Raw genomic sequence first — 57,398 nt, forward strand, 5'->3', positions numbered from 1 at the left:
GCTGGAAGCGTCGGAAGACACGCCTGAAGTTGGCCGCACGGAAGTGCTGGGCGTGCTGCGTACCGCGGAACGTATTGGTAGCGTGCTTGGCCCGGTTATTGTTGCTTCGCTGCTGGCGGTGTACGACTTCGGCGCTGCGATGGCGATTGTTGGGTGCGGCATTATTTTCTGCGGTGTGATGATGATTCTCTTCCTGAACATGCCCGCGCGCCGTCGCGGCATGGAGGCCGAACTATGAAATCCATTCTTTCGGGTCTGTTGCTGTTGGTTTCTGCACAAACGCTGGCGGCTGAAGAACACAAAACGGTACTGATGACGGTTTGGCGCGGATGCGAAGAGTCGTGTCAGGGCTTTCAGGATTACCTTAAAAATAATGGCTTGCCGGTTGATGTCATTGTGCGCGATGCGCAGCGCGACACCAGCAAACTGGCGGATCTTCTGGACGAAGCCAAAGCTATGTCGCCGGATTTAGTGGTGACCTGGGGCACCAGCGTGAGTAAAGCTATGATCGGCACGCGCGCTGAACTCGGCGAACAAACCAAGCTGGGCGATATTCCGGTGATGTTCATGGTTGTCGCTGACCCGGTCGGCGCAGACATCAGTGCCGCCGCCGATAAAACGGGTCGCCCAATGGTGGCGGGCATTCGCAACCGCATCAGCGAAGACACTCAGATTCGCGCCATGCGTGAATATTTCCCGGTGACTAAAGTCGGCGTGGTCTATTCGACGGCCGAGCTTAACTCTGTACTGAACACGCAGGAGCTCAAGCAGCTTTCAGAATCGATGGGCTTTGCGGTGTATACCGAGACCTATGCGCTGGATAAAGCGGGCAAGCCACTACCGAACCAGTTTGACGAGAAAATGCAGCACCTTGCCGAGCAGGGTGTCGACGTTGTGTACGTCGGATCCAGCTCGTACAACTTGGCGAACAGCGACAGTTTTACACAAGCCGCGATGAAATACGGTTTGCCCGTCGCGAGCGCTTATGACTCGATGGTGACGAATTCGTCGGCGCTGATTTCGGTGTCCAACAAGTATTACCGTGTGGGGCAGTTGGCCGCCAACCAAGCGAGCAAGATTTTGTTTGATGATGCCAAGCCGGGTGATTTACCGATTGCTGAACTGAGCAACTACGCCATCACCATCAATATGGATGTTGCCCGCAAAATGTCACTGTTTCCGCCCATTCAGCTACTGCGATTTGCCGATCTGGTCAATGTGCAGCAGGAGCAGGCTCAATGATGACTGACCGCAAAGACACGGCATTAAGAGGCGTCGCAGATGAATGAATTGATTGATGCGCAAGGCAGCTATCTGGTGGTTCAGGATGCCAACGGCAATGAGTTTGTGGCTTCAACCCTGAGTGTGACTGAGCAGATCAACCAGCACTATGAGTGGCAAGCCGACATCATCGTGTCGGATTCTTCGCCTGCGGATTGGATTGGCACTGAAGTCAGTTGCTATGTCTACAACGTGATTGGCGATTCGCGCACCAGCCTGCGTCAGTACCAAGGCTATGTGGTGAAAGCTCAGGCTCAGTCGCAACGGATTGATTCAAGTTACTACGGCATCAAACTGACCGTTCAGCCATGGCTGTTCCTGCTCAAGCATTCACGCCAGTGCCGCGTATTTCAGGAGTCAACCGCGCAGGACATCGTGACGTCCATTTTCGATGAGCTGGGCTTTAGCGGTAAGTACACCGTCAACAGCATGCCATCGACCAGTCGTGAATATTGCGTTCAGTTCGGTGAGTCGGATTTTGAGTTTGTCACGCGCTTACTCGCCGAAGATGGCGTGCATTTTTACTTCGGCAAAGATGCCAACGCGGCAAAACTCTATCTGCAGGAAGCGCAGATGTCGTTTGAACAAAGCGACATGGCGACGCTGGATTACGCCGCCGTACCATCGGGTGATTACGATGTGTTAGATACGTGGCAGCGTGAGTATGCGTTTCACAGCGCCTCACTGGAAATTGCCGGTTACGACTACTCACAATCGAAAGTGGTGACCAGCGGCGCCAAGGCGTCGGGCTACTCTGTCTCCGGTAACACCAAACTCAAAGAGTACCGTTATCCGACGGCATCGATCACCAATGATTTCAGTAGCCTGACCTCAACCCTTGGCACGCTGCAGCGTGGTCAGCTTGATTCTGGTTATGACCGTGTTAACGCCAAGACACAATCGGCAGATTTGTGTGTCGGTCAGTATCTGAAACTGGCGGCGCATTCAGACAGTGCCGAAGAAGGCAATTATTTGGTGACCGAGCTGCATTACCAGTTTGAAAACCAAAAAGGCAATGCGTTCAGCGCGCAGGCTGAGTTGGTGTGTGTGCCAGAAGATCAGGTGTTCTATCCGCCGGCGAAAGCTCGGCCCGTATTACACGGCCTGCAATCTGCGGTTGTGGCGGGCAGTACTGAGAGTGAACCTGCCAGTGATACGTCTGGTCGCGTGCGGATCAAATTCCATTGGGATGACGAAACTGGCGACAAAACCAGTTGCTGGGTTCGCGTCGCTCAAGGCATGGCCGGTAGCGGCTACGGCATGCAATTCCTGCCACGTGCGGGTCAGGAAGTGCTGGTGAGTTTCATCAACGGCGATCCGGATCAGCCCGTGGTGGTGGCGAGTGTCTATAACTCGACCAACACTCCGCCATACCCAACGGAAAACACCACTGAAAGTGGCGTGAAAACCAAGCTGGCGGGCGAGTCAAACGAACTGCGTTTCGACGACAAGAAAGACAATGAGCTGCTGTATCTGCACGCCGCCAAGGATTTCACCAGTGAAGTCGTGAACGATCACAGTGAAACCGTGGGTGGAGAAATGACCTTGGCGGTCACCAAGAACCTGACGGAAACGATTGAACAGTCACACAGCCTGTCGGCCAAAGAGGGCATCACGCTGACGACGGAAAAATCGTATGCGCTGACCGTGACGGAGTCGATCACGCAAGACGGCAAAGACATCACCATCACGGGCAGTGATTCACTGACCTTAAAAGTGGGTGACAGCAGCATTGTGATGAGCAGCGACAAGATTGAGATTTCCAGCAGCACCATCGCGTTAACCGCGGATTCTGCCATTTCCCTGTCGGGTGGCGACATCAGCCAATCGGGTGATTCGATCAGTCTCGATTCCGATGGTTCTCTGAGTGCGTCGTCGGGCAGTTCGATGTCTCTGAGTGCGGGCAGCAGCTTTACCGCGTCGGCCAGCAGTTCGGCCACCGTGTCTGGCCTCAACGCGACACTGAGCGCAGATGTCACCGCGACAGTGTCGGGCAGTGCGACGGCGGAACTGAGTTCTGATGGTCAGGCGTCCATCAGCGGCGCATTGGTGATGGTGAACTAAACATGATGAAAAAGATTCCTTATCCGGCAGCGTCCAGTGTCGTGAAACGTACCAAGTTATCTGACGATGCGATGGATTTAATTGAACTGCAGGATACGCCACAAGCGGCCATGACCGTGCTGGAAGAGGCGGGGCTCAACGTTGACCTGACTCATTTTCTGGCTCACGCCCTGCCGATGCGAGAAGCGATCTGGTGGACGGCGTTGGCGTTAAAAGCGCGCCATGAAGATTGGCATCCGAAAGAGCAAAAGCTGATTGATGACTGCATGCGCTGGGTGATGGAACCCAATGAAGCGCTGCGTCGCCGGATTGAAAGTGAAATCAAGTCACTGGCTAATGATCGCGCGCCTCGCTGGTTGGGACAAGCGGTGTTCTGGAGCGGCACGGGCAGTATCGCACCATTGGGCAACCCGATTGTGATGCCGGCGGAGTTTTTGTATGCCAAAGCGGTCGCCGGGGCGATCAACACCGCTGCCGTGGTTCCCGAGTGGAAAGGCAATAAAACCTTTTACCGCAATGTCTTTCGTATGGCCCGTGACTTAGCCGAGGGTGGTAACGGCTCAGCAAACGGAGAACCAATGTAATGGGCATGTGCGCAGCCAGACTCACCGACATGCATACCTGTTCGATGGCGACAGGGAGTGTGCCCCACGTTGGTGGCCCGATTATTGGACCGAGCGTGGCAACCGTACTGATAGGCAGCCTGCCTGCTGCGGTGGTGGGCGATTCAATTACCTGTGTCGGGCCACCCGACACCATTGCGGCGGGCAGTACCACGGTGCTGATCAACAGCACACCGGCGGCACGGCTGGGCGACAGCACCAGCCACGGCGGTGCGATTGTGGCCGGAGCGGCAACTGTATTGATCGGTTAATCCATCGGAACTCGGACGGCCTGAAAAGGCGACAAGAAAAATAGGAATCGTTATGCCAAGTACTTACACCTGGGGAGATCGTATCTCTCAGACGACATTTACCAGCACTTATGACAAGCGTGGCCAGATTGAAGAACTGGTCGAGCAGGCCAAATTGGCCAACCAAAAGCTAAATTCGTTCATGCAAAACTTGACCCAGAAGGTCAACAACGAGTCTGGCAAACGCATTACCTACTCGCGAGGTCCGTTGAAAACCCGTCAACGTATTGCGGAAAAATGTGGCATTACGAATTGGGATGATACGACCACAGATATCACTGGTGCAGGGGTGAAAACACCGTTGGAAGTCAAAGACATCGCACGAGCCACCATCGTGTTCAGCACCATAGCGCAGATGCTGGCGTTTCGGGATTTCATCTACACCACCGATGAATTTACCGCATTGAAGAAACCACAATTTGACCGAACCCCTGCGGTAAAGGATCTGTGGGCCAAGAATATTGAAGATGTGTACAAAGATGTGAAGTTCTTTCTGGCGATGGATATTGATTTCAAAGGCCGGACCATTCCGCACATTGTTGAGCTGCAGTTGAACGTATCGCAAATGTCGCGCGGTAAAGCCTACGGACACGCTTTCTACAATCTGACGCGTTTGGCTTATATCCAAGGCGAGCAACGTTTTGTTTGGGATAACGACGACTGCGTCATCACGGTCGGCGGCGACATCAAAGGCAAAATCGGTGACAAGTTGCGCACGTCGATTACTCACTGCCGCAGCATGGCCGAAGGTGATCAAAATGTGCTGCTGGCTTGCGAAATTCTGTCCAAATTTTTGACCCGAGAGCTGCGTCTTCTCGATACGCGCGAAACGCAAAAGCTCGACCCAAAGACCAACCGCACGAAAACCGTCACGGAGCACAACGTGTTTGCCAACGGCACGCGTCCACTGGTGATCCGTGGTGGTCAGGCCTTTGCGTTGTCGCTGAAAAGTGGCACGCCTAACATCAGCTTGCAGGGCGCTCAAGCGTGGGCGATTGCATACCTGTCGAGCTTTATCTGGAGCAAATTTACTAAGTTTCAGAATTTGCCAGGTGTCACGGGTTTGGCGTCAAGTTTCCACGCTAAGCGTTGATTCGCAGACGATAGAAAAGGTTAGGAACCGATATGTTTGAACATCTGCTCAACCCGATATCTGATGAACAACCGAGTGGCGAATATCTCAAGGATAATCGCACCTTGTATCGCACGTATCGGAATGCATTCAACGTCGCACAATCCTCGTTCCGCCAACTGGTGGAAACACCGGATGCGATGCAGGACGCGGTGGTGGTCCATACCAACGCGGAGAACTGGGATGCTCTGGCCAAACTGTGTGAAAGCTGTCTGACTGAGCAGTCCAAAGATGTCGAAATTTACTCCTGGTTCACCATGGCCCAGCTCTTCTCTGCTTCGCCTTTCGAGTCATTGGCGCAGGCGCTCCATACGCTGGAGCAGATGATCGAGAGTTTCTGGGACTCACTCCAGCCAACACTGCCGGAGAACAAACGCAGAGCAGACAGCGACGCCGAACAATTCAAAGAAGTGGCGGAACACCGCGTGAAGCCGCTGCTGCAACTGGTTGGCGATTCCGCAGAAAGTGGCTTGCTGTACATGCCGCTGCAAATGCTGCCTCTGGTCGGCGACATTGATTATGGCCGTTTCTTTGCGGCAGAAAAATCGGGTTCGTTGCCGCAGTTGAAAGCGGTCGCGCTGGCGGATTTTTCTCGTGAGAAGGCGGAAGTGGAAGCGCGCATTCTGGCACTCGGTGCAAGTAAAGATGCTCTTCTTGCTCTGGAAAAGACCCTGCAGCAGAAATGTGCGGCGGCCGGTACCCAGTCGATTAATTTTCGCTTTGTGAAAGAGGCGGTCGAACGCCTGATCAATGCGATTCATTTTCTGGTGGGCGATCAATTTGCCCGTTGGCCTCTGGACGCGGCGATGGCTGACGCGGAAACACCACAAACGGTGCCTGAGCAAACCATGGCCACCGTTCACTCTGCATCAACTGAATCTGCCCATCAGCCAACGCAGGGTCAGTCACAAACAGCGCCTGTCATGACGCAAACTGCGGCGTCGGTGGCGGTACCTGTTGTGTCTCAGGATGCGCTGGCGTCACGTGAACAGGCATTTGCCGAACTGCAACGCATTGCGGACTACTTTCTCGCCACCGAACCCCACAGCCCTATATATCTGCTGCTGAAACGTGCGATTCGCTGGGGTGGCATGTCTCTTCCTGAACTGTTGGAAGAGTTGGTCGGCGACAACAACGCAGTGCAGCAACGCATTGAACAATTGGCAGGTCTGGAAAGCGCGCAGCATCAGGCAAGCCGTGCAGCGGCACCCGTTGCTTCAGCACCACAAATTACGATGCCGGAGGCTGCGCCTTCGGTATCCCCAACTTCATCGACGGCAAACGGCAGCGAGAGCGGTCTGTCAGCGATTGAATGGTAGTGTTCACTCACTCTCAATTGGGTGGGGAACCGAATAACAATGAGTAATCCGACGAAGTCGTCGTTACTTAAACGGTATTTGTTACTTACTCGTAACGGTACTCAACCGTCATAACACCTATGACAAACGGAAAACGAAAGAGGAATAACTATGGCATCTATCTACATGCGCATTGACGGACTGGACAATATCAAAGGTGCAGCGACGATCGGCGACATTGGCGGCAAGAAAGGTTTCTTTGCTATCGACACCATGAACTGGGGTGCAAACCGCGGTGTGAGCGTGGATGTGGGCAACGCAAACAACGCAGACAAAGGCATGGTATCTCTGGATGCAGTGTCGGTTACGCGTAACTCTGACGGTGCTTCACCTCACCTGACGACGTTCCTGTTTGCACCAGGTGCAGAAGGTAAAACAGTTGAAATTCTGCTGACCAAACCATCTCGTGATGGTGCTGGTTCTGAGCCATACATGGTTCTGACTCTGGAGAAGGCACGTATCGCGAGCTACAACATCCACGGTTCGGACGGCAACCTGCCAGTGGAAGACTTTGCCATGACTTACACCACGCTGACTAAGGTTTACTACCAAGAAAGCGCAGGCGGCAAGATCGAGAAAGGCGACACTGTGAAGTTTGACTGTACTACAGGCAAATTAGAGTCGAAAGCAGCTTAATTTAGCAAGGAAGGAGACACAACGTGGCTTTAAATTCTCAGCATAAACGTGTCAGCAAAAACCGGGTCAGTATTACTTACGACGTTGAAACGAATGGTGCCGTTGAAACAAAAGAACTTCCGTTTGTCGTCGGTGTGATCGGGGATTTTTCGGCGCACAAAGAAGACAGGGAAGAGTTGGAAGATCGCACGTTCTACCAAATCGATAAAGACAACTTTGACGCTGTTCTGAACCGCATCGGTCCAGAACTTAAGCTGAAAGTGGACAATACGCTGGTTGATGACGGCAGCCAATTTGAGGCTGCGTTGTCCTTCTCCTCAATGAAGGATTTTCAGCCTGATGCGCTGATCGAGCAAGTTGATCCACTGAAGAAACTGGCTGAAACACGCCAGCAACTGAAAACCTTGCTGTCCAAGGCTGACCGTTCACGTGATCTGGAAAAACTGCTCAAAGAAGTATTGCAAAGCGCAGACCAGATCAACGCGCTGTCAAGCGAACTGGGCCTTGAGACGAAAGGAGAAGAGTAATGAGTACTGAGTTAGAGAATCAGGTTAGCCCTGAAGCTGGTACCGAGTCACTCAGCCTGCTGGATCGCGCGATTGCCGCGACCAACCAGACTCCGGCTGATCAAACCAAGGAACTGTTTTCCGTTCTGGCTGAACAAGCGCTGAGCGGGACCGTCACTTGGGACAAAAACCTGACGAAAACCATCGAAAATGCGATCGCGGAAATCGACAAGCAGATGTCTCGTCAGCTGTCTGCAATCATGCAGCAGGATGATTTCCGTCGTCTGGAAGGTTCATGGCGTGGTCTGAACAAGCTCGTCACTGAAAGTGAAACGGGTCAGTCTCTCAAGATCAAGCTGGTGGACTTCACCAAAGATGAACTGATTGAGCAATTTGAAGACGCACCTGCGGTTGACCGCAGCCCGCTGTTTGATGCGCTGTATCAGAAAGAATTCGGCACGGCGGGTGGTGAACCTTACGGTGCGCTGATTGGCGACTACACCTTCTCACACAAAGATGAAGATGTGGCGCTGATGCGTTACATGGGCGAAACCGCAGCGGCAAGCCACGCGCCATTTATCGCGGCGGCGAACCCGGAAATGTTTGAGTTTGACTCGTTTGAAACCTTCAACGAGGGTAAACCCGTTGCGTCTGGTTTTGACTCGCCAGCCTACGCATCATGGAATGCCTTCCGCGAAAGCGATGATTCACGCTACGTCGTGCTGACACTGCCTCAGACTCTGGCACGTCTGCCATACGGCGACAAAGGTCTGGGCACCAAATCGTTCGCATACGAAGAACTGGCAACCGACGCGGATGGCAATCCGAAGCCAAAAAACAATGCGCAACTGGTGTGGTCAAACGCAGCTTACGAACTGGGCCTGAAAATGACTCAGGCGCACACTCAGTTCGGCTGGTGTACGGCAATTCGTGGTCTGGACAACGGCGGTAAAGTCGAGAACCTGCCAAACCTGACTTACAAGTCAGAAGCAGGCGACTTGATGCAGCAGTGTCCGATTGAAGTCAACCTGACCGACGAGCGTGAAAAAGAGTTGAGCGATCTGGGCTTCCTGCCTCTGGTGCACTACAAGAACACCAACTACGGCGTGTTTATTGGCAGCCAAACTGCGCAGAAACCAAAAACGTACACCGACCCTGATGCAACGGGTAACGCGGCAATTTCTGCCCGTCTGCCTTACATCATGGCCAGTAGCCGTATCGCACATTACCTGAAAGTGATGGGCCGCGACATGCTGGGTTCAAATCTGGAAGCGGCGGACGTGCAGAAAGATCTGCAAACCTGGATTGATCAGTACACCAACTCAGGTGCGGTGGGCAATGCAGAACGTTCTAAAACGCCTCTGTGTGAATCTCGTATTCAAGTGGTGGAGCAACCGGGTCGTCCGGGCGCTTATTCAGCAGTGGCGCATCTGCGTCCATGGCTACAACTGGAAGAGCTAACCACGTCTGTACGTATGGTTACTAAGATTCCAGGCTAAGGCCAGATTGACTGCTGAGATGAATGCTATGTTTGATGCTGATTTTCAACACGCGTTTTGCCAGCTAAACCCTGAGGCGGAAGATTTTCTGCCTCAGGCGTTGGCGCAACTGTTGAAACTCGACCCACAGATGTTGAGTAATCGTGAGGTGCTGTTGGCATCATTGCTGCGTTTGATTGCAGAGATTGATGACCGCATGTCGCGTCAGCTGTCAGTCGTCATTCATCATCCTGATTTTTCTCGCCTCGAAGCGTCCTGGAAAGGGGTCGAGGCCTTAGTGTCTCTGCCGGTGAACTACCAGAAAGTGCAGATTAAAATCAGAAATATGTCCTGGGAGGATCTCTCCCAGGAACTCAACACCGCTGTTTCGTTGCGACGCACATCCCTCTATAACCTGATTGGTAACCGCGAGCTCAATACCTCCGGTGGTCAGCCATTTGGTATGGTGGTGGTGGATCATGCGTTGTCGATGAGTCTTGATGGTGACTACGATGACCTCTACACCTTAGAGCTATTGTCTCAACTGGGTGATCTTTGTCTTTGTCCGTTTATTCTCTCTCCGTCGGATGACTTTTTTGGCGAATCAGGTGCCGACTGGTTTTCAGACATTGAACGGGTAAAGAAAATATTACACGGTCCGGAATTTGTGGCCTGGCAGCGGGTGAGACGTTTGTCTTCCGCCCGTTTTATTGGTTTGGTGGTGCCGAAGATTCGCCTGCGCGAAGCGTATGGCCGCAGCGCCAGCAGCGCCATTCAATTTCGGGAATACAGCGCGAATCCGGCAGGTTTGTGGGGCAGCGCGGCGTATCTGTTTGCCTCGGTTGCGATTCGTGAATTCAATCGCATCAACTGGTTTGGATTTATGAAGTCGCGCTGGCAGGACAAATATTATGGCTCGCTCGGCAATGTGCCGCCGGGCGGCGCAGGCGTCAGTGCCACACTCAGACCCACTCCCGATATCCGTTTGATCACCGAGATGGGCACGTTTTACGCCGACGAAGGCTTCATTCCGCTCTGTCACAGCCTGACCACGGACAAATATTTCTTTCGCGGCAACAACTCCATCTGGAGTGAAGCGAAAGACGATACCGAGTCGGTGATGGGCCAGATCCAAACCACGCTCATGATCTGCCGCATTGCGCATTATCTCAAAGTGCAGATCCGCAGCATGATCGGTAACTTCCAAACCGCAGAAGAGTGTGAAACCTACCTCAACCGTTGGCTGGATAAGTATTCCAGCAACCTGTTTAACGCCGATGAAGCGACGTTGGCCAAGTATCCGCTCAGTAAAGGCCGGGTTGAGGTGCGTGAAATCGATGGTCAACATGGTCGCTATACCTGTGACGTGTTCGTTCAGCCGCAGTACCAGTTCGACAACGTGTGCGGCGAAGTGCTGCTGTCGACGGACCTCGGTCCGGAAAGAGAACCAAGATTTGCCGGAGGTCTGGTATGAGTTTCTGGCGCACATTTCTCGATAAAAGCGGCAGCAGCAATCATGAGCTGCTCGATTCGGTACGCTACCAGTTGACGGCGCTGCTCAATTCTGAAGCGCCGATGATGGCGCTGCCAAAAGGCTTTTCGGCCGTCGAAGCCTCCAACTTTTGCTTCGGTCTGGACTGCGCACACAGTATCAGCAGCCAGATCAACAAAGATCAGTTTGCCCGTTCGATGGAAAAGTGGGTCAGAACCTTTGAGCCGCGCCTGTCAGAAGTGAGCGTCTTTGTCGAAGAGAGCCAGCCGGGCAAAAACGTGATGCGTTTTTCGTTGATGGCCAAGGTGAAAACCGCCAACGGCGAGCACGTGTTCCTGTTTGATTCCAATATCAGTCTGTCCAGCCAGACCGCCCGTATGGAGGGACAAGAAGTTGTCTGATCAATTATTGAGTTATTTCGAGCGCGAGCTCACCTACATTCGTCGTGCGCTGGATGGGTTTGGCAAAGACTTTCCCGAACACGCTTCGTCGATGCGTTTGAATCAGAGCAGTCAGGAAGACCCGAATATCAGTCGCCTGATTGATGCGGTGGCGCTGCTGACCGCGAAAACTGAAAAACGCATGGATGAGCAGTTCCCCGAGATCCTGCAGGATCTGTTTCACGTCCTGTATCCCGGCTATCTGCAAATTGTGCCGAGTTATGCGCCGCTGTCGCTCAACCTTGAAGACAACGCAGTGACCGAAGCGGTGGTGTTGCCGCAAGGCTCGGAAGTGGCGGTGGAAGTGAATGACGCCGAGTGCCGCTTTACGCTGGCGCAGGCATTGACGATTGAGCCGTATGTGATTGCGGCGTTGCGTGCCGAGTCGGCGCCGTTTAATTTCCCGACGCCAGCCGGACTGCGCCGTGCAGAAGCGGTGATTCAGGTCGAGCTGGCGTGCAGCGATCCTTCCGTTTTGTTTTCGCAGTTATCGCTGCAACATTTTGATTTCTATGTGCGCGGGTTTGAAAACAGCGCCCGTGGTCTGGTTGACATGCTGCTGCTCAATACCGAAGTGTTGTCGGTATTTGATGCATCTGGTCAGCAACGTGTCGTCGACGCGACGCGGTTGAAATCCCGCGTGGCCGATCCCGATTTTCACTGGCTGCCTCAATATGGCAACCACTTGGGTGGCTTCGACCTGCTGCGTGACTACTTTGCTTACCCGGATAAAGCGGCCTACTTGCGGATTGCTGATCTTGGCAAGGAACTGATGAGTTTTGACGCCAATCGCGTCACGCTCAACTTCTTTGTGCGTCAACTGCCGGCGGAATATCTGCGCCTGTTCAGTCGTGACGTGTTGGCGCTCAATACCGCGCCGGTGATTAATCTCTACGCTCAGTATGGCGATCCGATTCGCTACGACTTCACGCGCCTGTCGATGCCGGTTGTCGCGGACACGCGTGCCAACAACGAACTGACGGTGGTCAGTGTGGGCGAAGTCAACGAAGTGCTGCCGACGGGCGAAGTGCCGCTGAGTCCGAACTACGAAGGCGGATACTGGCTTGATGATGAGTCACCGCGTTGGCAGATTCATCAGTTCTGGGACGAGCGTGGCCGCCGTCAGATGGACATTTCCGTCAGTTATACCGAGCTGCAACCGGCTCAGGAGTCGGTGGTGCTGTCGCTGCGTTTGCACGTGTGTAACGGCCGTTTGCCGTGCCTCATCCCGGCGAATGAGGTGATGGAATCGCTGGCTGCGATTGATCTACCGGGCGATCTGAAACTGCTGAAAACGCCGACCGCGCCGCAATACCCGCCACTGGACAATCAGCTGAGCTGGCGCTTTGTGGCAATGCTCAACGCGAACTTTTCCGGGTTGATTCAGAACGAAGACCCGACCCGAATGCTGCAGGACGTGCTGCGTTTGTGCAGTAACAGCGCGCAGTGCGCCGTCGCGGATGCGATTAAAAAAGTGGCCTACAACCACGTGGTCGCGCCACTGACGATCAATGGCCGCAGCATTTTTGCGTCCGGCACCGAGGTGATGATCCTGATCGATGATGAACTGCTCGACAGCAACTTTGCCGTGGTCAGCGAAGTGCTGAATGCCTATTTCCGCCAATATTGCAGTTTTGACCGTTTCGTCCAGGTCAGTGTGGAGCGGTTTGGTAGTGACGAGGCTGGTATTCATTTTGAAAAAACGCACGGGAGTCAGCTATGTCTCTGAGCTCGCGCCAGACCGTCAAACAGCATTTGCTGACTCACCCGCATGAATTTGATTTCGTGCAGGTGATTCGTCTGTTGCAGGCCATCAGCCAACAAGAGTCGCTGTCGGTGCGTTTGCAATCGGATCCGATGCCGCATGGCGCGCCGACTGAAGTCACGCGTATCGAAAAAGATCATGACGAAGTGCGTGTTCAGCTCGGCTTGGAAGCGTTGTCCGGCTGCAAAGGAGTCATTCCCGATTATCTCTATGCAGAGATGCTGCATAGCCTGCATCAGGATGATCGCGCGTTACAACGTTTTCTGGATGTGTTTAACCAGCGTTATTACGAACTCAAAGCCTATGTGGAAAGCGCGGCGAACCTGATCCTGAGAGAGGAGCGCGAAGCGGCGTCTCGTTATGCGCTGTCACGCCTGACTCAGAAGCAGGCGCTGGCCTGTATGTTCTCGCTGCCTATGCAGCGCGGCCAGAAAGTCGATCAAAGTGTGCTGCGCTATGGTCTGGCTCTCGCGTCCCGCAACCGCAATCTGGCGCAACTCAAGCGCCTTCTGTGTGACTATTTCGACCTCGATATCACCCCCAAAGTGGTGCCTTCGGCGGTTTATCGCATTCGCAATCAGGACCAAACCCGTATCGGCGGTCACAGTGGTCAGAACCACCGTCTTGGCCGTGGCATGGTCATGGGCCGTCAGGGCAATCAGGCCTACCAAACGCTGGAAATCTGGATCACGCCGCGCAACCGCAATGAATTTATTGGCTTAGAGCGCAATCGTCATTTTGCCCGTTCACTGAAATCTCTGGTGCAGTCTTACCTGCGTGAAAGTCTGGAAACACGCCTGTACCTGTATGTGAAACGTGAATACATCAACGCCCCGGTGATATCGGCCGTGGCTGGAGGCGTTCGCCTAGGCGAAGCCAGCTGTCTTTCCCCGCAGCGTCGCGCTGCGGATTATCGGAAAATATTATTACAATCGGAGAACGTCTATGTCACAGGTAAAACTGGGCAACCTGGTCAGTAAACTGGCCCCGGAGCTGAAAGCATCACTGGAAGAAGCAGCCGGTGCTGCGATGACACAAACGGTGGCCGCCATTGAAATTGAACACTGGTTGGTGCAACTGCTGTTGTCCAAAGAAACGCATCTGATGGCGTTCGTCAATAAACAGCACATCGATGCGAACCGCCTGATGGCCGAACTGACTGCACGTATTGAACGCCTGACGAAAGGCTCTGCCAGCCAACCTGCGATCAGCAGTGCATTGAGCTCGCTGCTGGAAGAAGCTTGGTTGCAGGCGTCGGTCAATTTCTCTCAGGGGCAGGTCAGCAGCCTGCATCTGCTGTTGGTACTGACTCAAACCGACAGTTTTGGCGTGAAGAAACTGGCACTGGAGAGTTTGAAAGAGGTGTCTCAGGAAGCGTTGTCTGCTCAGATTACGCAGTTGCAAACCGTTCAGGCGGGTTCTTCTTCTGCGCCTGCTGCCAGTGGCCACAGTGGTCCGGTCGCAGGTGGCGCGCTGGATAAATACACCGTCAACCTGACGCAACAGGCTCGTGAGGGCAAAATTGATCCGATTTCGGGTCGTAACAGCGAAGTGCGTCTGGCGATTGATATCTTGTGTCGTAAACGTCAGAACAACCCGATTTTGGTCGGTGAACCGGGGGTGGGTAAAACCGCGGTGGTTGAAGGTTTGGCGCTGCGCGTCGTCAGCGGTGAAGTCCCGCCAGCAATTCAGGGCGTGGAAATTCATACGCTGGACCTGGGTCTGTTGCAGGCTGGTGCGAGCATCAAGGGCGAGTTTGAAAACCGCCTGAAAGATGTCATCAACGAAGTGAAAAACTCACCGACGCCAATCATTGTCTTTATCGATGAAGCACACACGCTGATTGGGGCGGGTGGCGCAGCGGGTCAGAATGATGCGGCTAACCTGCTGAAACCTGCGCTGGCTCGTGGCGAGTTCCGCTCTATGGCTGCGACAACCTGGGCGGAATACAAAAAGTACTTTGAAAAAGATCCCGCATTGACCCGTCGTTTTCAGGTCGTCAAAGTGGAAGAACCAAGTGCGGACGATGCGTTGCAAATGCTGCGCGGCGTGGCACAGTCGCTACGTCGTCACCACGGTGTGTTCATTCGTGAGGACGCGCTGGATGCGGCGGTACAGCTCTCTATCCGTTATCTGCCCTCTCGTCAGTTACCCGACAAAGCCATCAGTCTGCTGGATACGGCCTGTGCGCGCATTGCGCTGACGCAGGGCGCCAAACCGGAGCAGATCGAATCGCTTGAGCAGCAACTGCGCTACCTCAACAGCGAACTTGAAGCGCTGGAGAATGAAGACACAGTGCTGGTGGGCAGCGCGGTTGATCGCCAGTCGATCAAAGATACCGTGGTGCGCAAGCAAGCAGAACTTCTCACGCTGACGGAACGTTGGGAGCTGGAAAAAGAGCTGGTAGCGGACATCAAACAGCTGACCGGTGAGATTGAGACCCGCTTCCATGCTGGCGAAGCGGCGGACCCTCAAACCCAGCAAGTATTGCAAGGCAAGTTGGACGAGCTGGTTCAACTGCAAGATGAAGAGCCCATGGTGTTCCCAATGGTCGATGCGCAGGTGATCGCGGAAGTGATCTCTGGCTGGACGGGCATTCCAAGCGGCAACATGGTCAAAGAAGAAGTGGCGTCACTGCTGTCGCTGGAAGACTCGCTCCACCGCCGTGTGATTGGCCAGAAAACTGCGATCAACGAGCTGGCGAAAAGTATCCGTATTTCACGAGCTGGCTTAACCGACAGCCGTAAACCTGTCGGCGTGTTTCTGATGTGTGGCCCGAGTGGTGTCGGCAAAACCGAAACGGCGATGGCGCTCGCAGATGAAGTCTTCGGCGGCGAAAACAACATGACCGTGATTAACATGACGGAGTTTAAAGAAGAGCACAAAATTTCCATGCTGCTCGGTTCACCGGCCGGTTATGTCGGCTTTGGTGAAGGCGGCGTGCTGACCGAAGCGATTCGCCGCAACCCATATACCGTGCTGCTGCTGGATGAGATGGAAAAAGCGCATCCGGGTGTGCATGACCTGTTCTACCAAATCTTTGATAAAGGCCATATTAAAGACAGCGAAGGCCGCACGGTCGATTTCAAAAATACCATCATCATCATGACCTCCAACGCGGCCGATCAGGCGATTTGCGATGTGTGTGATGACAACGAACAACGTCCGGAAAATGACGATCTGCTGGAGCAAATCCGCCCAGCGCTGCTGCGTCACTTTAAGCCTGCGTTCCTCGGCCGTACCACGATTGTGCCTTATTACCCGCTCAATCAGGACGAGCTAAGCCAGATCACCGCGATCAGCCTTAACCGCATTGCGAAAAAACTGCACGAGCAGTACAAGGCCGAGTTTATCTGGGATCAGGCCTTCGTTGATTTTGTCGTGGGACGCAACACGGACCCTACCACGGGTGGCCGCGCGGTGGAGCAAATCATCAACCGCTCTCTGATGCCACGTTTGGCGGAAGAGTGCATTCAGCGCCTGAGTGAAGGGCTGCCGATCCAGAAAGTTTCGGTCAGTGCGGATCTCAATCAAGGCGGTGCCCTGCTGCTGGATATCGTATGACCGGGCCGGGCAAACACACATTACGCTCCCATTTTCGCAGCGCGTTGTACGCGCTGCTGATGGGTGGTTTCTGTGCTTCAGCCAGTGCCGCCGAGCGACTGTTGCTGGCCACGCAAATCTGGACGCCGTACCAGACGGTCGACGAACAGGGGCGCATCGGTGGGTTGGCGGTGGACCGGGTGAAGTGTGCGCTGGGTGATATGGATCAGCCCTATGAGATTCGTGTGATGCGCTGGGATAAGGCGCAGCTCTTGGTGGAATCTAACCAGATGAACGGCTTCTTCTCTGGTTCGGTGAACTCACAGCGCGCGACGTACGCCGAAGCGTCGATTCCTGTCGTGTCGGAATATCTCGCCTGGTTTAGCGCGCCGAATATCACCGCAGACTTGGATGATGGCAGCAACAAATACACCCTGCGTTTTGGCGCTAAGTTCAACACCAACAAATGGCTGAGCTTGAAACGCAAAGGCTACAACGTGATTAAAAAACCGCGCGATGCGGATGCATTGTTGCAGATGCTGCTCGAAGGCGATCTGGATGTGGCTTATGAGTACGAACTGGTGTTTCAGGACGCGATGAAAAAAGCGGGCGTACCGCTCGACTATTTCCACACGGTTCGCGAGAAAAAACAGGATTTGATGGTGCATTTCTCCAAACAGTTTTTGAGCGATCACCCCGGATTTTTAGCGCGATTTAACACCTCGCTGCAAGCATGTATAGAGACGAAATAGGCAGGATTATGACGATCAGTTTTCAGATAATCGACCTTCCTGAAGATGAACAAATCGGCAGCCGTCAGGTATCGCTGCCGGTCAGTGGCGGCACGTTAGGACGCTCGTTTGAGTGCACCATTCAGTTGCCGGATTTTCAGCGCACACTGTCACGTGTCCACGCTGACATTCAACCGCATCCGAAAGGCGGCTACCAAATTATCGACCGCAGTACCAACGGCGTATTTGTCAACGATGTGCTGGTGGGCAAAGGCGAATCGCAGCGCCTCAGCGATGGTGACCGGATAGTGATTGGGGCCTACACCTTATTGGTCAGCGATATGGATGCGTTGTTTACGCGCGCGCCACAACAGAGCGAAGACACCAAGACGGCCAGCCAGAATGGCGCCGCCGATTCGCCGTTTGCGGCCAGCTCGGTCTTGGATGACAGTCAGGACACCACGTTTGGTTTTGCGCATCTGGACGAGATTCAGGATGAGGTGCAAGACGAGACGCCGTTTTCGACGGAGAACGTGCTGGGCGATGACCTGTATGGTTACGACCCGTTTGAAGACGATGAGCGTTGGGTGCTGGAGCAGAGCCAAAGTGAAGACACCACCGAACAGATTGTGTTGATGCCCGAAGCGACTCAGTTCCAGAATAACAATACTGCCACGCAGCACAGTGTGACGGTCAGCGATCATCGTCAGATAGAGTCACTGGAAAACAGCATTGAACAGCTGAGTTCGATGCTCAAACAGCAACAACTGAGCGTGGCGGGCGGCATTGACCGTGAACGTCTGATGACCTGCATCGAATCGACACTGGAAAAATTCCTCGACAATTTCAACCCGAGCCATCTGGAAGAGGAGTTCAACGACTATCTTTCTGGCTGGGGTAACAAAGATAAAAAATATTGGGCGCTGTATAAGAAACAGTTCCAGCGCAAAACCGAGCGTCGGGAGTTTTCCCGTCAGTTCTCCTCCCTGTTATTTGAAGCCCTGAGAGAGAAACGATGAGCTGGCTGAACATGATTCGCCTTGCGGCAATCGGCTGCTGCGCGTTGGTGCTGAGTGCTTGTAGTTCAAGCAGTTCAACCACCACGTTTGCCCCCACACTCAAAGTGCCGCTGGTGGTCGAAGCGAGTAAAGACATCAATGTGTTTGATGATGAACAAGCGCGACCGGTGGTCGTACGCGTGTATCAGCTGCAGGATGCCGGCAATTTCCAGAAAGCCGATTTCATCAGCCTGTACAACGCGGATCAGAGCGTGCTGGCCGATTCGCTGGTGGATTTGCAGACACTCGCGCCTGTCCTGCCGGGAGAGTTGCGCAACCTGACCTTGGATGTCCAGCAACAAAGCCGTTTTATCGCCGTATTGGTCGAATTTGCACATTACGAAACCGCGACCGCCAAAGCGTATCTGGCGCTGGTGAGCGATCCCGAAGAGTACCCAGTTTATATCCACATCACGAAGCAGAAGGTTGAGCTGACTCAACCGGTCAGCAAGTCGTGGTGGAACGTGTTTTAAGGAGTGTCATTTGAAACACCAGAGTAAAGTCGTATGGAGAGAGGGCATGTTTATTGCCCCGCAGCATTTTCAGCAGCAGGACCGCCATACGCATCAGTACATTCAGAAATATGTTGCCCTGTCTTCACAGGGCAGTGGTTTTGGTGTTTCGGCGCTGGAGCTTGATCATCATTACCTTAAGATAGGCAAGTTTGGTGTGGTGCATTGCCAGGGGATTTTCCCGGAAGGGACGCTGTTTGATTGTGTCAAAGAGCTGCTGCTGGATATTCCGGAAGGTACCCTAAACCAACGCGTCTATCTGGCGTTGCCGTTGTCGGTGGAAGGCGAAAATGAGTACGGCAGCCGTGCAGACAAGCGCCGTTACGTGGTGTCACAGGTTAACCTGTTTGATGCCAGTGATGTGGTGCAGAGCGCAATTGAAGCCGAGCTCGCCGAGCCGAATATCCGTCTGGTACTCGAAGGTGAAGACGTGACGGGGCTGGCCTTGCTGCCAGTGGCGAAAGTGTTGGAACGGCAGGAAAACGGGGAGGTCATCCTCGACCGCAGCTTTATTCCTGCGTGTCTCCACTACGGCGCCTCGCAACTGCTCAAAGAGCGTTTGAAAGAGATTTTCATCCTGACTCAAGCCCGCGCCAATAGTGTCGTGCAACGCATTGGTGCGGGTCAGCAAACCAAAAGTGATCTGAGCCTGATGCGCGAATTTCTGTGGTTACAGACGTTAAACCGCTGGCTGCCATGGCTGCATCTGACGCTTGAACAGCCACAGACCAGCGTCGATGCGTTGTACGAAGGGCTGGTGAGCTTTTCCGCTGAACTCGACAGCTTTAAACCAGCGATGACGGCCATGCCGGAACCGCTGGTACGTGATGATCTTAAGCAGGGCTTTGCGGGCGTGTTTGCCCAACTGCGCGAGAAACTGTCGATGGTCCAGAGCGACAACGTGACGGAATTCAGCTGGGATACCAACCTGTTCGAGCGTCGCCGCTTGCTGCGTTTGTCGATTCCGAACCTCAATCAGATCGAAGGCCGCCGTTTTGTCATGGCGGTGCATGCGTCGATTGGTACCGCAGCGCTGCTGCAGGTCTTCCCGAGCGCGTGCACGCTGAGTGGTTTGAGCCAGATTGCCGACTTGGTGCGCAACAGTCAGTCCGGCGTGCCGATTCAGGTGTTACCGGTTGCCCCGAATGAGCTGAAAGCGCAGGCGGATGTGGCGTATTTCGAAATCGATACCGCCCATGAGTACTGGCAACAACTGAAAACCAAACGCGAGCCGATCGCGCTGCACGTCGACAGTCGTGTGCCGGATCTCTCCATTAAGCTCTACGCTCTGGGTTGAAGCAATGAATCAATTGTTCGATGAAGATACCGTCACGATCGCCGCCAATGATCCGACGCCTGCGTCCAGTCAGCCGGCAAAGTCCGTTCGTCTGAGTAACGCCAATATGCTCAAGAACCATGCGCGCTACAGCATGGCTCAGCAGCAGGGGCAACTGTTTGACAACAGTATCCTGCGCGTCAGTTCGGACTTGCTGTCGCTGATCATCTCGGTCAAACGCATGCAATGCCCGACGGATCTTTACACGTTCCGTTCTGGCATCAAGCACGCGATCACCGAGCTTAAATATCGCATTGCCGCGTTGGATTATCCGCCTTCGGTGGCGGACAAAACCTGTTTTTTGTTTGCCGTGATGATCGATGAACAGATCCTGCACTCATCGTGGGGCGATGAAGCGGGGTGGGAAAATCAAACGCTGGTCAGCGAACTGTTCAACATCAAAAACGGCGGTGAGCAGTTTTACATCATTGCCGAGCGTGCGTTGTTGCAACCGGTGCTGTTGGTCGATCTGCTGGAGCTGATCTACATCATGCTCAAGATGGGCTTTCGTGGTCGCTATCGCACCAAAGGCAAGGATCAACTGACCGCGCTGATGAAACGTCTGGAAGAGGCGGTGTTTGCCAAACCGGTGGCGTATTCGGCCGCTGAACGTCTGGCGCCAGTGGCCGCAGACGATGTTGCCGCTCGTCACGCCAAACGGCCGAAAAAACCGGTTGGCGTGTGGCGTTCGGTGGCGCTGTTTGTGGTCATGTCTGCCTTGGTTTGGGGCGGTTTACGCTACTGGTATGAGGCGACCTCGCCGCAAAAGGCGCTGCCCTTTACCCAACTGACTCAGTATACCCAAACGTATTACAGCAAAGGCAGCGTGCAGGACAAAGAGTATGTTTACGACAGCACGCCATCGGACATGAAATCAGAAGGTTGGCATCCAACCACGGCCAGCGTTAATAGTGCGGCCGAACCTACCGCATCAACGGTCTCCGATAAGTCTGCGGCCAACCGCCAGTGGTTAGTGCAACTGGCGAGTTTTAATAATCCGAGTGATGCGGCGAAGTTTATTGCCCGTTATAAATCTCGCGTTCCGAGTGCTCAGGTAAAAGCGGCTAACGGTCGTTATCGGGTCGTGAGCGAAAATTATGCGACCAAATCGGCCGCGACTGAAACGCTCTCCACCGCCAAAAGTGCGGGGATTTCTGATGCCTTTTTACTCATTGACACCAATTAGGTTGTAAACAACATGATGGATAAGAAAAAAGCCATTCTCTTTTCAACGCTGGCGACATTCCTGGTTGGACTGATTACGTGTCTCTCGTTGTGGCTGACCGGTACTTACTGGCTGACGCCGTGGTGGGCGGTGGCTCTGCAAGTGGCGTTGATTGTGCTGTTTCTGGCGCTGGTGGGATGGGGAACATACGCGTACTTGCGTCGACCGAAAGTGGATGAAACCCTCAAGCAGCACGACGAGTGGCGTAAACGTGTGCTCAAGAACCGCTTTGCTCTGATTTGGAAAAAGCACAGTAAGGTGACCTCTAACCCGTATCATGTGCCTTGGTATGTGCATGTGTCGGCGGACGTGAGTTCTGACGTTCGCTGGCTGCAACAGATGGGCTTTGAGAGTGTGGAATCCATAGAACCTGTACCGGATGACTTGATTGCGGTGCGCTTTTGGGTCTCCGACAGTGCGGTGCTGGTGTCAGTTGATATGAGTTTCCCGCTCGCTACCCGTCAGGCAAGCCTGGATGTGGTATGCGAACTGCTGATGAAAAAGCGCGATCGTCAGGCGTTCAATGGTGTTCTGTGCACAGTCGATCTCGATCATCTGCTACAGAAAAACGAAATTGCGGCCAGCGAGTTCAGCCAGCAGTACCGAACGCTGCTGAGCGATTTGAACCAACGTACCGGATTGTCGCTACCGACCTACTGCGTGTTTACCAATATGGCCGCCGTACGTGATTTCTGTGAGTTGTTCTCGACGCTGGATGAAGCCGCACGTGAGCAGCCTTTTGGTGTTCTGCGTCCGGCTGACGAAGGTAAAGGCTATGATAAAGACTGGTTTGATGAATCGTTTGACGATTTGACCCGTCGCTTGGCGATCACGGCCAGCGAATCACTCAAACAGCAGTTACACGCGGATTTTCGTGCCTCTTCGGTGGCGGGCATTTTCCAGCTCTCTGCTCTGCGCTACGACATTGAAGACTTTTTGTCGCTCACCTTCAGCCAGCATGCGTTTGATGAAGTTGCGCTGCATTTTCGTGGCTTCTTCTTCGTCAACGTCGGCGGGGAAGGGGAATCCACTGATATTTTGACTTACATGCACGCCTCGGATCTCGGCTTTGAATCTCTGGCCGGTATGCAGCAACACGCCTCCAGCCCGAGCCTGTTTGGCAAGAATCTGTTTCGCAGCTGTATTGTTAAAGAAGCGCCATTAGTGGGTGTATACCGTCAACGTGAGTGGCGTTACCGTGCTTCTCGAGTTGCGATTTTTGGTGGCTTATTGCTGCTGTTTGGTGGCTTTTTGTGGATGTTAAAGGCCAGTTTTGACTATCAGCAGTCCTTGGACAATCAGGCGTTGATTAAACTGAATCAATACAAAGAGAATCTGAAACTGGATACGATTGTCGCCGATGATCTCTCATCGCCCGTGTTCAGTTTGTCGGAACTGCGAGACATCAACAATCTGTACAACAAACAGCATCGTCCTTGGTATGTCAGTGACTGGCTGCCGGATTCGAGTATCAGACGCTTCGTCCACCAAACGTATTATGAAGAGCTGAGCAGCGTACTGCTGACCCTGATGCGCGATTACATCCTCAAAGATCTGTTTGTCTACAACTCTCTGGATGACAAAGTGAAAATGCTGGAGCTGCTGAACTATCATCAGATCCTGTATAGCAAACATCGTGATGATGTCGATTCGTTGGTCAATTACTACCTGACTTCGCTCAAAGAGGAAGGGGAAGGCGATGTCGCACTGCTCGAACGCTTTAAGTTGCTGGCCGAAGATCTGTTCCGCAGTGGGGCCACGCCGCCGGAATCGGAACCTGAACTGCTGGCGCTGGTGCGTAAGTCGCTGTCTGCCAACGACATCAGTGAACTGCTCTATCAGCACATTTTGCAGCACCCGGATTTTTCACGCCGTGTGGATATGCGCACCAAGCTGAATCCGTCCTATCAGAACGTGTTCGAGTTCAAGCCTGGCTTTACCGGCTATCTGATTCCGTATCTGTTTACCCGTGAAGGCTTTGAAGATCTGTACAACGAAACCGGCTTTCAGCTGGCGTCAGAAGCGATCAAATCTTATGAAGGCGTGATGGGCAATATCAGCGGTGATGCTGAAATGAACCGCATCAACCGCCAGTTGCGTGAACGCTATATCGGCGATTACGTCAAATACTGGCAGGATTTGATGGCTAACATCAGATGGGTGGAAGTGTCTGGATGGGGTGAGATCAGCAAACAGATCGATATGACGGTCGATCCGGTCTATTCGCCGCTCAGCCAGTTCTACAATCTGGTCGCGGTGCATACCAACCTGAGCCAGAAGAAAGAAGGCGAACCCGCGCCAAAAGAGAGCCGTGAAGCCAAAGAGCAACAGACGGAAGAGGGCGAACCGAGCGTGACCGCGATCAGCAATACCAGCGAACGCGTGCGTGCATCGATTGCTGCGCCGTTCAAGGCGATGCATCAACTGGTGGCGGTGAACGAAGCGGGGCAAAGCCGACTCAGTATTGCGCTGGCACAGTTGCAACAAACCCGTGACTGGATAGAGAAGTCCAAAGAAACGCAGGATCGCGGCAGCTACTTCCTGGCGCAGTTGCAAAACACCGATTCCAATAACCCGTTGGCCCAGCTCAATACACTGGCGGCAGATTACAATGATCCCGTTCTGCCGGTATTGATGCGCGGCGTGGCGCGAACGACTAACCGATTGGCACAAAGTGCGATGAAAACGGTGATCAATAACGATTGGAGCGTGCTGTACGGCGGCTATGTGCGTCATTTTGCCGGCCGTTACCCGTTTGATAAGAAAGCGGAGTTCGATGCCTCGTTGGCCGATTTTGCGGATTTCTTTAAATCCGGCGGTCAGTTTGATGAGTTTGCGCAGAAATACGCTGCCTACTTTGACCTGACGCATGGCCGTCAAACTCAGCTGAAAGGCTTTATCGTCAATCAGATGCTGCCGTTGTCCGATTCTTATCAACCGTTCAGCGATGCGGTCAAACGCATGCAAAGTGGCCTGTTTATTGATGGGCGTGTCGGCGTCGAGTTTTTGCTGCGGGCGGAAAAGATGTCGCCGGATCTGACCGGATTTACTCTCGAATCAGGCAGCAAACTGTTTGAATACCGCAATGGTCCGCTGCTGTGGCAATCGCTCAGTTGGCCGATCCCGGCTAACCAAACTCAGGACATCGCCATCATCACCAAAGATGATAAAGGGGCAGAAACCCGCGAGAAGCTGAGTGGTGAATGGAGCTGGTTCCGGGTCGCAGACAAGATGCAGAGCGCATCGGTGGTGGGCAGTGATGATGTGGCCTGGCGCTATCAGTCAGACAGCAACGAAGTCAGCCTCAAGATTAAGTCGAAAAGTGCGGAGCAGCCGTTTGCCCCCCGTTTCTTTGACGGCCTGAACATTCCAATCGAACTATGAGTAGCCTGATACCAACATGGCTGGATGGTTTGCTCCCCCAAGGGGAGCGAATCATGCTGGGGCGCCGCTGCCTGCTGGTGCGTGATGATCAGCAGGCATGGCGGGTGAAATTTGGTGAAACGGTGGAAGATGCCTATGTGCTGCAACGGGAAGCGTTGTGGTTGATGCGTTTGCGCCATCTCGATATTCCCATTCACGAAACTTTGTCTCTCAACAAATACGCCGTCAATACGGTTCTGATCACCAGCTATCTGGAAGGACAGCCAGCGGCTCTGTTTTGGAAAACGTTGGATACAACGCAGCGCCGTCAATGGCTGTCACAGAGTCTGCCAACGCTGCTTGAAGATATCGGTCAACTGCATGCAGCGCATGTGGTGCATGGCGATATTAAACCCAGCAACATTCTCTGTTTGCCGTCTCTGCATGCTTGTCTGGTGGACTTTGCCAATGCGCGGCGAGTGGGTGAACCATGGAAAGAGCGCGGTATGCTGCAGTTCACGCCCAGCTTTCATTACCCAACGCCCAGCCCGCTGGCCCGGCTGGAACACGATTATTATGCCATGCTGATATGTATCACCTTATTGTGTGAACCGGACAGCCTCGATGAATGTCTGACGGTGAATAGCTTACTGAAACTGGTAGAACTTAAGTCAACGGACTGGGGAATGCCGGATGACGTGAAGACGATATTGGCGAAGTGGATCTCGGCTATCAGATTAGATTTAGGCGCGGAGTCGGATGCGTTGACGGAGTGGTCTTCCGCCAGCGAAACGGTTAGCGCAACGGAGAAGTAATGTTTAACAGAATCTGGCAGCGGCTCAATATCCTGCAGAAATTAAAACTGGTGCTGATGACCACCATGCTGACATTAACCGCGGCCATGCTCATCATGGCTCGTTGGAGTTACGAGCAAGGCTTTTTCGATTATACCAATGCGCTGGAACAGACTCGCTTGGAGATGCTGGCACCTCAGTTGGTCGATCTGTATGTGCTGTCTGGTCAAAACATTCGTGCGATGCCGAAGAATGAGGTCAGCGCGATCCTGGCCAGTTTTCCGAAACATCCGCAAGGTCCCAACCTGAATAAGTTTCCCAACAAACCGTTGCCCGGCGCCAGAGCACCGAGTGCGGCGCTGTTCGATCTCAACGGTCATTTTATCGCGGGTGCTTCATTGCTGACGAATGATCAGCCGAATGAGGTGCGGGTGCCGCTGCGTTTTGAAGGCAAAACGGTCGCTTGGCTGAAGAGTCTTCCGGTACGTCATTTCAAAGATACGATGGAGACACAGGTTTCGCGGACTCAGTTGGAACGCAGCTTGTGGTTGGGAGGGATCAGCCTAATCGTTATTTCAATGGTCTCATACGGTTTGTCGATTTTCCTGCTGCGCCGTACGCGTGAAGTCATCAGCGCGATTCATCGCATGTCGAGCGGGGATTACGACATTCATCTGGTGGACGACTCTAAGGATGAAATCGGTACCCTGATGCGGGATGTCAATCAGTTGGCGCACATACTGCACAGCTCCATGCTGTCACGCAAAACCTGGCTGGCTAACATCTCTCACGATATGCGCACACCACTCACTGTGCTGACGGGCGAGATTCAGGCCATCAAAGATGGTGTACGCAAGTTCGATATGGAACGTTTACGTTCAATCGAGCAAGAAGTCGACCAGTTACGCAAGTTTACTGAGGATATTTACGAACTTTCTCTGTCGGATATCGGCGGTCTGCGTTACGAGTTTGCGCGTGTTGATCTGTTTGATGTCATCAGTGAAGCCGTGGATGCCATGCAGTGGAAAGCGGAAGAGAAGGGACTGACCATGACCTTTGCTGGCCAGTCCGCCATGGTGTCGGCTGATCGCTCACGCATACTGCAATTGATGAAGAACCTGATCAGTAATTCGGTGAGCTATACCGATGCACCGGGCGTGGTTCAGGTGATGTTGTATCAGACCAAGCAGCACGTGGTGATCAAAGTGAGTGATTCAGCGCCGAGTGTCTCGCTAGCGAACTGCCAGTATCTGTTTGACCCGCTCTATCGTGAAGACAGTTCGCGCAATCGCGCGCACAACGGGGCCGGACTGGGGCTTGCTATCTGTAAAAACATCGCTGATGCCCATCAGGGAACAATAAGAGCCATGCCATCAGACTGTGGTGGTTTGGATGTGTTGGTGGAACTGCCAAGAAACTGATTGTGTGTTTTGTGTGGCAGAAGTCTGAAAGTGCGCATGGAAATGGTTTGCGTCACAGCCATTTTTGCGGATCAGACACCATTTTTTATTAAGAAAATAGATTCCTATGCAACTTGGATTACGCTTTTAAGTGAGTCGAGCCCTTGATTCACAAGGCTTTGTTAACAATGTTAACAGTGTTAAGCTTGCCCGTTGCATTGCGGATCGGAATCTGTAGAAAACCATAAAAATTGATTCTGAAGACGCCACAAAACATTCACTGATTAAACAGGAATAATAAGAATGGCGCTTGTCTATGTTGTAGAAGACGAAATAAAAATTGCAGAAATACTGTCAGATTACCTGACAAAACACGATTACGAATGCCGCATCATCACTTCAGGAAAAAATGCGGTAGCCGAAATCACCAATGGGAACCCCGACTTCGTCATTCTTGACGTGATGTTACCGGAAGTCAGCGGATTTACGATTTGTAGTCAACTGAGAGCCATGGGGAATGAAGTGCCAATCATTTTGCTCACTGCGCGAGTGGATGAAGCGGATAGATTAAAAGGTTTGAATATTGGAGCAGATGATTACGTCTGCAAACCGTTTCTACCCAACGAGGTGGTCGCTAGGGTCAGCGCCATATTACGCCGGGTTCAGAATCAGAAAAACAACGGAGGTCAGCACAGCAACGAACGGATGATCAGCTACGGGACGATTACGCTCGATATGGATCGTTTTTTATGTATTGCTGATGGTAAAGGCATTGATCTGACACCGGTCGAGTTTCGTTTGCTGCACACCATGATGATTCGGCCAAGCCGCATTTTTTCTCGGGAAGTGCTGATGCAGACGTGCTACACGGATGATCGGATCATTAACGACCGAACCATCGATAGCCATATGCGTAACTTGCGTAAAAAGCTGAATTGCTCGGGAGATGTGATTCACACCATCTACGGTGTTGGCTACAAAGTTGAATGACCCCTTTTAACTGCTCAGTTTCTCATTCAACAAACCGACAATGAAAAATGCCACACTCATCGAGTGTGGCAGAAAGACAAAAAGGAATGGCAGTGGATTATTCGCTTTTTGTGTCAGTGATGAGCCCAATTCGGGCTCAAATCTCATCAATTAATAGCTTTCGAACTTACCCGCGTTGTAATCGTTGATCGCTTGTTCGATTTCCTGAATGCTGTTCATCACAAACGGGCCGTAATGTACGACAGGTTCGTTGATCGGTTCACCGATGAAAATCAGCACGCCGCTGGTATTATTGGCGACCAGAGACACCGTCTCTCCTTTGGACAGTAATGCCATTTCGCCTTGCATAACTACTCGTTCACCCGCTTTGATGCTGCCTTTGTAGGCGTACAGCATCATGTTGTGGTTTTCGTCGGTTTCAATAGTCAGCTCACTGCCCGGGCCAGCCTGCCAATCGGCAACGGTGGCAGGGACACCAGTTTGAGTCAGCGGACCTTGCAGTGCTTCACCGTTGGCGCGAATATCGCCCGCCAGAACACGCAGCAGACCGAGTGTTTCGCTGCGATGCTCGGTGATGGTTTCCGGCTGAAAGTCGTGATATCTGGCCGGGATCATCTTGTCGCGCGCCGGTTGGTTGATCCAAATCTGGAAACCGTGCAAATCGCCGTTTTCCATAATTGGCATTTCGCTGTGGATCACACCACGTCCTGCCGCCATCCATTGTGCACCACCGCTGCGCAGTTCACCCACATTACCCATATGATCGCGATGCTGAAAATGACCTTGCAACATGTAGGTCAAGGTTTCGATACCGCGATGCGGATGAGGAGGAAATCCACCCACGTAGTCTTTGCGTTCGTCGGATTTGAGTTCATCCACCATCAGAAACGGTGAGAAGCTCGCATTATTGAACCCTGCCAGGCGGCGGATTTTCACGCCATCGCCGTCAGAAGTCGCTTGCGACGGGATCAGCTGACGAATTTCTCTTACTTTGCTCATTGTTCTTCTCCGTTGGTGGAACATGAGTGAATTGTAGTTGAGTGCTGACGAAAGAAGAGGGGGCGGATTTGAGGCAGTCATTCAAGAATTTTGAACAATACCAAAAGTCAGTCGGTCAAGACAGATGCGAGGTGACCCACTAACGGACTAATTGAGTTGGTCTATACTTTAACCAGATGAATTCATTGACGAGGAGGTCACGATGGCTGTGCTTCCCAAACACACCGACCAGAATCCGCGCTACAACCCGGATGATGACATGACGCTGGACCAGTTGCAGCGCTTTACCCGTGCGGCCAACAGTGCGCAGAAGAAGCGTGAAGAGCTGCATGAGCAGGAACAGCCGTCGATTGTTGAAGTGGCGAGACGAGCACGTCGCGCTGCGATGCGACCTGTGATCAAACCGAAAGAGAACAAGCCGAATACGGCTCGTTACGCCATTTGGCTGGTGGTATTCGCCATCATCGCTTTGTGGCTGATGTATATGGATGTTTAGCTTTGGTTTTTCGCGGGAGTGAATTGAGCGAGCTCTTGCTCGGCTTCTTCATCATGGTGCGTGGTGACGTTGTGGTAGTAGCGGTATTGGTTTTTGCCGCCATGTTTCGCTGCGTACATGGCCTTGTCAGCACAGCGCGTCAACTCTTCTAAGTTATCCGCATCAAGCGGGAACAGCGCAGCCCCGGCACTGACCGTCAGATTGTTCAATAATTTCGTGTCTCCTTCCTTGTATGGCTCCTCAAACAGATGGCTGATGCGGTGCAGAATGCTGTCGAGATCTTGTAAAGACTTCACATCATAAAGCAGCAACACGAACTCATCGCCGGCAAAGCGGGCAATTGAGTAGTCATGGCGCTCCGTTCGGCGGTCACTGTGGCGCACGTTGTTTTTCAGTCGCTGGGCGAAATGCTTCAACACCCGGTCGCCGACATCATGCCCGTAGTTGTCATTGATGGCTTTGAAGTTATCGATATCGAGAAATACCAGTGCGGTAATCAGTGAGTGAGGATGCGGCTCTGCCAGTTTTGCGGTCGCCCAATTTTCAAAGCTCCAACGGTTGGCAAGGCCGGTCAACTGGTCAGTATAGGCCAGCTCTTCAATCCCTTCTCGATAAAGTAAATGAATGTAGCGTACCGCTTTGGAATAGAAATAGGCTGAGGTATTGCAGATTGCGGTGAGCGAGATCAGGCTGATGACAAAGTAGTCAGACGCCATGGTATCAGGCCCTATTGACGCATGCCGGTTGCTGTATATCGACAATATCGACAGCATGCAAAAACCGATACTCAGAAAGAGACCTGTATGGAAACGGTTGATAAAGATGATGGTGGCAACAATCGGGTAGACCCAAAACAGTTTGCTGCCTTCAATGTCACCATGTGCCAGAAGCATCATTGCTTGCGTAAGCAGCAAACTGGTCAGGATGAGGTCAGCATGCGCGGAGCGTCGATAGCGGCTGTAAATCATATTGGCGATGGCTGCAGCAGCACACGCCAGATTAAACAGGCTGTACACCAACTGGTTATCAACCAACAACAGATAGCCATTCAGGCTCAGCACTAACGCAGTGATGATAGAACTAATCAGGACAACTTTTTGTTTACGCAGACGGCCCAATTTGGCCATCTCTTTAAGTTGTTGTCCCACCAGACTGTTCATGACTGTCTCATCCTTTATATAAAACCGCTCGAGTACAGTCTAGTTAAGAATTTTTTGTCTGAAGCAAAGTATGAAAAAAAGCCTGTGACCTAATTCAATGTTTTCAAAAGATTCTTTACTGAGCCTGGCTGAACTCCTGTTTTAGCCACTTACGCAGTAGTAAAACGCTTTCCAGTTTGAGCTTGTCTTTCGGGCAGGCAAAGTAAAACGCTTGCTCCGGATGGAGTGTGCTGTGGCCAATTTCCATCAGCAGACCATGTTGAATCTCTTCACGCACGAACTGGCGGTGAGTGACAAACACACCGAGCTTTCGTATCGTAGCTTGCACGGCTTGAGCCGATGTGGAAAAGGTCAGGTTTTTTTGCTGCTTGGGTTGTGGCAACTTATTGGCCTCGCACCAAATCGACCAGTCGCTCTGGCGCCTTGGGTTGGCCGCGACAATTGCGGGATAACACTCAAGAACTTGCTCCGTCGTCATGTTGCGCTCACTCAATAGTTCAGGGTGACAGACCAGTACGATTTCGTCATCGGCCAATTTTTCGCAGTAATACCCCTGCCACTCCCGCTGAAAACCGTGGATTAAGGCCACATCGACCCCTTCTGCCTCAAGTGAGAAAGCGCCCGTTAACGTTGAAATACGAATATCCACGTTGGGGGCAAACGCCTGAAAAGTCGGCACACGGGGGATCCACCAGTGAAGCGCCAGAGAGTTGATCATATTCAGAGTCAGGCGATTGCTGTTGTGCGACACCAGCATGGATTCTGTGGCATCGACAATCTGTTCCAGCGCCGGGGCCACTTTACGGTAGTATTTTTGTCCAGCACTGTTAAGTGTGACTGAACGACCCACCCGATTGAACAGCGGCTGGTTAAGTTGGCTCTCCAGCGATTTTATCGCCTGGCTGACCGCTGAATGACTGACACTCAGAACTTGGGCGGCTTCTGTCATGCTGCCTGTTTCGGCGACTGCAACAAATGTGTAGAGCGATTTGAGTGGGATGAGTTTACGCATGTGTAAGTTTTCCTAACAGGTTTGGTCAATATTACTCGTTATTCTTTGTGCTGTCATTTACGTAACATAGGGCGCAAGTTAAGGAGTGTTGTATGCCTAATAAACTATTGCCTGTAGTGTTCATGTTGTCGTCGACGGCCAGTTTGTCTGTCACGGGGCTTTTGACCAAATATCTGACCACCGTTGTCCCCATCAGCCTGTTAAGCTTTCTGCGTTTTGCGGTTCCTGCTTTGATTTTGTTGGCGTTTTTGGCAGTCAGCCGTTTTCGCATACCGGAGCGAGCGATGTTGAAGCCTCTGGCTGCGCGGGCTGTGTGTCTGGCGGCGTGTCAGGTGTGTTTTATCTATTCTCTGCAGCATCTCTCGTTAGTGGAAGGGGTGGTGTTGTTCAGTACCGGGCCTTTGTTCATTCCGTTGTTAGAAAAACTGATTTTTGGTGTGCGGATGCCTTGGGTGACGGTGGCTGGATTAATCGCGACCTTTACGGGGGTGGTGATGCTGTCTGGCGATGTCACGCAAATGGAGTGGCGGCCGGAATTGCTGGCCGGATTGTTCGCGGGCTTATTTAATGCAGGTTCACAGCTGAGCCTCTATAAAGCGTCGAAAAGCAGCTTACGTTCGGTCGAGATCAATGTCTGGAGCTTCACCATGGCAGCGGCCATGTTGTTCCCGATGTTGACGCTGGTGCCTTGGCATTCTGCGCTCGACTTATCGATGGACCGTTACCTGCTGCTCACGGTTGCAACACTGGTCGTGGTCTCATTGTTGGTGATCAATACTCAGGTCTTTCGGGCGAAGGCCTACCGACTGGCAGAGTCGGGGTCTCAGTTGGCTCCGCTGATTTTCACCAACCTGCTGTTTTCCGCGGCGTTGCAGCTGCTGTTTTTCAATGTCAGCTACACCGCAGCGCAGCAGTTGGGCCTTGTGCTCATTGTGGTGGCGACCGTCAGCACCAGCCTGCTGCCTAAGCTGTGGCACGCGGCGAGCCACAGATTACATTCGGCCTCGTAGGGTTTTGAGTGGGATTGCGGAGTAGCGGTGTCATGGTAGTAAAAAAGGGGCTTTCGCCCCTTTTTTATTCTGATGGGGTGTTGGCAACCAAACCGTAGGGCAGGCTGCTAAATACTTTGGGTTGGTGTTGAATGGTCGGCGCTTCGTTCACACCCTTCCAGTCCAGCAGCATAATTGCCAGCACGTTGCGGTGCTCACCTTCCGATACATCGGTGCTGCCCGTAGTGGATGGAACCATGCCTGCGTCTTTGTTGACCGCATTCTGAATTGCCTGACGGGTCTTCTCAACCACCGGATCGTCCTCCAGCCCTGCGAGCAGGAACGAAATACCGACTTCTGCAATGATGTCTTCTTTCGCGCGCTGCAAAATGGTGTCGATATTGGCGCGGTAGTAGTCATATATCCACTGATACTGTTTTTCGCTGACGGCGTGTTGATAGTATTCCGAATCGGCGAAAATGATGTGCGTCATGCCATAAAGTTTGTTGCCGTACTGCTGATTCGATAAACCCGCATCTTTGTTATCCGGGTAGGTATCGCGAAATGCCTGAATGAAATCATTGACCACATCCTGCTCTCCCAACTGACGCAGCCAATAAACCTGATTCGCCAGCTGCGCTGCCCAAGCTTCAATCATCGGCTTGTCCGTTGCGTACTTGCGAAAATCATAGCGGCGAATGACGTCGCGCAGCTTCTGATCGTCAATGTGTTTGAGACCATATTCGTTCGCCCGCGCCATCGAACCGAGCAGATCGATGCCGAGATAAAGATATTCAGGCATATGTTTGGTCACGGTGTATCGCAGTTTAGAGCGCTCGTCAGTTTCGTCTGCATAGTCTGCCAGCTCTTGCTGAGAATAGAGATAAATCTGCTCTGGCGTGTTCACTTCCGCGGCGAAGTAGTTGAGCCGACTTGCGACGCGGGCCATGTCACTCCAGATTGCGGCGGCATATTTCTTATCCAGCGTTTGTCGGTACATGCGTAAGCCGTAATGACCTTCTTTAAATGCGGGTAGGGTATACAGCTGGCTTTCGTAAGTATGGCGAATGACGTCGGCGGTATAGGTGTAACTGTTTGATGCCGTAACGGGTTCCGGCTGCGCCTGCAAGCCAGAAAACGGCAGGATTAGAGCGCTGCTTATCAGGAGCGCCAGACTGGTTTTACGTAACGACATAGTGAACCGAGAGTTAACCAAAGATAACGTAACACATTAGGCCAAGGTGGCGGTATTCGTGTGAGCAATGGGTCAGTGTTGTGTGAAAAATCGGCGGAATGGGACTCTGCCCATCATCCGTCACCGTGTACTAGGCGAAAGGTCAGATTAATGCGCGGTTCCAGCGTACGCACGGTTTTGGGCACGCAGTGCTGCCAGAAATGCTGAGTATTACCTGCCATAATCAGCAGAGAGCCGTGGCTGAGTGGCAGCTCAAATTTCTCTTTGCTGTGCAGGTGGCGTAAAACAAAACGTCGGGTTTCGCCCAGAGAAAGTGAAGCGATCACGGGCTGTTGGCCGAGTTCGGGTTCGTTATCCTGATGCCAGCCCATCGAATCTTGGCCGTCACGATATAAGTTAGCCAGTACCGAGTTGAACGCCTGACCAGCCAGCAATTCACAGCGCTGCTTCAGGTCGGCAAGCATGGGTGTCCAGACTTTGGGCGGCATGGTGAGGCCCGAGTAGGTATAGGCTTTATCGCCATACCAGGCTTGCAATCTGGGTTGCAATACCGACTTGCCAAACAGCGTGATCGCTTCCTGTTGCCAGTCCAGCTCTTGAGTGAGAACGGAAAATGCATGATCGGCTTGAGTCGGAGTCAGAAAGTGTTCGACCCACAGCAATTTACCATCTGTGATGGGGAGCCATTGTGGTTCATCGGCGAACAGACTGAAGTTTTCAGATTCCATAAACTTATATCAATAATGTTGTTATTTAATTATAGATTTGTTGCTTACTTTGGTTATGCTAAGTAAATAGCGGCAAGCCATACACTAAATACCAGAACCTGGCGCAAAAGACGACAGGCAAAGAGAGGGGTTGCATGAGTCAAACCTCAGGCAAGAGAAAGTCTATTCGTGTGCTTTTTTTCGTGTTTATTCTTTCCAGCATTGGATTGATAGAAGCGCTCAACAATCATCAAATAGCGTACATTCGGGACGGACTTCAGTCTCATGCACGTGAAGAGCTTTCTTTAATCCGTTTTCGACTGGAAGCCTCTATCCTTTCTGATATTTATGTGGCGAATAGCCTGTCTACTCTTGTCACTCTGCGCCCTGATTCTAAAGTGCGGGACTGGAACAAATTAGCCAACCACATCCTGCGTGAAGGTAAACACCTCAAAGTGATTGGTCTCGCACCGAATGATGTCATCAGTTACATCTTCCCCTACGACGAGAACAAAGCCGCCATGGGGCTGGACTATCGAACAGTACCCAGCCAATGGGCATCCATCGTGAAAGCCCGGACTGCCAAGCAAATTTTCATTGCTGGCCCAGTCAATCTGGTACAGGGCGGGCGGGCGTTGATCGTGCGTATTCCAATTTTTACTGACCCGCCGATGAATCAGGAATATTGGGGTGTGTGCAGCATTGTACTGGACTGGGAATCACTGTTTTTGGCATCGGGTATCGAGTCGTTTGTGTATACCTACGATTTTGCGATTCGTGGTATCGACAGCACCGGCATGAATGGCGACCTGTTCTACGGTAAGCAGAGTACATTTGATAACGCGTTTGCGGTAGAGACCGTGCATTTCCCTTATGGTAGCTGGGCGATTGCCGCCGCTGAGAAGCACGAAATGCTGGGCAACGTGCCCTGGTATCAAGTCAATCTGGTGCGTTTGGTCGGCTATCCGGTGATGGCGCTACTCGCGATTGCGTTTGTGGTGATTTATCGCCTTTATCGCACGGCACACAACCGCGCAATGCATGACACACTGACGCACCTGCCTAACCGGCGCTACTTCATGTTCACCATGCAGAGTTTCTTTGACCACGCCAAGAAATCTGGCAATCACGACAGCTTTGCTCTGCTCAATATTGATTTGGACAAATTCAAACTCATCAACGATACCTATGGTCATGCGGCTGGTGATAAGGTTCTGATCGCGTGTGCTGAACGGTTGAAATCTGTGCTGCGTGGTTCAGATGTGATCGCGCGTATCGGCGGCGATGAATTTCTGGTGCTGCTGCCGCGGATTGTGGAAGAGGACATTAAAACCGTTGTCAGCGCGATAGACGCCGCACTCTGTCACACTCCGGTGATTTACGAAGGGCATCTGATTGATTTACATATCAGTATTGGCCACGCTATTTATAGCGCGGACATCGAAAATATCGATGCCATGCTCAAACTGGCTGACGAACGCATGTACGCCGTAAAACGGCGTCAGACACATCGCTGACTGAGCCTTCCTCTACCGTTGTTCAAGGATGAATAATGCGAACGCTAAATCAATGGCTGGATGCGTATGCTGTCAGCCATCAAAACCCGATCAACAAAAGAATTCACCGTGTGGCCGTGCCCGGGATTTACCTCTCTATTGTTGGCCTTATCTGGTCGCTGCCTGCGGTACCGTTAATGGAATGGCGCGTTGACTGTATCTGGCTGGTTGCGGTGCCGGTTCTTGGTTTCTACTACCGCTTATCCATGACCGTTTTTCTGATGATGCTCGGCTTTACGCTGGCCTGTATCGGGTTGGCCTGGAGTGTGGAACTGATGGCATTGCCTTTATTGCCGCTGTCACTGGCTCTGTTCGTACTGCTGTGGATAGCGCAGTTTGTTGGCCATAAAATTGAAGGCAAGAAACCTTCCTTTCTGAGTGATCTGCAATTCTTATTAATTGGGCGAATCTGGGTGTTCTATAAGCATTAACATGCTGGCCAATTAATCCCATATAACATTTGCAATCTGCATATATTCGCAAATTGCAATTCAATTATGATATCTGTTGTAATGAAACTGATGAAAATTTGTCCAGAAAGCGTGTGTTTCAGTAAAAATAAAAGTTGGCACGCTATCTGCATTGTATAGTTCGACCCTTTTAAGCCGAGGGTCACCTAGCCAACTGACGTTGTTAGTGAACCTTCTTGTTCACATCTATATCAGCCAATCGCGAGTATTGCGATTGGCTTTTTTTCTGCCTGCTATCCGCCACATTTCTCATAACAACTCGGCTTTCGTGGACACACAGCTCCGCGTGAACAAATCAGCCTCGCATCATTTTCAATGCCACGCTCAATCCAGTTGATGTTCAGGATCTTGGCAATGGTCAGCAGATCTTTTTTGATGTGACGAGGGATCACGGTACTGCCGCCTTGGCTGACGCAAGAGGCTTTCAGTTCTTCTGCAATCGAGCGGGCATCACCACCTTGTGCTGCAATCGCCGGGTTGAGGTCAATCCCGGCACACAACACTCGGTTGTTGCCCGCAGGATCAATCATATTCACCGATTCACAGCAATAGATTCTGGGTTCATCTCCCACGTTGAGAATCGAAATCTGAGCTGAGCTGCCATCCTGCGGTTCAGACAATCGACGAAATACCGCCCAGTGCTGACAAGGGTCGTTCACTTTGCGCATGTTACCCCATGGTAGCGGGATGCCGTTGCCACGATAGACAGCTTTCAGTTTGCCTTCGCCATACGCGTCGAAGTAGTGCCAGTGCGGATAAGGCGAAACCACCGTCATGCGGCGCATCGCAACCGAAGGAGAGACGCCGGCTTTCTTGTGCACGTCGATTTCATAGCCGTTGCGATCAAGCAACTGACGAAACGGCACTTTCGGACACAGCAAAGCACCGGCAAAGAAACTCGATTCGAAGTCGCGCCACGCCTGCAAAATGTCCTGAGAGTTGAGCTCCGAAGTCGGTTGTGTGTCCTGCTCTTCCCAACCCTGAGTGTGACCGACCGACAGTACACTCTTGAGACCGTCTTTGCTGTGCAGCACGTTGTGACCGATGTACACCGCCAAATCGTATTTAAGCCGCGTCGGGTAGTTGCGTAGAATCTCATTGAGATAAATGGTGCCTGGCGGCTCAAAGAACGAGGTCACAAGCTGTTTGGCGCTGACGCCCAGTTCGTCGACCACATCGTGTGGCGTTCTTTGTACCCAACGAATGTTGAGGCCAAGGCTTTTGGCGATATCAAACAGATCTTCGACAGCCAGATTCAGGCGTTTCAGGCCGACATCTTCCGCGGCTCGTTCCAGATCTGGAAAGTGGTTTTGCAGGCTTTCCTGATGCGCACGAATGAGGAGGTGGGCGAACTGGCGACCCGTGATGCCGGTTTGTGACAGCATTTCAGGAATCGCAATTTGCAGGATGTCATTGGAAAACAGAAAGCTCGGCTCCAGCGCCATGCCGCTGATACCGCCGCGGTTGCCTTTGTCTGGCGTGATGTCGGCTTGTTCTGGCTCGTCGTCAAGAAACCAAGTCGGATCTTTTTGGAACACTTCGGCGATCACTTCCAACATTTCGACGCTCGGAACCCGTTTTCCCCGTTCGATCATCGATAAGTAAGAAACCGAGGGTGCGTACTCCGGATTAATGCGAATGCAACGCGCCGACAGATCTTCCATCGTTAAGTGGTTGCGTTTCCTAAGGTTTCTCACTTTCGTTCCCAGAAAATGAGACTGTCTGACTAAGCTTTTTGACACGGCCATTTTGTAAAATTCACATTGTAAAATTTTTGTTGTGAAATTGTAGTTAAAAATCCGCTAGTCTACAAATTAAGCAAGTCACAAACTTGAACGAAAATTAAACGCAAGTTTGGATTATTTGCTCTAGGACGAAATTTAATGTTATCCATGAGGGAAAGACGATGAATATGCTGACATTCGATAAAACAGAAATCCAAAAACAACAGAAACCCTTTATCGCTGAAGCAGTCTTCGCCGTCGAGACAATCAGCGCAAACCAGCAACGTGAAAAACAGCTGAAAGCGAAACAACTGCTCGACCGTTTGTTCCCGCTGGAAACAGGTTCCCATCAGGAAGTGACCAGTTACGTGATTGATTACCACCACGTTCTCGCTTACTTCAAAGATGGACGTCACAGCGGTCTGAAACATCCGAAACACTTTGTGGCATTCACGGGTGGCAAAGATAGCCCATGTTCGATTCTGTTCCGTGATGGTAACGGCTGCCATGTGGATGTGATGTTGGGTTGCCAGAAAGGCACGGGCTGTGTGGAGTTGGTAGAGATTGACGATATTCAGTTAGAAACCTGTACCACTTTCACACAGATGGGTGACAACACCACGCCAACCGCAGCGATGCGTCACTGGATTAGTTTGGTGAAAGGTGATGAACGTGGTAAACCTCAGGCATGCAGTGAAGACAAAGAATACACCGCAAAAAGCGGCGAAGATTACTACCTGAACTACTGCTTTAATTTGTAAAGCCATCCTGATGAAACGCTCTCCATAAAAAAATCCTCCCATTGGGAGGATTTTCTATTTTGCACATGGCAAATGTTAAATCTGCCTTGAACTTAAATGGGCATCACACGGTTTCGGCCAAGATTTTTTGCTTCATAGAGCATCTTGTCGGCGCGATCGATCAGCGTTTCAACGGTATCGGTAGGGTCGCGCTCTGCGACACCAAATGACGCCGTAATGTTGCCTACCTGCATACTGGTGCGGCGATCGCGCACGCTCAGCTTTTCAATCGTACGGCGCAGCGCATCAGAGAACTGGCGAGCACTGCGCAGCGACTTGTTGGGCACAATCAATGCGAACTCTTCACCGCCAAAGCGATAGGCGGTAATGCCTTCACGGCAACTGGAATGGAGGCGCTTGCCAATTGCACGGATCACCGCATCACCAAACAGATGACCGAAATCGTCGTTATACGTTTTGAAATGGTCAATATCGAGCAGCACAATGCTCATCGGCTGCTGTGCGTGCAGCAAAGCGCTGATGTCATCGTCAAACGCACGTCGATTGTATAGCCCTGATAAAGTGTCAAACAGCGCGTCTTTTTGTACTTCCGCGAGCTGAGTCTTGAGGCGCGTGATTTCTTGGCTCGCGGTTTTCAGCTGGCTGTTAAGAAAGCGGGTCGAGTGGCGAATATCGCGAGATTCACTGACCAACTGACGGATGAGCGACATCACTTCTTCAATCGACAGATTTTCTTTTTCGACACGTTCCAGATCATTAAAGCTTCTGTCAATAATCGTTTCAAAAGCGGTGGTATCGGTCATGGTGTCCGACATCGAACTTGCCACTTCGTTAACCAGCAGCTCAATGTTGGCGCGCAGTTCACCGATACTGGTTTCGGCTTTGGTCGCGATGTATTGCTTGTACATGTATTCGCCGGATGCAGGCGGGCACAGCCCGAAGTTATCCAGCACAACATCCATTTCCTGATTGAGCTGAGGAATGGTGTTGTCAACGTAGGTGTACCAAAGGGCGTAATTCGCAGGAGTAGCCGCAACGTGATGTTTCATCATCAGCGGAACGGCCTTCTTTAAGTTAGAAGTGGATTTTTTAAAGTCGTCGTCAGTCATTCTTGGGATAAGCTAAAAGGCACCTAAACTCTATGCGCTAAGATTAGCGGATCTCGAGGCTTCGCGCCGCAAAAAACAGACTGAAATTGTGGTTTATCTGAACGTTTTTCTCACTATCGTCGCTCTCTGTGATAAAACGCACGCATTGCGATGCCGTGACGCTAAATCAAAGCTTGACCGGTGTGACGTCACACCGGTCGAAAACGACTACTGCTGAGAAACCACGCGCATAGTGTGGCGCTGACGGATCAGAGCAACCACTTGTGGCAGTAAAGACATCACAATCATGCCTCCCATCAATGCGTATTGATCCGGGCGATAAATCTCATTCAGCAATAAACCGCCACACACGATCCCGGCGACCGGGTTGGCAATGCCACCAAACGTGAAATCCACCACCGACATTCTTTGCAAGAGCCATACGTACAATCCGTAGCCGAGCGCTGTGTTGAGCAGCACAATCCACAATAAACCCAGGATGTTACGTGTACTGATGTGCGTCAGTGTCTCCATGTAGACCTGAGGCGAGAAAAAGGCATGCACGAGAGCCGCCAGACCAAGTGCCACACCGCCGATGATCAACTGCCAGCTGAGCACTGTCCACCAGTGGATTTTGCCGCCGAGCGACTTGGTCAGAGTTGAGCCGAAGATAATGCACAGAATGGCGGCCAGCATCGCCATCAAACCCAAAGGATTGAGGCTGAGCGATTTCGGGTCGAACAAGAACCAAGCCAAAGCAATCAATGCCGCGCCACTGAGCAACTGAATTGACGATGGACGCTGACGACTGACCAGCCAGTGATAAAACATCGCGAATACGGGCACCGATACCATGCCCACACCTGAAATAGCGGAAGGCAAGGTCAGGGCCATCACGAAAATGAGGCTAAAGAAGGCAGCGATGTTGACCAGGCCAATGGTAAGCAGTGGACGCCAACTGGATTTCTCCGGCAGGCTCGGGCGCAGAGCCAGCAGCAGCAGGCCAGCAGGCAGCGCTCGAATGGCTCCGAGCAGTAGCGGAGGCCAGTCCGCTAGGGTGTATTTGGTCACCGCGTAGGTGGTTCCCCAAAAGAAGGCAGGTATCATGGCAATTAAAATGTTCATGTTAAGTATCTTTATGTTGAGATATCTGAGCAGAAAGTTATCGTAAGAAATGCTTTTTGTAAAGTATCTTTATGTTAAAGTATTTTGTCAGTAAACACAGACGGAGAACCCACACTGATGGATGCGATTGATCGCGTATTGTCACAATGGCAACAAGAACGGCCGCAGCTCAACACGTTACCGATGAGCATTATGGGACGCATGATGCGTTTGACCAAACACCTGGAAACTGCCGTTGCGGAAGTTCATAAGCGCTACGGTTTGAAAATGGGCGAGTTCGATGTACTGGCCACCTTATTGCGAGCGGGAGCACCTTATCGCCTGACTCCGTCGGAGTTGCTTGCTTCGATGATGCTGACGTCCGGTGCGATGACCAATCGCCTTGATAAGCTTGAACAAAAAGGTTTGATTCACCGTTTGCACAGCACCGCGGATCGTCGCAGTATTGAAGTTCAGCTCAGTGATGAAGGTTTAGACGTGGTCAATGAGCTGGTGATTGAGCATGTGAAAATTCAGGAAAAGCTGGTGGAAGGATTGTCGGGTGACGATCAGCAGCAACTCACTCAGTTGTTGAAATTTTGGCTCTCTAGCTTCGAATAATCTCAGGAGTACGTGATGATGACTTTGCAACAACTGACCGACTATCTCGATTCTCTGCTCCAGTCGGAAGCGTGCTATCCGTTTGGCCCTGATCCACTGGTGTATAAGATTCGCGGAAAAATGTTTGCTTATGTCTCTCAGGAGCGCGCGCCGTACTTCGTGACACTAAAATGCACTCCGCAGGACGGCGAAGTACTTACCAGTCAGTTTTCATCCATTCGTCCGGGCTATCATATGAACAAGCGTCACTGGATTTCGGTCGATTTAGAAGGCGATGTTGATACGGGAATGATTGAAGATTTGTGTCTGCGTTCCTACCAACTGGTGGTCAGCAAACTGAAGAAATCAGATAGAGAAGCCTTGCAAAGCCTGACCTTGCAAGGCTGAATGCATTACGCGTGTGAGTGGCGCTGAGCTTCAAGCTTCTTCGCGCCACGTAGCATGGCTTCGATCAGCTCGGTTGCATTGAATTTTTCCAGCGCTTCATGCGCACCCACCTGATGAGCGCGGTCGACACAAATCTCACTCGACAAAGAAGTGTGCAAAATACAGTATGCATGGCTGAGTTTTGGATCGTTCTGCACTTCAAACGCCAGCTCATAACCATCCAGACCGGGCATTTCAATATCACTCACCAAAATATCAATCGCCTGATTTTCGCCAGCCAGCTTTTTCATTAAATCTGCCGCTTCCAGACCATTTTTGCAGATCTGATACGGAATATTAATGCGATCCAGTGCATCCGCCAGTTGTTTGCGTGCAATCGATGAGTCGTCAACCAACAGAATGTTCAGGGCTTTCAAGCGTTCACGTTCAACGTCAGTCAGCATCGGCACTTTGGTCGATTCATACTGCGGATAGATTTTTGACAGTAGCAGCTCCACATCCAGCAGTTGAACAATCTGCTCCTGATAACGGGTGATGCCAGTGACGAACACATTGCGTCCGGCGGTTGGCGGCGCTGATTCAATCGAACGCCAGTCACACTCGATGATCTTCTCAATTCCACGCACCATGAATGCTACTACGGTACGCAGACAGTCCGTCACAATCAGATAGCTGTTTTTGTACTCTTGAGGAGCAATCGGACGAAAACCAATCGCCGCAGCCATGTCGATGACAGGCACGGTCATATTGCGGATAGTCACAGTGCCCACAACGTGGTGGTGAGAGTAGGGGATTTGAGTCATCGGCAAGTAAGGAACGATTTCTCGTACTTTGAGTGTACCAATCGCAAACAACTGCTTTTGCATGTTCAGCGTGAACATCAGCATGCCTTGTGACTGATTTGCCTTACTAATGGTTTTAGCCATAACGAAATTCTTAATCTAAACGCATGAGTAACTATACTAACCGAAAATATCGTATCAGCAACGGTAACGGCGCTTTTTTACTATTGAGTGAGAAGTTGTTCAATAAGTTATACAACTTCGTTTCAATTCCTTTAGCGACCGATAACAAAGATTCATTAAATTGTAGCTAGAATGTCGTCGTCAATGCAGGGTGCAACTCGGTCGGAGTTCCGATAGACTAAGCCACTTTTTTACCGCACTAAGTCGTTTGAGGGTCAAATATGGCAAGAACCGCAGCAGCGCTTCATATTCTGGTGAAGCACAAAGAACAGGCTGATGACATCATTCAGCAGCTAAAGAAAGGTGCAAAGTTTCAGACTCTGGCCAAGAAATATTCGCTGTGTCCATCGGGCAAAAAAGGTGGCGACCTGGGCGAATTCCGCCAGGGGCAAATGGTGCCACAGTTTGATAAAGCGTGTTTTCAAGGTGAAATCCTCACCCCTCAACTGGTGAAAACTAAATTTGGCTGGCACGTTGTTAAAGTGCTGTATCGCACTTAATCGTTAGCAGCGTAAGCTCGCCGACGTATAGCCTAAATATTCCCATCCTAATCCCTGTCTCAACATCATGGTAAGCACGTTCTGGTTTGCCATGATGTGCTTATTTCTGCACCATAGAGTTAGTCAGTTGTCTGCGGCGAAGCAACAAACGGATTTTCTCCCGAAAAATTCTCATCTATATACCTCGTCTGATAAAAGCTTCCAGAGATTGATTAAAACTATAGAGTTGTATTTGAACTTGGGATTTTTAGTGATTGCTAACCTGTATTCGTGCGCATGTTCTCATTTTCTTCACAGTAAATAACCTTAGAGTTAATTACTTATGTATTTCATCCAGTAAATAGTAGGTTTGGATAACGCGCATGCTCGTTTCCCTGAATGGTGTATTTAATATATAGGTAATGACTTCGTTGAAATACAATTATTTAACAATGCGCGTTTTTACTGGTTTAATGAGGTAAGTAATCGTGTGCACTAATAAAATGTTATGTGCCTTTCACGTGAAGCGACAAACATTATGTGCAACCATTAACTTATAGAATGGCTAAAATTTCATATTTTAGAGGGTGTTATGGTTTTTAGCAGCAAGGTTAAAGTGGTGATTTCAGTGGTGGCTATAGCATTGTCTTCACTTTTACTGTCTCTTGATATGTTTGGTGTCATTCCATTTCTGATTCTAGTTGTGTCATTTTTTACCCTAATTATTCAAGGTGGGCTGTTCCTTCTTGGGTACAAAAATGGTGACGTTTTCGATGCTTATCAAGACCTAGAAAGAACAGAAGCAACGGCACTAACTAATCTGTTCAAAGACAAAAAGGATTGTGAAAAACACTAACCACGGCACATAACAAACAATTTAAGAGGGATTCCCAACGCTTGGTATTTTTGCTTCTACTTCAAGTTTAGTGTTTGTGGCACAATGCTTTAGGTTTGGGTGGTAGCGTTGCTCACCCCTTAATTGGGCGTTATACGTTTTAAGGAGAAATCGTGGTCGTTATATATGGAATTAAAGAGCATTTGAATGCCATAAAAGCTGATTTATCAGATGTGATCCAAGAATCGATGACTCAAGCCTTAGGTTTGCCTGAGGATAAGCGTGCTCAAAGATTCGTCCCTCTCGATAAAAGTGATTTCTACTATCCTAGTGGCCGTTCTGATGCTTACACGGTGATAGAAGTAAATATGATGGAAGGTCGCAAAGTCGAAACCAAGAAGGCTCTAATAAAGGCTCTATTTAATAATATTGAAGCGAGTCTAGGCATCGCTCCCATTGATGTTGAAATTACAATCAAAGAGCAACCTGCTCATTGTTGGGGTTTCAGAGGTATCACAGGTGATGAAGTGTCAGACTTAACCTACAAGGTCAACGTATAGCAAGGCGCTCAAGAGAGATTCATGCCGCGTCGCCTTTTTAGTTTGCGGTGGTTTTGTGGCACTCTCCCCTTAACGCTGCGTTCTGCTCTAGGAGGTAATTTTGCTCGATTTACTCAAAAAATTGGTTCTAATTAACCTCTCAGCGGCTCTTGTTGTTATAGCTCTAGCCCAGTTTGTTCCATTCTTTGCTACTACTCAGTTGGTCGACTTTCTTTTCTTTGTTGTCATCGTTATATGGTTTTTGGCGAAGCTCATGTGGGAAGGTGGCATCCATAGTAAGACGACTCGGTTAGATGATACTAGAACAGATAAAGTCTACAAAATGGTAGAAGGCCATGATTTCGCAAAAGACGAACGAGAGCACTATCGAATGAACTACCAGACTGGCTTAGTTTTTTTCATAGCTGGTCTACCAGCGTTTATTGCTTGTTTAGTCCTTCAATTTCTTTGAGTACGAGCATAAACGAGTATGGCGTTAATAGTTATTCCCTACGCTTGGTATTGAAAATGGAGCAATAAATGGATGATCTTATAAGTATGCTGCTCAGAGTGTTTGGCAGAGTGTTTATGCTGCTACTTGAAATTAGATTAGTCGGGTGGTTTTTTTATACGGTTGGATATGCGGTTTCAAAAACGGTGACGTTGGGCAAATTTCCGGCTGGAAACGACGACTCAATGCGCATGAAAATAAGCTATCTAGGTCTGGCCATTATTATAGGTGTGCTGCTATTGGTCGGTATTTTCAATACATTCATATCGAGATAAGGGCAGGCCGAAAACAGGTTGTTTTAGAGCTCCTCCAACCTCAGGACAGTTTCACTGCGCTCAAGTATGGCTTACGTTTGTCTCACAGTAACGAGGCGTTAATTCATCGAATTTTAATTACGCGCTTTAAACTGCGTTTCCCCTTGGTTGCGCTTTTACCTTTTCTAATGTTTGACGATTTGTTTAGCCATGATAGATAGGGTGTGGAACACCAAACTCTGCTTTCCGAATAGCCAGACGTTCCAGACAGTTGCATCTCACGGTGTGACCGCTAGTATGATTTTTCTGGTGATTCTCCGCCGCGTTTAATGAGGCTGGCTTTAGCGAACACACAATGAAATTCTGCGACGAAATATTGGGGCCACCCGTTTTGGCTTACGCTCACGATTACACTCATGGTGATACAGAAGCCGCACACGAGCATCAGTGTGCGCAGTTTCTGCACGCGTTAAATGGCGTGATTCGGGTGGATACAGCCGCTGGAGCCTGGGTGGTGACGGCGAATAAAGGCATGTGGATTCCGGCTGGCGTTTCCCACAGCCTCAGAATTACGGGCAATGTCAAAGTGCGTACGCTGTTTGTCGATTCGATGGCACGAGCTGATTTGCCTAACACTTGCGTGTTGTCGGAAGTGCCGTCTTTACTGAAATATCTGATTGTTGAAGCGGTGTCTCTGCCCGATGAACGGATTGCCGGAACGCGGGAAGAGCGCATTTTTGAGCTGATTCTGGATGAGTTGCGCCGACTCAAACCAGTCGACTTTTATCTGCCAAATCCAAGTTCAGATGGGTTAATCACGCTGTGTGATCACGTGTCTGAACGCATTGCTCACCCTTGGACCGCGTCTGACGCGGCGAAATATTTGAGCCAAAGTGAACGCACCGTTTCGCGCAAATTTCAACAAGAGCTGGGGCTCACGTTCACCGAATGGCTGCGCCAGAAACGCTTGATTCACGCTCTCGAACTGTTAGCCAGCGGCCACAGTGTGCTCGACAGCGCGCTGGCCATTGGATACGACAGCCCGAGTGCGTTCAGCGCCATGTTTAAAAGCCGTATCGGGCTGTCTCCGAGCGAATATACGGCCTCAATGGCGCTCTAACTATTCTGTGTTTTGAGCAGGTTGGCGTAGGCATTCATCAAGGCTTGCAGCGATGCCTTGGTCGCATCCTCTTCAATCGCCACGCCAAAGTGATTCACATTCGACGATTGAGACTGAAGCTGAACGTAGGTCACCGCCTTGCTCTGCGTGTGCGAGCCGAGCGTGTGTTCGTGGTAATAGACGATGTTGCTCGCCACACCAAACTGCTTAGTGAGTGCGTTTAACATGGCTGAGAGTAAACCGTTGCCAACGCCAGAGCAGAATATCTCTTCCTCATTGAAACGCAGGCGGCTTTCAATACTCTGGCCCGCCAGTGTGGGTTGGCTCTGATAACTCATCAGGCACATCTCTGGCGATGGCGTTAATCCATAGGCTTGTCTGAAAAGCTGCCACAATTCGGCAAGCGAGATTTCGCGTCCGGTTTGATCAGTATGGCGTTTCACGCGTTGGCTTAAATCCACTTGCAGCATTTTGGGGAGCGACAAGCCGTGGTTCTCTTGCAGCAACCACGCTGCACCGCTTTTCCCCGACTGGCTGTTGACCCGAATCACCTCTTCGTAGTTGCAACCCAGATCCATGGGGTCGAGTGGTAAATAAGGGATCGACCAAACCGGTTGTGGCGCTTGGTGATGGCGGGCAAAGCCTTTTTTGATCGCGTCCTGATGCGAGCCGGAGAATGCAGTAAACACCAGTCGCCCGCCGTAGGGATGGCGAGGGTGGACGGGCAGCTCATTGCACTCTTCGACGACTTCTACCGTGCGTCGAATGTCTGAAAAGCGCAGTTGCGGATCGATGCCTTGTGAGTACAGATTGAGCGCAATCGTCACCAAATCGGCGTTGCCGGTCCGTTCGCCGTTGCCGAACAAGCAGCCTTCAATACGAGTGGCGCCTGCCAGCATGGCAAGCTCAGCACTGGCGACTCCGGTGCCGCGGTCATTGTGCGGATGTACGCTGATGGTGACAAACTGCAAGCAAGAGAAAGTACGAATGAAGTGCTCGATTTGATCGGCGAATACATTCGGCGTGTTGCACTCCACCGTGGTGGGCAAGTTAAGAATGAGCGGGCGCTGCTGGCTTGGTTGCCAGACAGCGGCAACGGCTTCGCAAATCTCCAGCGCAAATTCTGGCTCGGTGAAGTTGAACGTTTCTGGCGAGTATTCCAGTGTCCACTGCGTCTGCGGATGCGCGTCGCACAAGGCCTTAATCTGCCTCACCCCCTTGACGGCCAGTTCCAATGTGGCTTGCTTGTCTTGCTCGAACACCAGCTCACGAAAGAGCGGTGCGGTGGCATTGTATAAATGGATGATGGCTTTTGGCGCTCCGTTGAGCGCGGCGACGGTGCGCTCAATCAGATCCGTTCTCGATTGGGTGATGACCTGAATGGTGACGTCGTCTGGAATCAGGCGCTCTTCAATCAGGCAGCGCACAAAATCGAAATCGGTTTGTGATGCAGAAGGGAAAGCGACTTCGATCTCTTTGAATCCGCATTCAACCAAGTGGTGAAAGAACTTCAGTTTTCTCTCTTTATTCATCGGGTTGGCGAGAGCCTGATTGCCGTCACGCAGATCCGTGGAGCACCAACGCGGCGCCTGCGTCAGCACTTTTGAAGGCCAGGTTCGCTGCGGAAACGGAATGATCGCAGCCGGTCGGTATTTGTCTGCAGGGTTATCTAACATGATGAATTTGTCCGTGGGTAAGTAAATCGGACATTCATGCTAAATAAGCGCCGCCAGGATATCTGCGCAGAACTGGACAGGCATCGTCGTGAATTGGACAAAGTGCGACATTCAAATCAGCGAAGTCGGGCTCTCATTACGCGCAATCGATATTGAAACTGGCTGTTTGCTTGAGTCAAAGCGACGTCATCATTCCTTTAAGCATCTGTTTCATTTCCGCTCTGACTTCTTGTCCGCCAATCACGGCCAAAAGCAGCAGGCCACCCGGCACCAACACCACAATCAGCAGCGGCCTTAGCAGGTACGAAAAGCAAAACAAGCCTGGCAAAAATACAAACCATTGGCAGAGTGTCAGCATCACGGTCTTGAGCATCGTTATCATTATTTTCTCCAAATTATCGTTTTATTGAGCGTGCTCAATTTATAAATGAGCGTGCTCAGTTTGTCAATGTGAGTAGGGAAAGGTATGATGCAACGGCATGAAATGATGATGAGTGGATTATGGGTAAGCGAGAGCAAACGAGAGAGCGAATACTGGCAGCTGCGTGGCAACTATTTGAAACTCAGGGATATCAAGAAACCTCGACTCGCCAGATAGCGCGTCAGGCTGGCGTGGCGGATGGAACGGTTTTCAGTCACTTTGAGACTAAATTGGCCATACTGCGCGAAGGCGTCATGAATCAACTGGAGCGGTTGTCGCAACAAGGAGTCAATCAACCTTCGCAAGATATGTGTGAGCTGGCGATGCAGTTTGCTCGCACCTATTACGGCTACTATTTTGCTAACGTGAATTTGAGTCGTGCCCTGCTTAAAGAAGTGGTGTGGGACATGGACTACTACCAATCTTTCAATCAGGCGATTTTTGATACGGCCAATCTTCCGGCGGCGTTAGCCGAAAAAATGCCGGTGTTGCTTGATTGCTACTTCATGACTCTGATAACTCATCTGAGCAAGCCAGAGCCCAATCTTGAACTCGCGCTTCAAACATTAGAAAGCAAATACCAAAGCTTACTCAGTTGAACGAATGGGTTCGTCGCTTGGTGTGCGTTTTACCGTCCTGGACTTACGCAGACTCAGCCCGCCCTCCATCATCAATACGACGACGGCAAGCCAGATGGCGATGTAAGTTGGCCATTCGCCAGCGTAAATGCTTTCGCCGAGCAACAGTGCAACCAGCAGCAATAACACGGGTTCGACATAAACCAGCAAGCCAAATAGCGTTAGATTCAGATGCGGTGCCGACAGCGATTGAAAGGCCAGCGCCAGCGCACTGATAGCGCCCAACCCTAAGATAAGCCACAACAAATCCAGATTGACGCTCAATGCTTGCAACACATCGCCGCTGTGAAAAATGAAGTACAAGCTGAAAGGCAGGCTGAGCATCATGTCAAACCACAGGCCGCCAATGTGGTTGGTGTCGGTTTTGTAGCGCAGCCAAAAATAGATCGGATAACCTAAACAAACCATGAGCGTTGGCCATGACAATGTTTGAGAGATGGCCAGTTGGTTTATAACGCCGACCAATGCAAACAAACAAGCTAACTGCTGAAAGCGCGACATGCGGTCTTTAAACGCAAAGCGCCCGACCACCACCATGGTGATTGGCATAATGAAGTAACCCAGCGACACCGAAAGCCCGTAACCATTGACGGGTGCCCACATAAACAGCCACAACTGAATGCCAATCAGAAACGACGATACGATGCGTGACAACCAAAAAAAGCGCTCGGTTCGTAGTCGCTGAAACAACGTGGCGACCTGAGACCAATAGCCTCTTAGCAGGATGAACAGCGTGAGCAGTGGAAAGGTGAGCAGAATTCGCCAGCCATAAATTTCTTCGCCTTTCAGCTCTTGCAATAAAGCGGTGTAGGCGAACATCAGCGCAAAGAGGGCAGAGGCAATCACATTGAGGGTGACGCCTAATGGGGTGTGCATGGTTTTTTGCATGGTCACAAAAGGGTTATGAATAAAGTGAAGATATTTTATTGCGTCAGGCTTGATAAAGGCGCTCGAAATTCATAACGTGAGTGAGAAAATTTCTCACCGGAAGAGTCTGATGACGTTAGATAAATACGATTATGCATTGTTGGAATTGTTGCAGCGTAACTGCCAAACCCCGCTGCGCGAGTTGGCGGATGCGGTTTATTTGTCGACGGCTTCTGTTCAGCGGCGTATCCAAAAACTCAAAGACAATGGTTACATTCAAGCCAATGTAGCGGTGTTGGACCCGGACAAACTCAATCAGGTCATCACGATTGTGGTTGAAGTACAGGCAGAGAAAACGTATGCGCTCGATCTGGATGTTCTCAAGCGAAGTTTCTCCGGCCCAGAAGTTCAGCAGTGCTACTACGTTACCGGCAATGCTGATTTTGTCTTAGTGCTTGTGGTGCCCAATATGCAACGTTTTCAGGAGATTTGCGACAAGCTGTTTCACAGTAACCCCAACGTGAAATGGTTCAGAACCATGGTGGCGCTGGAGCGAGTGAAGGCGACGTTGGATGTACTGTAACTTGCCTTAGGTTGTTGGGGCAAAGAAGCTGGATCGAATAGGATATTAATTGTCTGAATTATTAATATTTGGCTATTTAAGTGTGATGTGTGTCGTTATTTAAGCTTCACTAATACATGGATATAATTAAATCTATCAATGCTTCTCATAAATAAGACAATGAATTAAGTTGATGAATTAGTTCAACTAAAATAAGCATTATTCGTATATAAATAGTTCCTCGCGAATTTGGCGCATTGACTTCCCCCTCCTTCGGGTTAGTTTTTACTTATGTCAGTCATAGGGCTTAGGAGTATTTGTAATGAGTGAAGGAAAAAGACTAAACGTACGATTACTTTCCGATGTATGCATGCAATCGAGATTATTAAAAGACGCATTAGAATCCAAATTGCCGGTTCGGATTGATGTTTCACCGTTTAGTGAAGTGTGGCAGCACGAGAATGATCCTGCGTGTCACGACGTCAAAATTATCATCATCGATTATTCATGCATTGAGAGCGAGACCCTCGGCGATTACTACACGTTTAAACAGATGACGTGCCCGGAGGCCAAAGAGGTGGTGATCAATTGCCCGCCAGAGGCTGAATCTAAGTCTTTGTTTAAGTGGCAAAAACTCTCTGGTGTGTTCTTCGCTGACGACGATATTGAAGCGTTAGTCAAAGGCATGAACAAGATTCTGGAAGACGAAATGTGGCTGACCCGTAAGTTGGCTCAGGAGTACATCATGCACTATCGCGCAGGTGCTCCGGCTGTGACGTCACAGGTCTACACTCGTTTGACTCGCCGTGAACAACAAATTATTAAACTGCTTGGCAGTGGTGCTTCAAATATTGAAATCGCCGATAAACTTTACGTGAGTGAAAACACCGTGAAGACTCACCTGCACAATGTATTTAAGAAAATAAATGCGAAGAACCGTCTGCAGGCGTTGATCTGGGCGAAGAGTAATATTGGCATGGAAGAAGTCAGCTAATAATAAAAACAGATCTTAGATAAATATGAAGGTCCGATGCCATACTAAAGTTTAGATTTATATTTATGAGTCAACGAAGGTTTATTTATTACAGAAAAGGCAGCTAAGGCTGCCTTTTTACTTTATTCGACAATTACCGCTGTACCACTGACGGACACCATTAACATGCCGTTGGTTTTTCCGAACGTTTCGTAATCCAGATCAATCCCGACAACGGCGTTCGCCCCAAGCTCTGTGGCGCGCACTTGCAACTCTTGTAGGGCAATGGTGCGTGCTTTTTGTAATTCATGCTCATACGTTGCTGAACGGCCACCCACGATATCGCGAATGCCAGCAAACAGATCTTTGAAAATATTGGCGCCTAAAATGGCTTCTCCGGCGATGACGCCGCAATAGCGCACGATACGTTTGCCTTCAACCTGAGGGGTGGTGGTGACGATCATTCCTGACTCCGTTATGTTTTAAGGTTTACGCGAGTTAGAAGTGTAAACCAGCCGAGAGTTCCGTGCAGCAATCGGGGCGGACAAAAAAAAAGCCTTCGCAGTGAGCGAAGGCTTATCGGAGCATAGGGGGATTTAATGCAATTCAGCCGGAATGTCGGCAATGTAAATGGCTGGCACACCTTCAAAATCACTGGTAAACAGCACGCCCTTATCACCCGGTGTGAAAGATGGGTGAGGGTGAGTGATTTGACGGTCACCATCGAGCACATCCCACGATGTACTGTGTTTGGCCAGCTTGGCGTAGTGCTTGGTTTTGGTGTTGAGGATGTAGAGGAACGGATCATTTTCGATGTCGTAACTTTCCGCGTCAGCCACATCCACTGGGGCATCACAGCCGTCACCCACCATCAGAGAGCCGTCGAAGTTACTCATCAGGTGTGAACATGGCGGCATCACCATTACCTCTTCGTTTTCCAGCGTGTCCGGGTTGGCTTTGTAAATCACGCGCTCGGTCATGCCTTTAAAGTAAGAAACATAAGCCATGGCGCTGCCATCCGGAATCCAGAACTCATGAGTGCACGATTCGCCCGGTGCGTGTTCTTTGATCTTGCGAACATTGCTGCCGTCTTCGTTCACCAGCCACATGCGTGCGTCGACCAAATCGTGCGGACCTTCATGGCAGAAGCCAATGGTGGAATCGTCAAACGGACGGTAAATCGGGTGGCCCAGCCACGCGTTGTCCTGATGGACTACATCCAGTTCACCAGTTTGAATATCGACTTTGATCAGGCGGCAGGTGGGTTTGGTGTGGTAAAACTCAGCAAACTTTTCCCACGAGGTCAGTGGCTGCCAGTCACGCTTGAGGATTTCAATACCGACCAGTTTCGTGCATTCGGAGTTCGCCACCCAGGTGCCGTAACCTTTCCACTCTTCATCGACGGTGTAAATGACCTGTTCTTCGAGTGTTTCGAGGTCCACTTTCATCAGGTTCAGTTCATTTTTGACGTAGAAGAAAGAACGATCATCGTCAGAGATGAAGCCGCCGAAGGTATTGTCACCTTTGCCTTCCGTAAGCTGCTTGGCCTGTTGTGTGTTCAGATCGACCAGGTAGTAGTTACGGGTTCCATCAAAGTCACCGGCAAACAGCAGTTTGCTGCCGTCTTTGGTAAAACACTTTTGATAGAAGTAGTTACGATGACAAATCACATCCGTTGGAGTCAGACGAGTCACTTTTACTTGGGTGTCGCTGTCGATGAATGATTCGAATGCCAGCTGAATTACATCACCTTTAGCCATAAATAATCTCCGCAAATGGCACTGCCAACCGACGAGGACTGGCAGTGAACGTTCAATTGAATCAGTTAGAAGAAATCACACTTTTTTTTACTACGGTGTCCAGCCCGGCGCTGCGTTTGAGAGCGTAGCCGACGAAAGCAATCACCGCCGCACAACCCAAGAACAGTAGTCGTCCCCACATTGGGTTCGGGATCAGAATCATCAGTGACAGACCCGCCGCCATGTACATCACCAAACTGCCCAGCTTGTTGCGCTGCATACGGTCAACGATGTCCTGACCTTCTTCGGCAACACACTCTGTGTCCACATCTTTGAAGAACTCGGCTGTTTGCGCTTTGTATGAGTCGTTCTCTTCTTTGTAGAACAGTGTGGTCAGGCAGAAGAAACCTGCGGTCAGGAACAGGTGCGCCGCAATCGTGATGATGGTGCGCATTTCGCCCGCTTCACGACGAGTCAGTTCATCGATACCAAACCAGCTTGCCACGTTTGCCGGGGTGAAGAATTCCACCACAGACCAAGAAACCAGCATACCGAATACAACCGTTGCCCATGGTGCCCATTTTGGCGTTTTGCGAATCAGGATACCCAGGAACAGCGGCACCAGAATCGGAGATTGCAGCAGCGTCGCAACTTGCATCATCAGATCAAACAGGCTCAGATGTTTCAGCGAGTTGAAGAACTGCGCCATGAAAATAACCAGCAGACCGTTCACCAGACACGCGATTTGCCCTGCGCGCAGCTGCTCTTTATCCGTTGCCTGACCTTTACGCATGATAGGTGCGTAGAAGCTGCGAACGAAGATGCCGGAGTTGCGGTTCAGTGCTGAATCCATCGAAGACATGGTGGCGGCGAACAGACCGGCCATCAGCAAACCCACGGTGCCTAGAGGCATGGTTTCACGTGCAAACACCAGGTAAACCGCATCACCCGCTTTCGCGCCCAGTTGCGAATACTGAGTTGCCGCATCAGGGTAAAGGATGGCAGAAGCCCAAGGTGGAATGAACCAAATCACCGCGCCAACCACCATCATACCCAGCGCTAACAGGGCAGCTTTGCTGGCGTTTTTCGAGTCTTTTGCGTTCAGGAAGCGGTAAGATTCCTGCATGTTGTTGATACTTTGCAGCTGTTTCACCACAAAGAAGATAAAGGTACACACCAGCAGTAGCGGATAGTTCATATCCGGACCCATGATGAAACCGCCAGGGAAGTTATTGACGATTTCGCTCGGGCCACCCACCACGTAGAGAGCAACCAGTGCACATGCGACAGAGATAACCGCAACCACCAGAGTCTGAATGAAGTCAGAAGCCACTACACCCCAGGCGCCACTCAGCAATGAAATTGCCAGTACAGCCAGGCCGGTAACCCAAATGGTCGTCACGATGTCGGCATCAAATACCGCAGAGGCAAACACACCCAGGCCGTTGAGCCATACCCCGGCGTTGATCACGCTCAGAGGAATGATCACCCAAGTGAAGAACTGCTCGTTGACGCCGCCAAAACGACGCTTCACGCCTTCGGTTGGGGTATCGACACGCATCTGACGGAAGCGGCGAGCAAAGTAGAAGTAAGCGAACACATACGCCACCATGTTACCGATAAAGACGGCGAGGACGGCGAAACCATCGCTGAACGCTTTACCGGCAGCACCGGTGAATGTCCAGGCAGAAAATTGAGTCATAAAGGCGGTCGCACCCACCATCCACCAGAGCATTTTACCGCCCCCGCGGAAGTAATCACTGGTACTGTTGCTGGCCATCTTTTTGAACAGCAAGCTGATTGCCACCATCAGGGCAAAATAGCCTGCAATGACAAGATAATCGTATTGCATGTTAAACCTCGAAACGCTGTTTTAATTTTCGATGATTATATGAGAATAACTTGAAATGGTATGTGATAAAAATCGAAACAATGGTTCAATTTTTATATTTTTAATGATTTAGTGATCTGAATCATAAACAGACCTTTCCAGTTTCTTGCCATAGTCAGCGCGCCTCCATATTGACTGAGAGCTTGTACCGCAACGCTTTAGCGTGATTAACTGACTGAAAAACTAACCGTTCTACGATAATCAGAAGTGATAAAAACAAGGCAGTTCGAGTGAAATGAGAGTGAGTCACAGCGGCTTCGGTATCATCAGCTCTTTGTTAAGAATACGCGAAGTCGTGTGCTTTGGTGTGCGAAAGTGATTAAAAACTGACGGCGTCCCGAGGCGCCGTCAGCTCAGAACGGGTTCAGTTATCCCGGCTGGTGAGATAGACGTTGAGCCAGCGGCGGCTGAGCATACGATATAAATAGAGGGCACCGCGCAGCCACCAGTCGGCAAACATACCGAGCCAGATCCCGTAGATGCCCAACTGCGCATAGATTCCCAACAGATAGCCGAGCACAATCCGGCATCCCCACATGCTGAGGATTGCCGTCCACATGCTGTACTTCACGTCTTTGGCGCCTTTAAACGCAGCAGGCAACACAAAGGAAGCCGCCCAAATCGGCATCATCAACGCATTGAGATAGATAAGGTTAACCACGACGTCAATCACCGCCGGGTCATCGGTGTAAATCGCGCCAATTTGGTGGGCAAATGGCACGGTGACAATGCCCAGCGCGATCAACGCTGCGGTCGCCAGCCAGAGGATCAGTTGCATTTCCAGCCGCGCGGTGCGGGTCTGGTTCTGACCAAGGCGTTTGCCAATCAGCACCGTCGCAGCCATAGCCAGCGCATTCCCGGGAATATTGACAAACAGCAGGACGGAAAACGTGACCACGTTTCCCGCCATGACGATCGTGCCCATGCCTGCGACCATGATTTGGGTAATGAGTTTGCCAATGTTAAACATCAGCGACTCGACGCTGGCAGGCACGCCGATGACCAAGATTTCTTTGAGGATTGAACGGCTGAACGGTTTGAGAAATTCATTGGCTGGCACGCGCAGCGAACCGTTGTGAGTGAGCACAAACAGAATCATTCCCGCCCCAATCCAGCGAGCCGCACTGATGCCAATCCCGGCGCCCAGCATCCCCAAGCCATTCCAGTGCAGCGCTTCAATGCCGTAAATCAACGGGTAGCTGATGACGATATTGAGGATGTTCATCAGTATATTGGTCGTTGCGGGCGAGCGTGAATTGCCCACGGCGCGCAAAATGCCACTGCCTGAGAGCGTGATCGCCAGTGCCGGATAGCTCAGCGCTATCATCTTGAGGTATTGATCGGCAAGCGCTATCACCTCTGGCTCCGCACCGTAGGCCACCACAGCCAGAATAGGCTCGGTAAACAGAAACATCGCCACGCAGCAGACCACACTGATCAACACGCCGAGGTTCATCACCTGACTGGCACCAAACAGCGCTTTTTGCCGATCCCGGCGACCAAAGGCCTGAGCAATCAATACCGAGCCGCCGAGTGCGATTGCCGTGAGTAGTGACAGAATAATGTAGGTCACGCTGTCGGTGATCCCCACCGCGGCGGTGGCATCTTTACCAATCCGGCTGACCAGAATGGTGCTTACGAT

Annotated in this window: 56 protein-coding genes (2 of these 56 only partly in view); 40 read left to right on the forward strand and 16 right to left on the reverse strand. The window is 51.1% G+C overall.

Annotation, left to right across the window (positions count from 1 at the left end):
- From JIG40_RS08050 to JIG40_RS08165, 24 genes are all read left to right on the forward strand, one after another.
- Positions 1–238: the 3' end of an MFS transporter gene (locus tag JIG40_RS08050; RefSeq protein WP_199465112.1), read on the forward strand. 1,874 nt of this gene lie to the left of the window's left edge; only the last 238 of its 2,112 coding nucleotides appear in the window; its start codon lies off the left edge, out of view; it ends in the stop codon at positions 236–238.
- Positions 235–1,242: an ABC transporter substrate-binding protein gene (locus tag JIG40_RS08055; protein ID WP_199465113.1), complete on the forward strand. Its 1,008-nt coding sequence runs from the start codon at positions 235–237 to the stop codon at positions 1,240–1,242. The genes JIG40_RS08050 and JIG40_RS08055 overlap by 4 nt, the downstream gene beginning before the upstream one ends.
- A gap of 39 nt (positions 1,243–1,281) precedes the next feature.
- Positions 1,282–3,345 (forward strand): type VI secretion system tip protein TssI/VgrG, encoded by a 2,064-nt coding sequence (gene tssI / locus JIG40_RS08060; protein ID WP_199465114.1) that lies wholly within the window; start codon positions 1,282–1,284, stop codon positions 3,343–3,345.
- Between the two features lie 2 nt (positions 3,346–3,347).
- Positions 3,348–3,929, forward strand: a complete 582-nt coding sequence (locus JIG40_RS08065) for a hypothetical protein (RefSeq protein WP_158129437.1) — start codon at positions 3,348–3,350, stop codon at positions 3,927–3,929.
- Entirely contained in the window at positions 3,929–4,219 is a 291-nt protein-coding gene (locus JIG40_RS08070; protein WP_199465115.1) for a PAAR domain-containing protein, read from the forward strand. The genes JIG40_RS08065 and JIG40_RS08070 overlap by 1 nt, the downstream gene beginning before the upstream one ends.
- Positions 4,220–4,271: 52 nt before the next feature.
- Positions 4,272–5,351: a hypothetical protein gene (locus JIG40_RS08075; protein WP_154183094.1), complete on the forward strand. Its 1,080-nt coding sequence runs from the start codon at positions 4,272–4,274 to the stop codon at positions 5,349–5,351.
- Between the two features lie 32 nt (positions 5,352–5,383).
- Positions 5,384–6,709: a type VI secretion system ImpA family N-terminal domain-containing protein gene (locus JIG40_RS08080; RefSeq protein ID WP_199465116.1), complete on the forward strand. Its 1,326-nt coding sequence runs from the start codon at positions 5,384–5,386 to the stop codon at positions 6,707–6,709.
- Between the two features lie 150 nt (positions 6,710–6,859).
- Positions 6,860–7,384 (forward strand): type VI secretion system tube protein Hcp, encoded by a 525-nt coding sequence (locus JIG40_RS08085; protein ID WP_004727569.1) that lies wholly within the window; start codon positions 6,860–6,862, stop codon positions 7,382–7,384.
- Between the two features lie 23 nt (positions 7,385–7,407).
- Positions 7,408–7,911 carry a type VI secretion system contractile sheath small subunit gene (tssB, locus tag JIG40_RS08090; protein WP_104965043.1) on the forward strand — a complete coding sequence of 168 codons (504 nt, stop codon included), beginning with the start codon at positions 7,408–7,410 and terminating at the stop codon, positions 7,909–7,911.
- Positions 7,911–9,389 (forward strand): type VI secretion system contractile sheath large subunit, encoded by a 1,479-nt coding sequence (gene tssC / locus JIG40_RS08095; protein WP_014257730.1) that lies wholly within the window; start codon positions 7,911–7,913, stop codon positions 9,387–9,389. Before tssB ends, tssC begins: the two co-directional genes overlap by 1 nt.
- A 19-nt stretch (positions 9,390–9,408) precedes the next feature.
- Complete coding sequence (locus JIG40_RS08100) at positions 9,409–10,842, forward strand: type VI secretion system contractile sheath large subunit (protein ID WP_233920929.1); 1,434 nt, start codon at positions 9,409–9,411, stop codon at positions 10,840–10,842.
- The gene (gene tssE / locus JIG40_RS08105; RefSeq protein ID WP_004727572.1) at positions 10,839–11,261 is read left to right on the forward strand and encodes a type VI secretion system baseplate subunit TssE; all 423 of its coding nucleotides are present in this window, start codon (positions 10,839–10,841) and stop codon (positions 11,259–11,261) included. Before JIG40_RS08100 ends, tssE begins: the two co-directional genes overlap by 4 nt.
- Positions 11,254–13,029 (forward strand): type VI secretion system baseplate subunit TssF, encoded by a 1,776-nt coding sequence (tssF, locus tag JIG40_RS08110; RefSeq protein WP_199465117.1) that lies wholly within the window; start codon positions 11,254–11,256, stop codon positions 13,027–13,029. The genes tssE and tssF overlap by 8 nt, the downstream gene beginning before the upstream one ends.
- Complete coding sequence (locus tag JIG40_RS08115; protein ID WP_199465118.1) at positions 13,020–14,045, forward strand: type VI secretion system baseplate subunit TssG; 1,026 nt, start codon at positions 13,020–13,022, stop codon at positions 14,043–14,045. The genes tssF and JIG40_RS08115 overlap by 10 nt, the downstream gene beginning before the upstream one ends.
- Positions 14,011–16,629, forward strand: coding sequence for a type VI secretion system ATPase TssH (tssH, locus tag JIG40_RS08120; protein WP_199465119.1), 2,619 nt, complete (start codon positions 14,011–14,013; stop codon positions 16,627–16,629). Before JIG40_RS08115 ends, tssH begins: the two co-directional genes overlap by 35 nt.
- Positions 16,626–17,360, forward strand: a complete 735-nt coding sequence (locus tag JIG40_RS08125) for a transporter substrate-binding domain-containing protein (protein WP_154183103.1) — start codon at positions 16,626–16,628, stop codon at positions 17,358–17,360. Before tssH ends, JIG40_RS08125 begins: the two co-directional genes overlap by 4 nt.
- Positions 17,361–17,368: 8 nt before the next feature.
- Positions 17,369–18,358 (forward strand): FHA domain-containing protein, encoded by a 990-nt coding sequence (locus tag JIG40_RS08130; protein WP_158129431.1) that lies wholly within the window; start codon positions 17,369–17,371, stop codon positions 18,356–18,358.
- On the forward strand, positions 18,355–18,870 hold the full coding sequence (gene tssJ, locus JIG40_RS08135) for a type VI secretion system lipoprotein TssJ (RefSeq protein WP_172571623.1): 516 nt from the start codon (positions 18,355–18,357) through the stop codon (positions 18,868–18,870). The genes JIG40_RS08130 and tssJ overlap by 4 nt, the downstream gene beginning before the upstream one ends.
- A 10-nt stretch (positions 18,871–18,880) precedes the next feature.
- Positions 18,881–20,206, forward strand: a complete 1,326-nt coding sequence (tssK, locus tag JIG40_RS08140; protein WP_041943237.1) for a type VI secretion system baseplate subunit TssK — start codon at positions 18,881–18,883, stop codon at positions 20,204–20,206.
- A 4-nt stretch (positions 20,207–20,210) separates the two neighbouring features.
- Positions 20,211–21,431: a type IVB secretion system protein IcmH/DotU gene (gene icmH, locus JIG40_RS08145; RefSeq protein ID WP_199465120.1), complete on the forward strand. Its 1,221-nt coding sequence runs from the start codon at positions 20,211–20,213 to the stop codon at positions 21,429–21,431.
- A gap of 12 nt (positions 21,432–21,443) precedes the next feature.
- Positions 21,444–24,854 carry a type VI secretion system membrane subunit TssM gene (gene tssM / locus JIG40_RS08150; protein ID WP_199465121.1) on the forward strand — a complete coding sequence of 1,137 codons (3,411 nt, stop codon included), beginning with the start codon at positions 21,444–21,446 and terminating at the stop codon, positions 24,852–24,854.
- A 53-nt stretch (positions 24,855–24,907) separates the two neighbouring features.
- Complete coding sequence (locus tag JIG40_RS08155; RefSeq protein ID WP_233975914.1) at positions 24,908–25,648, forward strand: protein kinase family protein; 741 nt, start codon at positions 24,908–24,910, stop codon at positions 25,646–25,648.
- Complete coding sequence (locus JIG40_RS08160) at positions 25,648–27,048, forward strand: ATP-binding protein (RefSeq protein WP_154183113.1); 1,401 nt, start codon at positions 25,648–25,650, stop codon at positions 27,046–27,048. Before JIG40_RS08155 ends, JIG40_RS08160 begins: the two co-directional genes overlap by 1 nt.
- A 282-nt stretch (positions 27,049–27,330) precedes the next feature.
- Entirely contained in the window at positions 27,331–28,017 is a 687-nt protein-coding gene (locus JIG40_RS08165; RefSeq protein WP_154183115.1) for a response regulator, read from the forward strand.
- A gap of 150 nt (positions 28,018–28,167) precedes the next feature.
- Here JIG40_RS08165 and JIG40_RS08170 read toward each other — a convergent pair whose 3' ends face one another.
- On the reverse strand, positions 28,168–29,016 hold the full coding sequence (locus JIG40_RS08170) for a pirin family protein (RefSeq protein WP_047460924.1): 849 nt from the start codon (positions 29,014–29,016) through the stop codon (positions 28,168–28,170).
- 202 nt (positions 29,017–29,218) lie between these two features.
- Here JIG40_RS08170 and JIG40_RS08175 point away from each other — a divergent pair, with 202 nt between their 5' ends.
- A complete protein-coding gene (locus tag JIG40_RS08175) occupies positions 29,219–29,512 on the forward strand; it encodes a hypothetical protein (RefSeq protein WP_020328889.1) in 294 nt (97 codons plus the stop codon).
- Here the strand turns inward: JIG40_RS08175 and JIG40_RS08180 are convergent.
- Together JIG40_RS08180 and JIG40_RS08185 are read right to left on the reverse strand one after the other, a co-directional pair.
- The gene (locus JIG40_RS08180; RefSeq protein ID WP_199465122.1) at positions 29,509–30,672 is read right to left on the reverse strand and encodes a GGDEF domain-containing protein; all 1,164 of its coding nucleotides are present in this window, start codon (positions 30,670–30,672) and stop codon (positions 29,509–29,511) included. The genes JIG40_RS08175 and JIG40_RS08180 overlap by 4 nt on opposite strands.
- A 115-nt stretch (positions 30,673–30,787) precedes the next feature.
- Positions 30,788–31,684: a LysR substrate-binding domain-containing protein gene (locus JIG40_RS08185; protein ID WP_158129424.1), complete on the reverse strand. Its 897-nt coding sequence runs from the start codon at positions 31,682–31,684 to the stop codon at positions 30,788–30,790.
- A gap of 92 nt (positions 31,685–31,776) precedes the next feature.
- On the opposite strand from JIG40_RS08185, the gene JIG40_RS08190 reads away from it, so the two are divergent.
- Positions 31,777–32,694: a DMT family transporter gene (locus JIG40_RS08190; protein ID WP_199465123.1), complete on the forward strand. Its 918-nt coding sequence runs from the start codon at positions 31,777–31,779 to the stop codon at positions 32,692–32,694.
- A 64-nt stretch (positions 32,695–32,758) separates the two neighbouring features.
- On the opposite strand, the gene JIG40_RS08195 is transcribed toward JIG40_RS08190, so the two are convergent.
- On the reverse strand, positions 32,759–33,868 hold the full coding sequence (locus tag JIG40_RS08195; protein WP_199465124.1) for a DUF3541 domain-containing protein: 1,110 nt from the start codon (positions 33,866–33,868) through the stop codon (positions 32,759–32,761).
- A gap of 113 nt (positions 33,869–33,981) precedes the next feature.
- Positions 33,982–34,596: an alpha-ketoglutarate-dependent dioxygenase AlkB gene (locus tag JIG40_RS08200; protein ID WP_199465125.1), complete on the reverse strand. Its 615-nt coding sequence runs from the start codon at positions 34,594–34,596 to the stop codon at positions 33,982–33,984.
- Positions 34,597–34,730: 134 nt separating this feature from the next.
- Between JIG40_RS08200 and JIG40_RS08205 the strand changes: the two genes are divergently transcribed.
- Positions 34,731–36,092, forward strand: a complete 1,362-nt coding sequence (locus tag JIG40_RS08205; protein ID WP_055452052.1) for a diguanylate cyclase — start codon at positions 34,731–34,733, stop codon at positions 36,090–36,092.
- A 35-nt stretch (positions 36,093–36,127) separates the two neighbouring features.
- Positions 36,128–36,562 carry an Mpo1-like protein gene (locus tag JIG40_RS08210; protein ID WP_199465126.1) on the forward strand — a complete coding sequence of 145 codons (435 nt, stop codon included), beginning with the start codon at positions 36,128–36,130 and terminating at the stop codon, positions 36,560–36,562.
- Positions 36,563–36,834: 272 nt separating this feature from the next.
- Here JIG40_RS08210 and JIG40_RS08215 read toward each other — a convergent pair whose 3' ends face one another.
- Positions 36,835–38,349 carry a DUF3612 domain-containing protein gene (locus JIG40_RS08215; RefSeq protein ID WP_075990017.1) on the reverse strand — a complete coding sequence of 505 codons (1,515 nt, stop codon included), beginning with the start codon at positions 38,347–38,349 and terminating at the stop codon, positions 36,835–36,837.
- A 158-nt stretch (positions 38,350–38,507) separates the two neighbouring features.
- Here JIG40_RS08215 and JIG40_RS08220 point away from each other — a divergent pair, with 158 nt between their 5' ends.
- Positions 38,508–39,086: a hypothetical protein gene (locus JIG40_RS08220; RefSeq protein ID WP_154183131.1), complete on the forward strand. Its 579-nt coding sequence runs from the start codon at positions 38,508–38,510 to the stop codon at positions 39,084–39,086.
- 92 nt (positions 39,087–39,178) lie between these two features.
- Here the strand turns inward: JIG40_RS08220 and JIG40_RS08225 are convergent, their stop codons facing one another.
- Both JIG40_RS08225 and JIG40_RS08230 read right to left on the reverse strand, forming a co-directional pair.
- Positions 39,179–40,195 carry a GGDEF domain-containing protein gene (locus JIG40_RS08225; RefSeq protein WP_061055362.1) on the reverse strand — a complete coding sequence of 339 codons (1,017 nt, stop codon included), beginning with the start codon at positions 40,193–40,195 and terminating at the stop codon, positions 39,179–39,181.
- Positions 40,196–40,402: 207 nt separating this feature from the next.
- Positions 40,403–41,299: an EamA family transporter gene (locus JIG40_RS08230; RefSeq protein WP_199465127.1), complete on the reverse strand. Its 897-nt coding sequence runs from the start codon at positions 41,297–41,299 to the stop codon at positions 40,403–40,405.
- A 117-nt stretch (positions 41,300–41,416) separates the two neighbouring features.
- On the opposite strand from JIG40_RS08230, the gene JIG40_RS08235 reads away from it, so the two are divergent.
- The gene (locus JIG40_RS08235; protein ID WP_020328902.1) at positions 41,417–41,899 is read left to right on the forward strand and encodes a MarR family transcriptional regulator; all 483 of its coding nucleotides are present in this window, start codon (positions 41,417–41,419) and stop codon (positions 41,897–41,899) included.
- 15 nt (positions 41,900–41,914) lie between these two features.
- The gene (locus JIG40_RS08240) at positions 41,915–42,286 is read left to right on the forward strand and encodes an MmcQ/YjbR family DNA-binding protein (protein WP_172558508.1); all 372 of its coding nucleotides are present in this window, start codon (positions 41,915–41,917) and stop codon (positions 42,284–42,286) included.
- Between the two features lie 5 nt (positions 42,287–42,291).
- Here JIG40_RS08240 and JIG40_RS08245 read toward each other — a convergent pair whose 3' ends face one another.
- A complete protein-coding gene (locus JIG40_RS08245) occupies positions 42,292–43,212 on the reverse strand; it encodes a chemotaxis protein (protein WP_020328904.1) in 921 nt (306 codons plus the stop codon).
- A gap of 260 nt (positions 43,213–43,472) precedes the next feature.
- On the opposite strand from JIG40_RS08245, the gene ppiC reads away from it, so the two are divergent.
- The 6 genes from ppiC (at position 43,473) to JIG40_RS08275 (ending at position 46,989) form a co-directional block, all read left to right on the forward strand.
- Positions 43,473–43,751 carry a peptidylprolyl isomerase PpiC gene (gene ppiC, locus JIG40_RS08250; protein ID WP_020328905.1) on the forward strand — a complete coding sequence of 93 codons (279 nt, stop codon included), beginning with the start codon at positions 43,473–43,475 and terminating at the stop codon, positions 43,749–43,751.
- Between the two features lie 571 nt (positions 43,752–44,322).
- Positions 44,323–44,586, forward strand: coding sequence for a hypothetical protein (locus JIG40_RS08255; protein ID WP_024375017.1), 264 nt, complete (start codon positions 44,323–44,325; stop codon positions 44,584–44,586).
- Between the two features lie 152 nt (positions 44,587–44,738).
- Positions 44,739–45,125, forward strand: a complete 387-nt coding sequence (locus JIG40_RS08260; RefSeq protein WP_199465128.1) for a tautomerase family protein — start codon at positions 44,739–44,741, stop codon at positions 45,123–45,125.
- 100 nt (positions 45,126–45,225) lie between these two features.
- On the forward strand, positions 45,226–45,576 hold the full coding sequence (locus JIG40_RS08265; protein WP_199465129.1) for a hypothetical protein: 351 nt from the start codon (positions 45,226–45,228) through the stop codon (positions 45,574–45,576).
- A 68-nt stretch (positions 45,577–45,644) separates the two neighbouring features.
- Positions 45,645–45,890 carry a hypothetical protein gene (locus JIG40_RS08270; RefSeq protein ID WP_038127584.1) on the forward strand — a complete coding sequence of 82 codons (246 nt, stop codon included), beginning with the start codon at positions 45,645–45,647 and terminating at the stop codon, positions 45,888–45,890.
- Between the two features lie 334 nt (positions 45,891–46,224).
- A complete protein-coding gene (locus tag JIG40_RS08275) occupies positions 46,225–46,989 on the forward strand; it encodes a helix-turn-helix transcriptional regulator (protein ID WP_199465130.1) in 765 nt (254 codons plus the stop codon).
- Here JIG40_RS08275 and leuA read toward each other — a convergent pair.
- Positions 46,986–48,665 (reverse strand): 2-isopropylmalate synthase, encoded by a 1,680-nt coding sequence (leuA, locus tag JIG40_RS08280; RefSeq protein WP_199465131.1) that lies wholly within the window; start codon positions 48,663–48,665, stop codon positions 46,986–46,988. The genes JIG40_RS08275 and leuA overlap by 4 nt on opposite strands.
- Positions 48,666–48,840: 175 nt before the next feature.
- Positions 48,841–49,047, reverse strand: a complete 207-nt coding sequence (locus tag JIG40_RS08285) for a hypothetical protein (RefSeq protein WP_032080933.1) — start codon at positions 49,045–49,047, stop codon at positions 48,841–48,843.
- Positions 49,048–49,166: 119 nt separating this feature from the next.
- Here JIG40_RS08285 and JIG40_RS08290 point away from each other — a divergent pair, with 119 nt between their 5' ends.
- Complete coding sequence (locus tag JIG40_RS08290) at positions 49,167–49,685, forward strand: TetR/AcrR family transcriptional regulator (protein ID WP_172558512.1); 519 nt, start codon at positions 49,167–49,169, stop codon at positions 49,683–49,685.
- Here the strand turns inward: JIG40_RS08290 and rarD are convergent.
- Positions 49,674–50,600: an EamA family transporter RarD gene (rarD, locus tag JIG40_RS08295; protein ID WP_244662649.1), complete on the reverse strand. Its 927-nt coding sequence runs from the start codon at positions 50,598–50,600 to the stop codon at positions 49,674–49,676. The genes JIG40_RS08290 and rarD overlap by 12 nt on opposite strands.
- A 121-nt stretch (positions 50,601–50,721) precedes the next feature.
- Here rarD and JIG40_RS08300 point away from each other — a divergent pair, with 121 nt between their 5' ends.
- Complete coding sequence (locus JIG40_RS08300) at positions 50,722–51,174, forward strand: Lrp/AsnC family transcriptional regulator (RefSeq protein ID WP_199465133.1); 453 nt, start codon at positions 50,722–50,724, stop codon at positions 51,172–51,174.
- 301 nt (positions 51,175–51,475) lie between these two features.
- Complete coding sequence (locus tag JIG40_RS08305; protein WP_024375010.1) at positions 51,476–52,147, forward strand: LuxR C-terminal-related transcriptional regulator; 672 nt, start codon at positions 51,476–51,478, stop codon at positions 52,145–52,147.
- 122 nt (positions 52,148–52,269) lie between these two features.
- Here the strand turns inward: JIG40_RS08305 and JIG40_RS08310 are convergent, their stop codons facing one another.
- The 4 genes from JIG40_RS08310 to JIG40_RS08325 all read right to left on the reverse strand — a co-directional run.
- On the reverse strand, positions 52,270–52,590 hold the full coding sequence (locus JIG40_RS08310; RefSeq protein ID WP_158148597.1) for a heavy metal-binding domain-containing protein: 321 nt from the start codon (positions 52,588–52,590) through the stop codon (positions 52,270–52,272).
- A gap of 132 nt (positions 52,591–52,722) precedes the next feature.
- Positions 52,723–53,886 (reverse strand): oligogalacturonate lyase family protein, encoded by a 1,164-nt coding sequence (locus JIG40_RS08315; RefSeq protein WP_199465134.1) that lies wholly within the window; start codon positions 53,884–53,886, stop codon positions 52,723–52,725.
- A 61-nt stretch (positions 53,887–53,947) separates the two neighbouring features.
- Positions 53,948–55,717 carry a sodium:solute symporter family protein gene (locus JIG40_RS08320; RefSeq protein ID WP_020328916.1) on the reverse strand — a complete coding sequence of 590 codons (1,770 nt, stop codon included), beginning with the start codon at positions 55,715–55,717 and terminating at the stop codon, positions 53,948–53,950.
- A 403-nt stretch (positions 55,718–56,120) separates the two neighbouring features.
- Positions 56,121–57,398, reverse strand: partial view of an EmmdR/YeeO family multidrug/toxin efflux MATE transporter gene (locus JIG40_RS08325; RefSeq protein WP_244662650.1) — the 3' portion only. The gene runs 183 nt beyond the window's last position; 1,278 of the gene's 1,461 nt are visible here — the last part of the coding sequence; its start codon lies beyond the right edge, outside the window; the stop codon is at positions 56,121–56,123.

This window comes from Vibrio sp. bablab_jr001 (assembly GCF_016464285.1).
Lineage (GTDB): Bacteria > Pseudomonadota > Gammaproteobacteria > Enterobacterales > Vibrionaceae > Vibrio > Vibrio fluvialis.

Excerpts from the sequence above, each read along its gene's own strand:
- JIG40_RS08055 (WP_199465113.1), top strand. The coding sequence starts at position 235 with ATGAAATCCATTCTTTCGGGTCTGTTGCTGTTGGTTTCTGCACAAACG.
- tssI (WP_199465114.1), top strand. The coding sequence starts at position 1,282 with ATGAATGAATTGATTGATGCGCAAGGCAGCTATCTGGTGGTTCAGGAT.
- JIG40_RS08065 (WP_158129437.1), top strand. The coding sequence starts at position 3,348 with ATGATGAAAAAGATTCCTTATCCGGCAGCGTCCAGTGTCGTGAAACGT.
- JIG40_RS08070 (WP_199465115.1), top strand. The coding sequence starts at position 3,929 with ATGGGCATGTGCGCAGCCAGACTCACCGACATGCATACCTGTTCGATG.
- JIG40_RS08075 (WP_154183094.1), top strand. The coding sequence starts at position 4,272 with ATGCCAAGTACTTACACCTGGGGAGATCGTATCTCTCAGACGACATTT.
- JIG40_RS08080 (WP_199465116.1), top strand. The coding sequence starts at position 5,384 with ATGTTTGAACATCTGCTCAACCCGATATCTGATGAACAACCGAGTGGC.
- JIG40_RS08085 (WP_004727569.1), top strand. The coding sequence starts at position 6,860 with ATGGCATCTATCTACATGCGCATTGACGGACTGGACAATATCAAAGGT.
- tssC (WP_014257730.1), top strand. The coding sequence starts at position 7,911 with ATGAGTACTGAGTTAGAGAATCAGGTTAGCCCTGAAGCTGGTACCGAG.
- JIG40_RS08100 (WP_233920929.1), top strand. The coding sequence starts at position 9,409 with ATGAATGCTATGTTTGATGCTGATTTTCAACACGCGTTTTGCCAGCTA.
- tssE (WP_004727572.1), top strand. The coding sequence starts at position 10,839 with ATGAGTTTCTGGCGCACATTTCTCGATAAAAGCGGCAGCAGCAATCAT.
- JIG40_RS08115 (WP_199465118.1), top strand. The coding sequence starts at position 13,020 with ATGTCTCTGAGCTCGCGCCAGACCGTCAAACAGCATTTGCTGACTCAC.
- tssH (WP_199465119.1), top strand. The coding sequence starts at position 14,011 with ATGTCACAGGTAAAACTGGGCAACCTGGTCAGTAAACTGGCCCCGGAG.
- JIG40_RS08125 (WP_154183103.1), top strand. The coding sequence starts at position 16,626 with ATGACCGGGCCGGGCAAACACACATTACGCTCCCATTTTCGCAGCGCG.
- JIG40_RS08130 (WP_158129431.1), top strand. The coding sequence starts at position 17,369 with ATGACGATCAGTTTTCAGATAATCGACCTTCCTGAAGATGAACAAATC.
- tssJ (WP_172571623.1), top strand. The coding sequence starts at position 18,355 with ATGAGCTGGCTGAACATGATTCGCCTTGCGGCAATCGGCTGCTGCGCG.
- icmH (WP_199465120.1), top strand. The coding sequence starts at position 20,211 with ATGAATCAATTGTTCGATGAAGATACCGTCACGATCGCCGCCAATGAT.
- tssM (WP_199465121.1), top strand. The coding sequence starts at position 21,444 with ATGATGGATAAGAAAAAAGCCATTCTCTTTTCAACGCTGGCGACATTC.
- JIG40_RS08155 (WP_233975914.1), top strand. The coding sequence starts at position 24,908 with ATGCTGGGGCGCCGCTGCCTGCTGGTGCGTGATGATCAGCAGGCATGG.
- JIG40_RS08160 (WP_154183113.1), top strand. The coding sequence starts at position 25,648 with ATGTTTAACAGAATCTGGCAGCGGCTCAATATCCTGCAGAAATTAAAA.
- JIG40_RS08165 (WP_154183115.1), top strand. The coding sequence starts at position 27,331 with ATGGCGCTTGTCTATGTTGTAGAAGACGAAATAAAAATTGCAGAAATA.
- JIG40_RS08170 (WP_047460924.1), bottom strand. The coding sequence starts at position 29,016 with ATGAGCAAAGTAAGAGAAATTCGTCAGCTGATCCCGTCGCAAGCGACT.
- JIG40_RS08175 (WP_020328889.1), top strand. The coding sequence starts at position 29,219 with ATGGCTGTGCTTCCCAAACACACCGACCAGAATCCGCGCTACAACCCG.
- JIG40_RS08180 (WP_199465122.1), bottom strand. The coding sequence starts at position 30,672 with ATGAACAGTCTGGTGGGACAACAACTTAAAGAGATGGCCAAATTGGGC.
- JIG40_RS08185 (WP_158129424.1), bottom strand. The coding sequence starts at position 31,684 with ATGCGTAAACTCATCCCACTCAAATCGCTCTACACATTTGTTGCAGTC.
- JIG40_RS08190 (WP_199465123.1), top strand. The coding sequence starts at position 31,777 with ATGCCTAATAAACTATTGCCTGTAGTGTTCATGTTGTCGTCGACGGCC.
- JIG40_RS08195 (WP_199465124.1), bottom strand. The coding sequence starts at position 33,868 with ATGTCGTTACGTAAAACCAGTCTGGCGCTCCTGATAAGCAGCGCTCTA.
- JIG40_RS08200 (WP_199465125.1), bottom strand. The coding sequence starts at position 34,596 with ATGGAATCTGAAAACTTCAGTCTGTTCGCCGATGAACCACAATGGCTC.
- JIG40_RS08205 (WP_055452052.1), top strand. The coding sequence starts at position 34,731 with ATGAGTCAAACCTCAGGCAAGAGAAAGTCTATTCGTGTGCTTTTTTTC.
- JIG40_RS08210 (WP_199465126.1), top strand. The coding sequence starts at position 36,128 with ATGCGAACGCTAAATCAATGGCTGGATGCGTATGCTGTCAGCCATCAA.
- JIG40_RS08215 (WP_075990017.1), bottom strand. The coding sequence starts at position 38,349 with ATGGCCGTGTCAAAAAGCTTAGTCAGACAGTCTCATTTTCTGGGAACG.
- JIG40_RS08220 (WP_154183131.1), top strand. The coding sequence starts at position 38,508 with ATGAATATGCTGACATTCGATAAAACAGAAATCCAAAAACAACAGAAA.
- JIG40_RS08225 (WP_061055362.1), bottom strand. The coding sequence starts at position 40,195 with ATGACTGACGACGACTTTAAAAAATCCACTTCTAACTTAAAGAAGGCC.
- JIG40_RS08230 (WP_199465127.1), bottom strand. The coding sequence starts at position 41,299 with ATGAACATTTTAATTGCCATGATACCTGCCTTCTTTTGGGGAACCACC.
- JIG40_RS08235 (WP_020328902.1), top strand. The coding sequence starts at position 41,417 with ATGGATGCGATTGATCGCGTATTGTCACAATGGCAACAAGAACGGCCG.
- JIG40_RS08240 (WP_172558508.1), top strand. The coding sequence starts at position 41,915 with ATGATGACTTTGCAACAACTGACCGACTATCTCGATTCTCTGCTCCAG.
- JIG40_RS08245 (WP_020328904.1), bottom strand. The coding sequence starts at position 43,212 with ATGGCTAAAACCATTAGTAAGGCAAATCAGTCACAAGGCATGCTGATG.
- ppiC (WP_020328905.1), top strand. The coding sequence starts at position 43,473 with ATGGCAAGAACCGCAGCAGCGCTTCATATTCTGGTGAAGCACAAAGAA.
- JIG40_RS08255 (WP_024375017.1), top strand. The coding sequence starts at position 44,323 with ATGGTTTTTAGCAGCAAGGTTAAAGTGGTGATTTCAGTGGTGGCTATA.
- JIG40_RS08270 (WP_038127584.1), top strand. The coding sequence starts at position 45,645 with ATGGATGATCTTATAAGTATGCTGCTCAGAGTGTTTGGCAGAGTGTTT.
- JIG40_RS08275 (WP_199465130.1), top strand. The coding sequence starts at position 46,225 with ATGAAATTCTGCGACGAAATATTGGGGCCACCCGTTTTGGCTTACGCT.
- leuA (WP_199465131.1), bottom strand. The coding sequence starts at position 48,665 with ATGTTAGATAACCCTGCAGACAAATACCGACCGGCTGCGATCATTCCG.
- JIG40_RS08285 (WP_032080933.1), bottom strand. The coding sequence starts at position 49,047 with ATGATAACGATGCTCAAGACCGTGATGCTGACACTCTGCCAATGGTTT.
- JIG40_RS08290 (WP_172558512.1), top strand. The coding sequence starts at position 49,167 with ATGGGTAAGCGAGAGCAAACGAGAGAGCGAATACTGGCAGCTGCGTGG.
- rarD (WP_244662649.1), bottom strand. The coding sequence starts at position 50,600 with ATGCACACCCCATTAGGCGTCACCCTCAATGTGATTGCCTCTGCCCTC.
- JIG40_RS08300 (WP_199465133.1), top strand. The coding sequence starts at position 50,722 with ATGACGTTAGATAAATACGATTATGCATTGTTGGAATTGTTGCAGCGT.
- JIG40_RS08305 (WP_024375010.1), top strand. The coding sequence starts at position 51,476 with ATGAGTGAAGGAAAAAGACTAAACGTACGATTACTTTCCGATGTATGC.
- JIG40_RS08310 (WP_158148597.1), bottom strand. The coding sequence starts at position 52,590 with ATGATCGTCACCACCACCCCTCAGGTTGAAGGCAAACGTATCGTGCGC.
- JIG40_RS08315 (WP_199465134.1), bottom strand. The coding sequence starts at position 53,886 with ATGGCTAAAGGTGATGTAATTCAGCTGGCATTCGAATCATTCATCGAC.
- JIG40_RS08320 (WP_020328916.1), bottom strand. The coding sequence starts at position 55,717 with ATGCAATACGATTATCTTGTCATTGCAGGCTATTTTGCCCTGATGGTG.